Annotated in this window: 52 protein-coding genes, 1 tRNA gene and 1 other RNA gene (2 of these 54 cut by a window edge); 48 read left to right on the top strand and 6 right to left on the bottom strand. The window is 47.9% G+C overall.

Annotated features, from left to right (window positions below; genetic code table 11):
* The 24 genes from RQP52_RS29280 to RQP52_RS29165 all read left to right on the top strand — a co-directional run.
* Nucleotides 1-837, top strand: the 3' portion of a protein-coding gene (locus RQP52_RS29280) for a C40 family peptidase (protein WP_315955111.1). 15 nt of this gene lie to the left of the window's left edge; only the last 837 of its 852 coding nucleotides appear in the window; its start codon lies off the left edge, out of view; its stop codon occupies nt 835-837.
* Between the two features lie 131 nt (nt 838-968).
* Entirely contained in the window at nt 969-2,084 is a 1,116-nt protein-coding gene (locus tag RQP52_RS29275) for a PucR family transcriptional regulator (protein WP_315955110.1), read from the top strand.
* A gap of 113 nt (nt 2,085-2,197) precedes the next feature.
* Nucleotides 2,198-3,319, top strand: coding sequence for an ABC transporter ATP-binding protein (locus tag RQP52_RS29270; RefSeq protein WP_127458380.1), 1,122 nt, complete (start codon nt 2,198-2,200; stop codon nt 3,317-3,319).
* Nucleotides 3,320-3,503: 184 nt separating this feature from the next.
* On the top strand, nt 3,504-4,445 hold the full coding sequence (gene hprK, locus RQP52_RS29265; protein ID WP_145668175.1) for an HPr(Ser) kinase/phosphatase: 942 nt from the start codon (nt 3,504-3,506) through the stop codon (nt 4,443-4,445).
* Nucleotides 4,446-4,487: 42 nt separating this feature from the next.
* Nucleotides 4,488-5,465 (top strand): prolipoprotein diacylglyceryl transferase, encoded by a 978-nt coding sequence (lgt, locus tag RQP52_RS29260; RefSeq protein WP_315955109.1) that lies wholly within the window; start codon nt 4,488-4,490, stop codon nt 5,463-5,465.
* The gene (ppaX, locus tag RQP52_RS29255) at nt 5,443-6,102 is read left to right on the top strand and encodes a pyrophosphatase PpaX (protein WP_315955108.1); all 660 of its coding nucleotides are present in this window, start codon (nt 5,443-5,445) and stop codon (nt 6,100-6,102) included. Before lgt ends, ppaX begins: the two co-directional genes overlap by 23 nt.
* Nucleotides 6,099-6,575: an acyltransferase gene (locus RQP52_RS29250; RefSeq protein WP_315955107.1), complete on the top strand. Its 477-nt coding sequence runs from the start codon at nt 6,099-6,101 to the stop codon at nt 6,573-6,575. The genes ppaX and RQP52_RS29250 overlap by 4 nt, the downstream gene beginning before the upstream one ends.
* A gap of 232 nt (nt 6,576-6,807) precedes the next feature.
* Nucleotides 6,808-8,019 carry an ATP phosphoribosyltransferase regulatory subunit gene (locus tag RQP52_RS29245; protein ID WP_315955106.1) on the top strand — a complete coding sequence of 404 codons (1,212 nt, stop codon included), beginning with the start codon at nt 6,808-6,810 and terminating at the stop codon, nt 8,017-8,019.
* A gap of 72 nt (nt 8,020-8,091) precedes the next feature.
* Nucleotides 8,092-8,730 carry an ATP phosphoribosyltransferase gene (gene hisG / locus RQP52_RS29240; protein WP_127458374.1) on the top strand — a complete coding sequence of 213 codons (639 nt, stop codon included), beginning with the start codon at nt 8,092-8,094 and terminating at the stop codon, nt 8,728-8,730.
* A gap of 18 nt (nt 8,731-8,748) precedes the next feature.
* Nucleotides 8,749-10,035 carry a histidinol dehydrogenase gene (gene hisD / locus RQP52_RS29235; RefSeq protein WP_315955105.1) on the top strand — a complete coding sequence of 429 codons (1,287 nt, stop codon included), beginning with the start codon at nt 8,749-8,751 and terminating at the stop codon, nt 10,033-10,035.
* A complete protein-coding gene (gene hisB, locus RQP52_RS29230; protein ID WP_315955104.1) occupies nt 10,036-10,644 on the top strand; it encodes an imidazoleglycerol-phosphate dehydratase HisB in 609 nt (202 codons plus the stop codon). It abuts the gene before it with no gap.
* 2 nt (nt 10,645-10,646) lie between these two features.
* Entirely contained in the window at nt 10,647-11,252 is a 606-nt protein-coding gene (gene hisH, locus RQP52_RS29225; protein WP_315955103.1) for an imidazole glycerol phosphate synthase subunit HisH, read from the top strand.
* A 48-nt stretch (nt 11,253-11,300) separates the two neighbouring features.
* Nucleotides 11,301-12,059, top strand: a complete 759-nt coding sequence (gene hisF, locus RQP52_RS29220; protein ID WP_315955102.1) for an imidazole glycerol phosphate synthase subunit HisF — start codon at nt 11,301-11,303, stop codon at nt 12,057-12,059.
* The gene (gene hisIE, locus RQP52_RS29215; RefSeq protein WP_127458369.1) at nt 12,056-12,712 is read left to right on the top strand and encodes a bifunctional phosphoribosyl-AMP cyclohydrolase/phosphoribosyl-ATP diphosphatase HisIE; all 657 of its coding nucleotides are present in this window, start codon (nt 12,056-12,058) and stop codon (nt 12,710-12,712) included. The genes hisF and hisIE overlap by 4 nt, the downstream gene beginning before the upstream one ends.
* Nucleotides 12,713-12,738: 26 nt before the next feature.
* Nucleotides 12,739-13,545 carry a histidinol-phosphatase HisJ gene (gene hisJ, locus RQP52_RS29210; RefSeq protein WP_315955101.1) on the top strand — a complete coding sequence of 269 codons (807 nt, stop codon included), beginning with the start codon at nt 12,739-12,741 and terminating at the stop codon, nt 13,543-13,545.
* A gap of 75 nt (nt 13,546-13,620) precedes the next feature.
* Nucleotides 13,621-14,571, top strand: a complete 951-nt coding sequence (locus RQP52_RS29205; RefSeq protein WP_127458367.1) for a ribose-phosphate diphosphokinase — start codon at nt 13,621-13,623, stop codon at nt 14,569-14,571.
* 103 nt (nt 14,572-14,674) lie between these two features.
* Nucleotides 14,675-16,411: a tetratricopeptide repeat protein gene (locus tag RQP52_RS29200; protein ID WP_315955100.1), complete on the top strand. Its 1,737-nt coding sequence runs from the start codon at nt 14,675-14,677 to the stop codon at nt 16,409-16,411.
* A gap of 101 nt (nt 16,412-16,512) precedes the next feature.
* A complete protein-coding gene (trxB, locus tag RQP52_RS29195) occupies nt 16,513-17,460 on the top strand; it encodes a thioredoxin-disulfide reductase (protein WP_157323739.1) in 948 nt (315 codons plus the stop codon).
* Between the two features lie 154 nt (nt 17,461-17,614).
* Complete coding sequence (locus RQP52_RS29190) at nt 17,615-18,562, top strand: ROK family glucokinase (RefSeq protein WP_157323796.1); 948 nt, start codon at nt 17,615-17,617, stop codon at nt 18,560-18,562.
* Between the two features lie 83 nt (nt 18,563-18,645).
* Nucleotides 18,646-19,533 (top strand): RNase adapter RapZ, encoded by an 888-nt coding sequence (gene rapZ, locus RQP52_RS29185; protein WP_127458363.1) that lies wholly within the window; start codon nt 18,646-18,648, stop codon nt 19,531-19,533.
* Nucleotides 19,534-19,564: 31 nt separating this feature from the next.
* Nucleotides 19,565-20,548, top strand: coding sequence for a gluconeogenesis factor YvcK family protein (locus RQP52_RS29180; protein ID WP_127458362.1), 984 nt, complete (start codon nt 19,565-19,567; stop codon nt 20,546-20,548).
* Between the two features lie 5 nt (nt 20,549-20,553).
* Entirely contained in the window at nt 20,554-21,486 is a 933-nt protein-coding gene (whiA, locus tag RQP52_RS29175; protein ID WP_127458361.1) for a DNA-binding protein WhiA, read from the top strand.
* A 148-nt stretch (nt 21,487-21,634) separates the two neighbouring features.
* Entirely contained in the window at nt 21,635-21,904 is a 270-nt protein-coding gene (locus tag RQP52_RS29170) for an HPr family phosphocarrier protein (RefSeq protein ID WP_028555561.1), read from the top strand.
* A 217-nt stretch (nt 21,905-22,121) separates the two neighbouring features.
* Nucleotides 22,122-23,891 (top strand): stalk domain-containing protein, encoded by a 1,770-nt coding sequence (locus tag RQP52_RS29165; protein ID WP_315955099.1) that lies wholly within the window; start codon nt 22,122-22,124, stop codon nt 23,889-23,891.
* Nucleotides 23,892-24,430: 539 nt separating this feature from the next.
* Here RQP52_RS29165 and clpP read toward each other — a convergent pair.
* Nucleotides 24,431-25,012, bottom strand: a complete 582-nt coding sequence (gene clpP / locus RQP52_RS29160; protein WP_127457107.1) for an ATP-dependent Clp endopeptidase proteolytic subunit ClpP — start codon at nt 25,010-25,012, stop codon at nt 24,431-24,433.
* A 225-nt stretch (nt 25,013-25,237) separates the two neighbouring features.
* Nucleotides 25,238-25,309 (bottom strand) — tRNA-Arg (locus tag RQP52_RS29155).
* Nucleotides 25,310-25,542: 233 nt separating this feature from the next.
* On the opposite strand from RQP52_RS29155, the gene RQP52_RS29150 reads away from it, so the two are divergent.
* The 19 genes from RQP52_RS29150 (at nt 25,543) to RQP52_RS29060 (ending at nt 45,901) form a co-directional block, all read left to right on the top strand.
* Entirely contained in the window at nt 25,543-26,565 is a 1,023-nt protein-coding gene (locus RQP52_RS29150; protein ID WP_315955098.1) for a sugar-binding transcriptional regulator, read from the top strand.
* Between the two features lie 78 nt (nt 26,566-26,643).
* Nucleotides 26,644-27,648 (top strand): type I glyceraldehyde-3-phosphate dehydrogenase, encoded by a 1,005-nt coding sequence (gene gap, locus RQP52_RS29145; protein WP_127457105.1) that lies wholly within the window; start codon nt 26,644-26,646, stop codon nt 27,646-27,648.
* Between the two features lie 136 nt (nt 27,649-27,784).
* Nucleotides 27,785-28,966 carry a phosphoglycerate kinase gene (locus RQP52_RS29140; RefSeq protein WP_315955097.1) on the top strand — a complete coding sequence of 394 codons (1,182 nt, stop codon included), beginning with the start codon at nt 27,785-27,787 and terminating at the stop codon, nt 28,964-28,966.
* A gap of 27 nt (nt 28,967-28,993) precedes the next feature.
* On the top strand, nt 28,994-29,746 hold the full coding sequence (gene tpiA, locus RQP52_RS29135; protein ID WP_315955096.1) for a triose-phosphate isomerase: 753 nt from the start codon (nt 28,994-28,996) through the stop codon (nt 29,744-29,746).
* A gap of 1 nt (nt 29,747) precedes the next feature.
* Entirely contained in the window at nt 29,748-31,286 is a 1,539-nt protein-coding gene (gene gpmI, locus RQP52_RS29130; protein ID WP_315955095.1) for a 2,3-bisphosphoglycerate-independent phosphoglycerate mutase, read from the top strand.
* A gap of 37 nt (nt 31,287-31,323) precedes the next feature.
* On the top strand, nt 31,324-32,616 hold the full coding sequence (gene eno / locus RQP52_RS29125) for a phosphopyruvate hydratase (protein WP_127457101.1): 1,293 nt from the start codon (nt 31,324-31,326) through the stop codon (nt 32,614-32,616).
* 88 nt (nt 32,617-32,704) lie between these two features.
* On the top strand, nt 32,705-33,421 hold the full coding sequence (locus RQP52_RS29120; protein ID WP_315955094.1) for a M50 family metallopeptidase: 717 nt from the start codon (nt 32,705-32,707) through the stop codon (nt 33,419-33,421).
* A 112-nt stretch (nt 33,422-33,533) separates the two neighbouring features.
* Nucleotides 33,534-33,770 (top strand): preprotein translocase subunit SecG, encoded by a 237-nt coding sequence (gene secG / locus RQP52_RS29115; RefSeq protein WP_029196004.1) that lies wholly within the window; start codon nt 33,534-33,536, stop codon nt 33,768-33,770.
* Between the two features lie 163 nt (nt 33,771-33,933).
* Nucleotides 33,934-34,644, top strand: coding sequence for an alpha/beta hydrolase (locus RQP52_RS29110; RefSeq protein WP_315955093.1), 711 nt, complete (start codon nt 33,934-33,936; stop codon nt 34,642-34,644).
* Between the two features lie 44 nt (nt 34,645-34,688).
* The gene (gene rnr, locus RQP52_RS29105) at nt 34,689-37,628 is read left to right on the top strand and encodes a ribonuclease R (RefSeq protein ID WP_315955092.1); all 2,940 of its coding nucleotides are present in this window, start codon (nt 34,689-34,691) and stop codon (nt 37,626-37,628) included.
* A gap of 94 nt (nt 37,629-37,722) precedes the next feature.
* Entirely contained in the window at nt 37,723-38,205 is a 483-nt protein-coding gene (smpB, locus tag RQP52_RS29100) for an SsrA-binding protein SmpB (protein ID WP_167053092.1), read from the top strand.
* 174 nt (nt 38,206-38,379) lie between these two features.
* Nucleotides 38,380-38,744: a transfer-messenger RNA gene (ssrA, locus tag RQP52_RS29095) on the top strand.
* Between the two features lie 403 nt (nt 38,745-39,147).
* Entirely contained in the window at nt 39,148-40,503 is a 1,356-nt protein-coding gene (locus RQP52_RS29090) for a DUF4910 domain-containing protein (protein WP_315955091.1), read from the top strand.
* Nucleotides 40,500-42,122: an amino acid adenylation domain-containing protein gene (locus RQP52_RS29085; RefSeq protein ID WP_315955090.1), complete on the top strand. Its 1,623-nt coding sequence runs from the start codon at nt 40,500-40,502 to the stop codon at nt 42,120-42,122. The genes RQP52_RS29090 and RQP52_RS29085 overlap by 4 nt, the downstream gene beginning before the upstream one ends.
* Entirely contained in the window at nt 42,119-42,373 is a 255-nt protein-coding gene (locus RQP52_RS29080) for a phosphopantetheine-binding protein (protein WP_315955089.1), read from the top strand. The genes RQP52_RS29085 and RQP52_RS29080 overlap by 4 nt, the downstream gene beginning before the upstream one ends.
* A 2-nt stretch (nt 42,374-42,375) precedes the next feature.
* Nucleotides 42,376-42,867 (top strand): GNAT family N-acetyltransferase, encoded by a 492-nt coding sequence (locus RQP52_RS29075; RefSeq protein ID WP_315955088.1) that lies wholly within the window; start codon nt 42,376-42,378, stop codon nt 42,865-42,867.
* Nucleotides 42,864-43,646 (top strand): AAC(3) family N-acetyltransferase, encoded by a 783-nt coding sequence (locus tag RQP52_RS29070; protein WP_315955087.1) that lies wholly within the window; start codon nt 42,864-42,866, stop codon nt 43,644-43,646. Before RQP52_RS29075 ends, RQP52_RS29070 begins: the two co-directional genes overlap by 4 nt.
* 666 nt (nt 43,647-44,312) lie before the next feature.
* Nucleotides 44,313-45,296, top strand: a complete 984-nt coding sequence (locus tag RQP52_RS29065; RefSeq protein ID WP_315955086.1) for a hypothetical protein — start codon at nt 44,313-44,315, stop codon at nt 45,294-45,296.
* A gap of 71 nt (nt 45,297-45,367) precedes the next feature.
* Nucleotides 45,368-45,901: a DUF3231 family protein gene (locus RQP52_RS29060; RefSeq protein WP_315955085.1), complete on the top strand. Its 534-nt coding sequence runs from the start codon at nt 45,368-45,370 to the stop codon at nt 45,899-45,901.
* A gap of 31 nt (nt 45,902-45,932) precedes the next feature.
* Here RQP52_RS29060 and RQP52_RS29055 read toward each other — a convergent pair whose 3' ends face one another.
* The 3 genes from RQP52_RS29055 to RQP52_RS29045 all read right to left on the bottom strand — a co-directional run bounded on the left by RQP52_RS29055 (nt 45,933) and on the right by RQP52_RS29045 (nt 49,037).
* The gene (locus RQP52_RS29055; protein ID WP_315955084.1) at nt 45,933-46,805 is read right to left on the bottom strand and encodes a DNA-primase RepB domain-containing protein; all 873 of its coding nucleotides are present in this window, start codon (nt 46,803-46,805) and stop codon (nt 45,933-45,935) included.
* Nucleotides 46,806-46,976: 171 nt separating this feature from the next.
* Nucleotides 46,977-47,375 (bottom strand): CHRD domain-containing protein, encoded by a 399-nt coding sequence (locus RQP52_RS29050; protein WP_315955125.1) that lies wholly within the window; start codon nt 47,373-47,375, stop codon nt 46,977-46,979.
* A 393-nt stretch (nt 47,376-47,768) separates the two neighbouring features.
* Nucleotides 47,769-49,037: an MDR family MFS transporter gene (locus RQP52_RS29045; RefSeq protein ID WP_315955083.1), complete on the bottom strand. Its 1,269-nt coding sequence runs from the start codon at nt 49,035-49,037 to the stop codon at nt 47,769-47,771.
* 232 nt (nt 49,038-49,269) lie between these two features.
* Here RQP52_RS29045 and RQP52_RS29040 point away from each other — a divergent pair, with 232 nt between their 5' ends.
* From RQP52_RS29040 to RQP52_RS29020, 5 genes are all read left to right on the top strand, one after another.
* Complete coding sequence (locus RQP52_RS29040) at nt 49,270-49,761, top strand: CcdC protein domain-containing protein (protein WP_315955082.1); 492 nt, start codon at nt 49,270-49,272, stop codon at nt 49,759-49,761.
* 178 nt (nt 49,762-49,939) lie between these two features.
* Entirely contained in the window at nt 49,940-52,594 is a 2,655-nt protein-coding gene (locus tag RQP52_RS29035) for a response regulator (protein WP_315955081.1), read from the top strand.
* Nucleotides 52,595-52,677: 83 nt separating this feature from the next.
* A complete protein-coding gene (locus RQP52_RS29030) occupies nt 52,678-53,652 on the top strand; it encodes an ornithine cyclodeaminase family protein (protein WP_315955080.1) in 975 nt (324 codons plus the stop codon).
* Nucleotides 53,653-53,664: 12 nt separating this feature from the next.
* Nucleotides 53,665-54,831 (top strand): dipeptidase, encoded by a 1,167-nt coding sequence (locus RQP52_RS29025; RefSeq protein WP_315955079.1) that lies wholly within the window; start codon nt 53,665-53,667, stop codon nt 54,829-54,831.
* Between the two features lie 12 nt (nt 54,832-54,843).
* Complete coding sequence (locus RQP52_RS29020) at nt 54,844-57,027, top strand: CocE/NonD family hydrolase (protein WP_315955078.1); 2,184 nt, start codon at nt 54,844-54,846, stop codon at nt 57,025-57,027.
* A gap of 60 nt (nt 57,028-57,087) precedes the next feature.
* On the opposite strand, the gene RQP52_RS29015 is transcribed toward RQP52_RS29020, so the two are convergent.
* Nucleotides 57,088-57,671 carry the 3' portion of an MBL fold metallo-hydrolase gene (locus RQP52_RS29015; RefSeq protein WP_315955077.1) on the bottom strand. Its footprint extends 226 nt past the window's final position, so only the last 584 of its 810 coding nucleotides appear in the window; its start codon lies off the right edge, out of view; it ends in the stop codon at nt 57,088-57,090.

The raw sequence follows: 57,671 nt of genomic DNA, 5'->3' as shown, positions 1-57,671 counted from the left end.
GCAAGACGCACAGTTGGGATAACGGCAGCGGTAACGATTGCACTCTCAGCAACAACAGCTATTTCCGCATACGCCGCTAATGATGATATGGATGCAGTTTCACTAGCGAAGAAAATGGTAGGAGTCGATTATTCCAAAGGTAGCGAAACGCCTGGTGCGGGGTTTGATTCCTCGGGCTTGATTTATTATGTCTACCAAACGCTGGATTACTCGATTCCAAGAACGCTTGCGGATCAATTTAAAATGAATAAAAAGACAATCACGGATATGTCCAAAGCGGAACCAGGTGACGTCTTGTTCTTTGGCAGTGGTAAGAATCCATCATTTGCTGGGATCTATGTCGGTCAAGGGAAAATGGTTATGTCTTCCCAGAGCAAAGACGAAGTCGTCACTCGTAGTGTAAATGACTATAAGAGCAGTTTCATTGGCGGGAAAAGTCTTCTTTCCTCCAAGGATCGGTTGAAAGCTGAGCTTATTTTGACTGCTCAGAAATACTTGGGTACACCATACGTTTTTGGTGCGAAATATGGACAAACCAAAACGATGGATTGCTCGTCGTTTGTGAAAACCGTGTTTGCTGAGTACGACATCACGCTACCGCGGGTATCTCGCGATCAAGCGAAAGAAGGTAAGTTTGTCAGCAAAAGCGATTTGCAGACCGGCGACTTAGTTTTCTTTACAACTGTGGATTCAGGTAAAAATATTGGACATGTCGGGATTTATGTAGGTGATGGCATGATGATCCATACGTATGGTGAAGGCGGCGTGAAATTCACCTCAATTAACAAAGAGTGGTGGGCGGATCATTACGTGACGGCACGTCGGGTTTTAAACTAGAAGATTAGCTACCAATCAATGGAACCCTTATGCAGCCTAGTTGCAGGAGGGTTCTTTTCCATGAAACCTGGCAGATATGGTACAATAGGGAGATAGAGATAAAAGAAAGCTAGGACTAAGGAGAGACGCAGATGGATTGGGAGCGCATAAAAGAACGTTTGGAAGCGGTTTTACAGACACCTATGCACATTGGTTTGATCTCTGAAGCAGATTGGTTGCACTTATCCGAAGAACAAGCCGAACACCCGGCGAGCTTTTGTCGAAGTATTGAACGTGGGCAAGATGTGTTGTTTTATTTAGCTAAGGAACATAAGGATATACGCGTTTTACAGATAGCTGGAGCCAAGCTGACGGCATCTGAGCGCAAACTCGTTGAAATGACGGTTGAGTCCAAACAAACACAGGAAAAGAAACAGCGTGGCATTTACCTGTCTGAAGATGAAAGAAGGGCTCATCAGTTAAGGGATTGGCTGCTTCAGCAAATGGAACTCGGTTCGACTTACGCGGAGCTTCCAGATGCGCTTGCTTCACAATCCTCACTGTATTCAACGAAAATTCCGCTGCTTTTATACGGGGATTATTCTCAAAGCCAGAGCGTTTCCTACGCAGAGCTGAAAAAGCTGCTGGAATCTTTCTTTGAATCGGAGATTATTCTGATTCCTCTAATGGATAAAGAATGGCTGATTCTAGCGCCGGAAGGTTTGCTAGCGAGTGGAAGCGAAGAACGTGAGGGTGACGAAGAAGAAAGCGTAGAACAAATTCTAGATGCCCTGGGTTCAGGTTTATATGAAATGCTCGCTAATGAGTGGGTGGGAGAATGCCATCTAGCCATCGATTATCCAGTGAAACCCGCGAAATCGCTGTTTGCTACGATTCTCAAACTAAGGGAAACGATTATGCTAGGCCGCTCTTTCCACGTAGGCAGCTTCATTCACCTTCGTTGGGAGCTTCGGTTGGAAAAGCTGCTGCACCTTATTGAGGAAGAGGAGAAAGCGGAATTCCTGGAGCAGGTGCTGCGCGGCACCGACCATGCGCTGGACGCAGAGACGGTTACAACCCTTGAGCATTTCTTCACACTAGACTGCAATGTTAGTGAAACCGCGAAGAAGCTTTATATTCATAGGAACACGCTATTATATCGATTGGACAAGTTCAAAAATGAGACCGGACTGGATGTCCGAACGTTTAATCATGCGGTATTAGTAAGACTTGCACTATTATTGTACAAAGTAACGAAAAGAAAGTGATTTTTTTGTAGGTATTGTGCATAGTCAGTCCGGGCTTCGTGGGGTAAGATGAGTATAGTCAAAAGTTGATGAACAAGTAGTGTACATCGATAAACCGTAGGGGGAATGAACACATGGCAGGCGTACGTTTAAATCATATCGTTAAAAGATATTCTGGTGCAGAAGAATCTACAGTTAAAGATTTCCATCTTGAAATTGCAGATAAAGAGTTCGTCGTATTGGTTGGAGCTTCCGGTTGCGGAAAATCCACAACTCTTCGTATGATCGCAGGATTAGAGGAAATCACTGAGGGTGAACTTTACATCGGAGACCGCCTAGTTAATGATGTCGCTCCTAAAGACCGCGATATCGCGATGGTTTTCCAATCTTATGCCCTTTACCCGCATATGACTGTTTATCAAAACATGGCATTCGGTTTGAAACTTCGTAAATTCAAAAAAGCTGATATCGATGCTCGCGTTCGCGAAGCAGCGAAAATCTTGGATATCGTTCACTTGCTGGACCGCAAACCAAAAGCTCTTTCCGGTGGTCAACGCCAACGTGTTGCCTTGGGTCGTGCGATCGTTCGTGAGCCACAAGTATTCTTAATGGATGAGCCGCTTTCCAACTTGGATGCGAAACTTCGCGTACAAATGCGTGCGGAAATCACAAAATTAACAAAACGTCTTGGTGTTACGACAATCTACGTAACGCATGACCAAATCGAAGCAATGACAATGGGCGATCGCATCGTTGTTATGGATAAAGGTATCATTCAACAAGCAGCTACACCTGAAGAAATCTACAACTTCCCAGTGAACATCTTCGTTGCGGGCTTCATCGGATCCCCATCCATGAACTTCATGACAGGTACACTGACACAAGAAGGAAGCGGAATCTTCTTCAAAGCAGGTTCTGTTAACGTTGAAGTTCCAGCTGGTAAAGCACAAGTACTGAAAGACAAAGGATATGTTGGTAAAGAAGTGATTCTGGGAGTTCGTCCAGAAGACATTCACGAAGAGCCAGTATTCTTGGAAGCTTCCCCGAACACAGTATTCAACGTTAACGTTGAATTAACTGAGAACTTGGGTCACGAAATGTACTTGTACCTGAACGGTATCGGCGCTAACACAGTTATCGCACGTGTAGATGGCCGATCCGGAATCAAAGAAGGCACAAACGTGAAATTGGCTTTGGATATGAACAAAGTTCATTTCTTCGATAAAGAATCCACATTGTCCATCTTAGCGAAATAAGTTGGAACTGAAAGGCCAGCCGTAATCGGCTGGCTTTTTTGCTGTTTGGGGAGAAACAGGAAGATTGCGAACACTTTAGTTGATTTCAGTTTCGTATTCCATTACGATGAAACTATTGGAAAAGAAATGAGTATGAGCAGATGAAGCAGGTTTTGCTCAGGCAAAACGCAGAGGAGATAGGACGATGGCCAAAAAGGTGAAGGTTTCCGAGTTAGTGGAACAACTCCATATGGAGGTTCTTGCAGGTGAATCTGGGCTCAAACGTGCGATAACAACCGGAGATTTGTACCGTCCGGGTCTCGAGATGGCGGGATATTTCAATTATCATCCGAGAGAACGTATTCAAATGCTAGGGAAGACAGAAATCACCTTCATGGAGATGTTAACGACAGGTGTCCGCAGAAACCGGGTAGAGCAGCTATGCGCTCCGGAGGAAACACCTTGTATCATCGTGACACGAGGGCTGGATATTCCAACGGAGCTGTTGGAAGAAGCGACAAAACGTGATCTTCCCGTGCTTCGCAGTCAAATGTCGACAACCATTTTCGCAAGCCGATTAACAGGGTTTTTGGAAAATAAATTAGCGCCAAGCACGACGATTCATGGCGTTCTTGTCGATGTCTATGGTATCGGCATGCTGATTACAGGCAGCAGCGGTATCGGGAAAAGCGAAACAGCGCTTGAGCTTGTAAAAAGAGGGCATCGCTTAATTGCCGATGATGCCGTTGAAATACGTCAAAACGGAGATAAAGTGCTGACAGGGAACGCGCCGGAATTGATCCGGCATTTGCTCGAAATCCGCGGCGTCGGTATTATCAATGTGATGACATTGTTCGGAGCCGGGGCGGTTCGTAATGTGAAGAAAATTTCCGTCGTGGTCAAATTGGAGAATTGGCAGCAGGACAAGCAATATGATCGCTTAGGCTTAGATGAGGAACTCACACGCATCATTGATACCGATTTGCCGCTCGTCACGATTCCAGTACGACCTGGACGAAATTTAGCGGTTATCGTAGAAGTGGCTGCGATGAACTATCGTTTGAAGCGGATGGGGTACAACGCGGCGCTGCAGTTTACGAATAAACTAACGGAATCGCTGAACGAAGATTATGAAGATTTTGATTGAAATCTGGCTAGAAAGACAGTTAACATCTGAAGGAGTGAAACTATGTTAGAAAGCGTTGCGTTCTCCCTTGGACCGATTCATGTCCGATGGTATGGCATTATTTTAGGTACAGCAGCATTAATCGGGCTACTATTGGCCATTCAAGAAGGAAAACGATTCAAGATTATTCCTGACTTTTTCATGGATTTGTTGCTGATTGGCGTGCCTTCGGCCATTATTGGGGCAAGAATATATTATGTGGCCTTCCAGTGGTCGGATTATAAGAATAACTTGGCTGAAATTTTCATGATCTGGCACGGTGGGATCGCCATCTACGGGGCGTTAATCGGCGCCATTATCGGTGTGTATTTCTATGTTAGAGCAAAAGGCTACGGTTTCTTGCGGATTGCGGATATTTGCGCGCCAGGCTTAATCGTTGGCCAAGCGATTGGACGTTGGGGCAATTTCATGAATCAGGAAGCACATGGGGGCCCTGTTTCGGAGTCATTCCTGCGCAACACGCTGCATTTGCCTAATTTTATTGTGAATCAAATGAACATTGAAGGCACGTTTTATCACCCGGCGTTTCTGTATGAATCTTTGTGGAACATTGTAGGATTGTGTGTGCTTCTATGGCTTCGCCGCAGACCATTCTTACGAGCTGGAGAACTTTTCTTCAGTTACTTCATCTGGTACTCCATAGGACGATTCTTCATTGAGGGCTTGCGCACGGATAGTTTGGATTTCACAGGTCCTGCATGGCTGGCTTCGTTTGTTAATGCACTTTGGTCTCCGATGAAAGCCGTCTTTGAACCGGGTGTGATGACGTATGGCGGCAACGTGAGATTCTCACAGCTGTTAGCACTTCTGCTTGTCATTGGAATGGCCATTTTAATTACCGTAAGAAGGAAAAAAGGGTATGCCACTGTTCACTATGCAGACCCGATTGTTTCCTCAAAAACATTAGACAAAAATAGAGTCGTGAAAGAACAAGAGCAGCAAGATAAAGGAGCAGATTATGATTCAAACCGTACTGTTTGACCTGGATGGCACCATTGTGGATACCAATGAGCTGATTGTGCAGTCCTTTTTGCATAGCTTGGAAGGCGAGACGCCGGAACCCGTAGGCCGGGAGTTAATCATCCCGAATATGGGGCGGCCGCTTGTCGAGCAAATGGAGTTTTTTACAGGAAGAAAAGAAGTGGAAGAGCTCATAAAGAAATATCGAACATTTAACCTGTCCAAACATGATGAGCTTGTTAAGGAGTTCCCTAACGTGCGAGCTGTTATGAAGAAATTGCATGAGAATGGGATTAAAATCGGCATCGTGACCAGCAAAATCAGACAAACTACGCTAATGGGCCTGAAATTGTGCGGACTAGACGAGTTCGTGAGCACGATTGTCACTGTAGAAGATGTGAAGGAAGCGAAACCGCACCCGGAAGGCATTCTCGCTGCACTTAAGGTACTGGGAGGAACGCCGGATCAAGCCGTGATGGTGGGAGACAGCCATTATGACATTGAAGCCGCGAAAAATGCGGGTGTCATATCAGTTGGTGTTACATGGTCATGGAAAGGCCGCTCTTACTTGGAGGAGTACAATCCTGATCATCTAATTGACGATATGTTCGATCTACTGCCTATCGTGGGTCTTGCGTCGGATGTGGATGCTCATTGAGAAAAACGGACAGGTACCCGGTTGAGGGTCCTAATGCCCTGTGGCAAATCTATCATACCGTCAGCAAATGGAAGGCGATTCGCAATTTCGTATTCATCCAGATTACACGATATTCGCCTTCGCTGCGGATGAAAAACTGGATCTACCGGCATATCCTTGGGATGACGGTGGGGGAACACACAGCATTTGCCTTGATGGTCATGGTGGATGTGTTTTTTCCAGAGAAGATTCATATTGGCAATAATACGATTATTGGGTATAACACGACGATATTGGCTCATGAATATTTGACCAAGGAGTATAGGCTTGGCGATGTTCATATCGGATCCCATGTGATGGTGGGGGCGAATACGACGATTCTTCCAGGCGTAACGATCGGAGATTACGCAATCATCGGTGCGGGTTCAGTCGTGCACAAGGATGTAGCCGCGCATAGCTTCGTCGCAGGAAATCCGCTGCAAACCATACGTTAATTTCAAATTGAGAAATAAGAGTTGTGCGCTATTGAGCTGTACAGCTCTTTTTCTTTGCGAACGTAAAGAAATTGTAAATGTAAGGAACTAGTGAAAGAGGCAATTGACGGTCCTAGGGTTACGTGATAAAATAGCCGTACATTCTTTATTTTGGTAGTATGGTAGCACGTTAACGCGATAAAGTGATAAGAGGGAAAAACAGAACTGAATTTATAGATGTTGAGGTGAGACGGTGTCAAAGCCAAAAGTATTTGAAAAGCCGTTAGGGGTCAAGGATTACTTGCCCGAAGCGGTCACGAAGCTGCGCAACATAGAATACCGTGTACTGGCTTGTATGGAACGCTGGGGATATAACCAGATCCTTACGCCTACACTTGAATATTACGATACCGTTGGGGTGGCAAGCTCCACAGAAGATAAGAAGCTTTTCAAGCTGCTGGATCGCAAAGGTCAAACGCTAGTATTGCGTTCCGAATTGACTGCTCCGATCGCACGTGTAGCTTCATCTTTATTGAAGGAACATGCGTTCCCACTTCGTTTATCCTATCATTCGAACGTGTTTCGCGCGATAGAAGAGGAAGCTGGACGCGATTCGGAGTTTTACCAAACAGGTGTTGAATTAATCGGGGATGCTTCGTCAGAAGCTGATGCTGAGGTTGTGGCCTTGGCAGTTGCTTCGCTGCAAGCGGCTGGCGTTGGTACATTCAAGATTGCACTCGGCCATGTAGGGTTCTTGAACGGATTGTTCCAGGAAACACTGGAAGGCCGCAGTGATGCTCAGCTGAGTTTGAAGGAACATTTGCTAGCTCGTGATTATGTCGGATACCGTGAAGCAATCAAGTCACTGGCCCTTACGCCAGAGGTGGAGCGGGAGCTAATCGGCGTGTTAAGGCTTAGAGGCGGAGATGAAATTTGCGAGCAAGCTCGGATGGTTTCTCAGCACCCTATCGCGCAGGATGCAATTCGACACCTATGTGAAGTGTGGGATGTCCTGAAAGCTTATGGCGTAAGCGAACACGTTGTTATCGATTTAACGATGATTGGAGATTTCTCCTACTATACAGGCATGACATTTGAAGGATATGCAGCAGATCTTGGCTTCCCAGTGTGCAGCGGCGGCAGATACGATAATCTGCTGAGCCAGTTCGGGCGGCCTGCGCCGGCGACGGGTTTTGCGCTGAAGACGAACCGCATTCTTGAAGTGAACGGCGGAGAAGCTGTAGCGACACCTAAGCGCGTGTTGATTGCTTACGATGCTGAGCATCGCGAAGAAGCGCTCCAACTAGCCAAAGCTAAGCGGGGCAGCGAGGAGACGGCTGTGGTAATTACGCAGCTGGTGAGCGAACCAGGAGCTTGGTCGAGCGCGCGATTAGCGAAAGAAGATGGTTCATATGAGGTGCGTGGCATCGCATATCAGGAAGTTATAGCGCTGTTAGCGCAATAAGGTACACACAAAGCAGGAAGGGAGCGCAGATTAAGCGCTTTTTCTCCGGCGATCGGAAGGTAGGTTGGAACGGTGGATGAAATACTTAAAGTAGCGATGCCGAAAGGCCGTATTTATAAACAGGCAGCGAAGCTTTTTCATAAAGCGGGGCTGCCGATTCCGGAGGATTTGGAAGAAGGACGTCGGTTAATTATTCCCGTACATGAAGCGAAAATGGAATTCATTTTAGCAAAACCTGTGGATGTTCCGACCTATGTCGAATATGGGGTAGCGGATATCGGGGTTGTCGGCAAGGATGTGTTAATGGAGGAAAACCGTAACGTTTACGAGCTGCTGGATTTGGGGATTGCTCGCTGCCGCATGTCGGTGATCGGGCTGCCGGATTGGAAGCAAGTAATCAATCCAAGAGTGGCGACGAAGTATCCGAACGTGGCATCACAATATTTCCGCGAGCAAGGGCAGCAGGTAGAGGTCATTAAGTTGAATGGCTCTATCGAGCTGGCGCCGCTCATCGGTCTTGCTGACCGTATTGTGGACATGGTGGAGACGGGACAGACGCTGAAAGAGAACGGACTCGTGGAGCAAGAGGAGATTTTTCAAATTACGAGCCGCTTAATTGCGAATCGGGTTAGCTACCGCATGAAGAACGAATCCATTCAGCGGTTGTGTGATATGCTGCAGGCGGTACTTCCTGCGCTGACGAAGGTTTAGAAAGAAAGGGAGATAGCTATGCGGATACTACCCGCCTCGGAATTTGAATTGAAACGCGAGGTCGAATACGGTTCACCGGAGCAAAATGAAACCGTCCGCCGCATCATCGATGAAGTGCGGAAGGACGGCGACGCCGCGCTGCGGCGCATGGCGCGGGAGTTCGACCGCGTCGAAGTCGCTGAGCTTCGCGTCAGCGACGAAGAGATCCAGGCGGCGTACGCACAGGTCGACGCCGAGTTCTTGGCGGCGCTGCGTCAAGCGGCCGCTAATATTCGTGCGTTTCATGAGAAGCAGAAACGCACATCATGGATGGACCTGCAGCCGGACGGCAGCCTGCTGGGCCAAATCATCCGACCGCTGAAGCGGGTCGGCTTGTATGTGCCCGGAGGGAAGGCGGCGTACCCGTCCTCCGTGCTGATGAATGCCATCCCCGCGATCGTGGCGGGGGTGCCGGAGATCGCGATGGTGACGCCTCCGGCCACCGCTGGGGAAGAGGGCATCAACCCGCATATCCTCGTGGCGGCAGCCGAAGCGGGTGTGAAAGAGATCTACCGCGCAGGCGGGGCGCAGGCGGTAGCCGCGCTGGCCTACGGCACGGAATCGATCCAGCCGGTCGATAAAATCGTCGGCCCTGGCAACATCTACGTCGCGCTGGCGAAGCGCTTCGTGTTCGGCGTCGTCGATATCGACATGATCGCCGGGCCAACGGACATCGTCGTGCTGGCGGATGAGCACGCCGATCCTGAATACGTTGCGGCTGATTTGCTGGCGCAAGCCGAGCATGATGAGATGTCACCGGCTATTCTGGTGACACCGTCCCAGGAGCTAGCCGAATCGGTTCGGCTAGAGCTATGGCGGCAGCTGGATATGCTGCCGAAGAAAGCGATCGCTGCCGTTTCTACAGCGACCAGAGGTGCCATTCTCCTCGTGGACAGCTTGGACGAAGGCGTTGACGTAGTCAACCGCTTGGCGCCTGAGCATTGCGAGCTGCTAGTGCAGGAGCCTTTTAACCTGCTGCCGCGCATTGAGAATGCTGGGGCTATTTTCTTGGGTGCGTACAGCACAGAGCCTGTCGGCGATTATTTCGCCGGGCCGAATCATGTGCTGCCGACGAACGGCACAGCCCGTTTCTCATCCCCGCTGAATGTAGACGATTTTCTGAAAAAATCAAGCGTTATTCACTATAGCAAGGAAGCGCTCATCGCGAACGGCGATATGATTATGACTTTGGCCCGCAATGAAGGGCTGGAAGGTCATGCGAGAGCGGTGGAAGTACGACTCAAGAAGGAAGGGAAGTTGAAATAAATGGCTGAACAGGATAATGGGAAGGGCCGCTCGGCGAGTGTAGCCCGCAAAACGAATGAAACGGATATTAAACTATCGTTCCAAGTAGATGGGACGGGGAGTTCGGAAATTCAAACGGACGTTCCTTTCTTGAATCATATGTTGGATTTGTTCACGAAGCATGGACATTTCGATCTGAACGTTGACGCTAAAGGCGATATCGAAATTGATGATCATCACACGGTTGAAGATATCGGGATTTGCTTGGGTCAAACGTTACGCGAAGCGTTAGGTGATAAAAGAGGGATCAAACGTTATGCAAGCGTGTTTGTCCCTATGGATGAGGCGCTAGCGCAGGTCGTTATTGATATCAGCAACCGACCGCATTTTGAGTATCGCGCTCAGTATCCTACGGCCAACGTGGGCAGCTTTGAAACGCAGCTTGTTCATGAGTTTCTATGGAAGCTTGCGCTGGAAGCTCGCATCACGCTTCATGTCATCGTACATTATGGGCATAACACCCATCACATGATTGAAGCGGTGTTTAAAGCGCTAGGTCGCGCAATCGATGAAGCGACAACGATTGATCCTCGCGTTCAGGGGGTTCCTTCGACGAAGGGAGTGCTGTAAAAATGATCGCGATTATCGATTATGGCATGGGGAATCTACATAGCGTCAGCAAAGCCGTTGAGCGGCTTGGTTATGAAGCTGTGGTTACAGGCGATGCGGAGCAGATTCTTGCTGCAGAAGGGGCCATTCTGCCAGGAGTAGGAGCGTTCGGCGATGCGATGGAGCAGCTGCGCGAGTCCGGTCTGGATGACGTGGTGAAGCGGTATGCAGAATCCGGCAAGCCGCTTCTCGGCATCTGCCTCGGCATGCAGCTGCTGTTCGCCTCCAGCGAGGAGCATGGGGATCACAAGGGGCTGGGCCTTTTGCCCGGCTCCGTGGTCCGGTTTCGCGGTGACTACAAAGTGCCGCATATGGGTTGGAACAAGCTGAGCTACAGGCAAAGCGCGAGTCCGATCTTTGAAGGCATTGAGGAAGGGCACGTATACTTCGTGCATTCCTATCATGCGAAGCCGGAGCGCGAAAGCGATCTGCTGGCAGTGACGGACTATTATCAGCCGGTGACGGCGATTGTCGGTAGAGACAACGTGTACGGCATGCAGTTCCACCCGGAGAAGAGCGGAGATATCGGCATGCAGCTGTTGAAAAATTTTCTGGCGATGTGCAAGTAGGCGGATAGGTTTTCTTTCTTTCTGCTAAGTTAAGAAGGAGGTGCCATCATGTTAGCCAAAAGAATTATTCCTTGCCTCGACGTCAAGGATGGCCGGGTGGTCAAAGGCGTAAATTTTGTGAATTTACGAGATGCGGGAGATCCCGTGGAGCTAGCAGCGATTTATGATAAAGAAGGCGCGGATGAACTCGTTTTCCTCGATATTTCGGCTTCCGTCGAAGGAAGAGCAACGATGGTGGAGGTTGTCCGGCAAACGGCGGGAGAAATCACGATTCCTTTCACAGTTGGAGGAGGCATCTCCAGCGTAGACGATATGAAGCGCCTGCTTCGTGCAGGAGCGGATAAAATCGGCATCAACACGGCGGCGTTCCGCAATCCTCAGCTGGTGTCCGATGGAGCGCGCAAGTTCGGCTCCCAGTGTATAGTCGTGGCAATTGACGCGAAGTTTAACGCGGAGTGGGGCGAGTGGGAAGTGTTCACTCACGGCGGGCGTAATGCTACAGGCATTAAGACGCTGGAGTGGGCGAAGCGGATGGAAGAGCTTGGCGCCGGCGAAATCCTGCTGACGAGCATGGATGCGGACGGTACGAAGGATGGGTTCGATCTGAAGCTGACACGCGCTGTTTCGGAGCTGCTCACCATTCCTGTCATTGCTTCCGGCGGAGCGGGTAAATCGGAACATTTCTACGATGTATTCACCGAAGGCAAAGCCGATGCAGGGCTGGCTGCTACTATTTTTCACTATAAAGAGCTGTCGATACAAGGGGTCAAAGCTGACCTGAAAGGTAAAGGGGTTGAAATTCGATGACATTTTCACTGGAACAGATTAAATATGATGCACATGGATTAGTACCTGCCATTGTACAGGATGCCGTCAGCAAAGAAGTTCTTATGCTGGCCTATATGAATAGCGAATCTTTGCAACGTACGATTCAAACCGGAGACACTTGGTTCTGGAGCCGCTCCCGTGAGGAGCTGTGGAACAAAGGCGCTACTTCGGGGCATACGCAGAAGGTTAAGGCACTGCGCTACGACTGCGATGCGGATACGCTGCTAGTTCTTGTAGAGCAAGTAGGGCCGGCTTGCCACAATGGCACTTACACTTGCTTCACGGAAAGCATTCCGGTCGAAGGAGCGGCACAAGAAGGAACGGAACCTGCGGTATCCGGAGATCGATTCGCCATCCTTGGTGAGCTGGAAGCCGTTATTGCTTCACGCGATGCTGAGCGTCCGGAAGGTGCTTATACGACTTACCTTTTCGAGAAAGGTGTCGATAAGATCCTCAAAAAAGTAGGCGAAGAAACAGCGGAAGTTATTATTGCTGCTAAAAATAAAGACAATGACGAGCTTCGTTATGAAGCGAGCGATCTCATTTTTCACTTAATGGTCCTTTTACGTAATAATAAATTGCCATTGGATGATATTATGAAAGAGCTTGCGAATCGGCATGTTAAAAAATAAATAAGACGACCTGGAGTGATTTCACGATGTTGATTGATTATCATACACATCATGTGCGCTGCGGTCATGCCTCTGGGGAACTAGAGGAATACGTCAAACGCGGCATCGAGATCGGGCTCACGCAATTAGGGCTGTCTGATCATATGCCGCTTTTGCATGTGAATCCGCAGACCTACTGGCCAGAGATGGCTATGCCTATGGAGGAACTGCCTCGTTATGTCGAGGAGTGCTTGCATTTGAAAGAGAAGTACAAGGATCAGATTGATATCCGTGTCGGTCTCGAAGGTGATTATATTGAAGGTTATGAGTCAGAAATAGAGGCCATTATTAAAGCGTATCCATGGGATTATGTGATTGGCTCCGTCCATTTTTTGGGCGAGTGGGATATTTCTGATTTTCGTCAGATCGCAGGTTGGGAAGGTAAGGATATTTATGAGGTTTATACCCAATACTACGAGGCAGTGAAGAAAGCAGCCCGTACAGGACTGTATGATTACCTGGGTCATCTCGATATGATCAAGCGGTTTGGTTATGTGCCGGATCGCGATACCTGGGAGCTGGAGAAAGCAGCGCTGGACACCGTGAAGGAATGCGGGCTTGCGATTGAGTTGAATGCATCCGGGCTTCGTCATCCTTGCAAAGAGATGTTTCCTAGCCGCCGTATGCTCGAATATTGCCATAAGGTGGGAATCCCGGTGACACTTGGATCGGATGCTCATCAGCCGGAGCGGTTAGGCCAATATTTGGATGAAGCAAGATCGCTGCTCAAAATGATTGGATTTAACGAAATAGCCACATTTCATGCACGAAATCGACAACTTGTGACTTTTTAAATTCGACACCTTTCATGTATAATGAGTAGGGCGTGAACAATCTATTTAATGAACCTTCGGAGGTAACCATTAACCATGCATAGCGACAATGTTAAAATTTTTTCCGGATCTTCGAATCCGAAGCTTGCGGAACGTATTTGTAAAGAGCTCGGCCAGCCGCTTGGACAAATCAAATTATCCCGTTTTAAAAGCGGAGAAATCTACTGTCTCTACGAAGAAACGATTCGTAACTGTGACGTATTCCTGGTACAAACCTTCTCCCATCCGATTAATGAACATATGATGGAACTCTTGGTCATGATGGATGCGGCAAAAAGAGCTTCTGCAAAAACGATCAACCTTGTCATCCCATATTATGGTTACTCTCGTCAAGAACGCAAGGCTGCTCCGCGTGAGCCGATTTCTGCTAAATTAGTTGCTGACTTGTTCAGTGCGGCAGGCGCACACCGTGTTGTTACGATTGACCTGCATGCACCGGCGATTCAAGGCTTCTTCAATATTCCAGTTGATCACCTGACGGCTCTTGACGTCATCAGTGATTGCATCAAAAAGAAAAATCTGCATAACCCGATCATCGTATCTCCAGATGCAGGCCGTGCAACAACGGCTGAGAAAATGGCGAATATCCTGGATGCGCCTTTCGCGATGATGATCAAGAAACGTCCGGAACACAATGAGTCCGTGATTACTCACGTCATTGGTGATGTTGTCGGCCGTACACCGATTATTATCGAGGATCTGATTGATACAGGAACGACGATCGTTAACGTTGTAGAAAGCTTGAAAGAAAGAGGCGCGCACGACGTTTACATCTGTGCAACGCATCCTGTCTTCTCAGGGCCAGCTCTGCAGCGTTTGGATCACCCGAACATCAAAGAAGTGATCATTACGGACTCCATTGCGATTCCGGAAGGACACTCCGATAAATTTAATGTGCTTTCCGTAGCTCCATTGTTATCCGATGCGATCCGCATTATTAATGATGGCGGTTCCTTGTCCTCCTTGTTTAAATACGGCGGCGTATAGGCAAATTGTATAGACCAGATCTTACCTTCGGATAATGTTTTTGGCTTCCAAGCGATCTATGGTATAATTTGAGTTGTAATCAAATTGCCGGAGGTGTCTTGCTATGGAAAAGATTAAGCGTGTGTCCGATGCGCCAAAACCTAAAGTAATCTCAATAAATATGGATGCCGCATTCTTTTTCGAGAGAGCGGTTCAATCTTTGGATCGGTTTCATTATGATAAGGCATTGAAATATTTCCGGCGGGCTGCGGAGTATGAGCAGGATAACCCTGTGAATCACTGCAACCTCGCGGGAGTTCTCTCCGAAATGGGCAATTACGACGAGTCGAACCAAATTTTGCAGCATATCCTTGAAACGATCGATCCCGAGATGACGGAATGTCACTTTTATATGGCGAACAACTACGCCAATATGGAAAATTTCGAGCAGGCAGAACAAGCATTAGTTCGGTATTTGGAAACCGACCCCACAGGTCAGTTTATGGACGAATCCGAAGAAATGATGGAAATGCTGAGCTACGAGCTTGAACGGCCCGCCCCTCTCACTAGCATTAAGAGTCGAGAAGGGCTCTTCGAGCATGATAAAGCCCGCGCTCTTCTGGAAGAAGGGAAATTCGCCGAGGCCGTGAGGCAGTTGGAGAAGCTGGTGAAGAATCAGCCTGAATTCACAGCAGCACGGAACAACTTGGCCCTCGCCTATTATTATATGGGCCAATTCGATAAGGCGATGGAAACCATTCGCGCAGTGCTCGAAATTGATGCTGGGAATTTGCATGCGCTGTGTAACATGGCCATCTTCCATCAGCATTTCGGTAATAAGAAAGAGCTAGCGGAATTAACGGAGCTCTTGTGCAAAACGTATCCGTTTCAGCAGGATCATGTCTTCAAGCTTGCTACCACGATGGGAATTCTTTCTCAACATGAGAAAGCGTACCATCTGTTCAAGCGTCTGCTGAAGGCAGGTGACGGTGCAGCAGATCCCTGCTTGTACCATTATGCAGCTGTAGCCGCTTGTCATCTGGGGCGGTTCGATGAAGCCTACCGGTATTGGAAGCAAACACAGAAGCTGGATCCTGGCGCTGAGATCTCCAAGTTTTATTTGGATCAACTGCGTACAAGAGAGAAGGCGGACGGTCCATTAACTTGGAGCTACCATTACCATCTGCCTTTTGAAGAACAGTTCCGTGTGCTGGAGAAATCCTCGCAAGGTATTCCTGATCAACTGAAGAAAGATCCGCTTGTGCGCTCTTCCTTCTTCTGGGCATTACGTCATGGAGATATCGAAACGAAGCTGCAGGTTATTCAGGCCTTTGGTCTGATTGCCGACGGTGAAGTGAGAGACGCGCTGCAGGACTTCATTCTGGATCGTCACGAAGATGACTATTTGAAGAAAGTCGCCATTTTTGTGCTTCGCAGCATGGGGATTCGGGAGTCCATTCCCGCTTTTCTTGAAAATGAAGAGATCATGGTTGAGGCTTCGCCATACTCGCCGCACTTGCCTATTTGGGATGTCAAATGGCAAAGCGTCATGGAAACAGCGCTTTCCCATATGCATAAGCGCTACGATATGGTGCAACAGTATGATTTAGAAATCCTGTGGGTTGAGTTTCTGACGAAGATGTACCCATCAGTGCCCAAAATTCAGAAATCGGAAGGCTGGGCAGCGGCGTTGGAATACTTGATTGCCAAAATGCATCGCCGCGCAATTTCGTATCAAGAGGTTTCTGCGCGTTATGGCGTGACGGTCTCGACAGTCAGCCGAAACGTGAAACTGATCGATGATACTTGCGGCCTACGTGAGAAGATGGAAGCCATTTTCGACAAATTTACGAGCATTTGATAGCTGGGTTTTTGCCGTGTCGTGAGACCCGGCTTTCATACATAGATGTATGCATACTAAAGATAGCTTTCTTGGTAGAAAGCAACTAGGAGGGAAACCAAATGTACAAATCAGTCGTCGTAGGAACAGGACCATCCGGTCTAACAGCAGCCATTTATCTAGCACGTGCTAACCTTAGCCCACTTGTTATTGAGGGTCCGGAGCCAGGCGGGCAATTGACCACTACCACCGAGGTAGAGAACTTCCCAGGTTTCCCTGAAGGCATCATGGGTCCTGAATTAATGGAGAACATGCGCAAACAAGCGGAACGCTTTGGCGCTGAATTCAAAACAGGCTGGGTCAATTCCGTTGAGCTAACTAATCGTCCTTTCAAATTGCAAGTTGAAGGTCTGGGCGAGATTGAAACAGAAACATTGATCATTTCCACCGGCGCTTCCGCTAAATTGCTCGGGATCGGCAATGAGAAAGAAAATATCGGACGCGGCGTAAGTACTTGCGCAACGTGTGACGGCTTCTTTTTCCGCGGCAAAAAGATTATCGTCGTTGGTGGCGGAGACTCCGCTATGGAAGAGGCGAACTTCTTGACTCGCTTTGCTTCCGAGGTACGCCTGGTTCATCGTCGCGATGAGCTTCGCGCTTCCAAAATCATGCAAGATCGCGCACGCGGTAACGAGAAAGTGAAATGGGCGCTGAACAATACACCGCTTGAAGTTGTATCCGGCGAGAAAGGTGTTACAGGTCTGAAAGTGAAAAATAATACCACTGGAGAAGAAGAAATTATCGAAACAGATGGTATTTTTGTAGCGATCGGTCATACACCGAATACGAAGTTCCTAGGCGGACAAATTGATACCGACGAGCTTGGCTACATCATTGTGAAGCCAGGCACGACGGAAACGAATATTCCTGGCGTTTTCGCTTGCGGCGACGTACAAGATACTAAATATCGCCAAGCGATCACAGCAGCGGGAAGTGGCTGTGCAGCAGCCCTTGAAGCTGAGAAATTCCTTGAAGGCCATATCGTACACGATTGGAGTCAATCGCTGTAAGAGGGTACAGAAAACGTGGAAGGCTATGCTTTCCACGTTTTCTCATTTCTTTGGGGAATAGTTGAATCTTGACCTGTATACAGGGTTGTCTTATAGTTTAAACAGGAGCATATGCCCGAAAATTTTAATGATTATTCATGAGGTGACCTTGCAAATGTCAAATCAGATTTATATCGGTGTAGATTTAGGCGGTACCAACATTAAAGTCGGTATCTGCGACGAGCAGGGGAAGCTGCTGCAAACGTTAGAAGGGCCTACAGGCGCAGAGAATGGCGCTGAGTCCGTCATTGGTCGAATTGCGGCGCAAGTGCGACAAATTGTCGAAGAATCCCCTTATGAGTGGGAGCAAGTTGCGGGTATCGGCGCGGGGTTAGCCGGATTCATGGATATTCCGGAAGGATTCGTCAAATTCTCTCCAAATTTGAATTGGCATAATGTCCCTGCCAAGAAAATGTTGGAAACGCTTCTGGGCAAAACCGTGAAAATCGATAACGATGCCAATGTGGCAGCGTTAGGCGAAGCATGGGCTGGAGCAGGCGCGGGGATCCCGAATGTAGTTTGCTATACGCTGGGAACCGGTGTTGGCGGCGGTATTATTATTAACGGTAAAATCTATCAAGGTTCCGCGGGTATGGCCGGCGAACTTGGACACATGTCGGTTGTGCCGGATATCGAAGCGATTCAATGCGGATGCGGACAAATGGGTTGTTTGGAGACGGTATCCTCTGCAACAGGTATCGTTCGTATGGCCAAAGAAGCGGTTGAACGCGGTGAGCGTACTTCTCTTGCGCTTCATGAGAAAATTGAAGCGAAGCATGTATTCGACGCTGCGAAAAGCGGAGACGAAGTGTCTCTTCGCATCGTGAACCGCGCTGCTTACTATCTTGGACGCTCCATGGCGGCATTGGCTGTCGTTGTTAACCCGAAACGTTTCATCATCGGCGGTGGTGTATCCAAAGCAGGCGAAATTCTGTTCCAACCGATCCGCGACACATTCAAGAAATACACACCGGAAGCAGCAGCTGAAGGCGTTGAGATTGTTGCCGCCACACTTGGTAATGACGCTGGTGTCGTAGGCGCAGCCGGTTTGAACTTGCGTTAGAATGCTAGACTGACAAGTACAGTTCGCATGGCTGATGGCAGGGACTTCGGCCTGCGAAAGCACTCCAAAGGAAGGTGTCATTCATGGAAGAGAACCACCCTTTAGCGAAACTGGTCATTATTACAGGAATGTCGGGTGCTGGAAAGACAATTGCGGTGCAGAGTCTCGAAGATCTTGGGTTTTTCTGCGTCGATAATTTACCACCTGTCCTTATTCCTAAATTCGCCGAGTTGATCGTACAGTCGATGGGGAAAATCGGCAAAGTCGCACTGGTGATTGATTTGCGGGGGCGTGAATTTTTCACTGCACTTCAGGAGTCGCTTCGATATATCCATGAGAATTACACGCTAAGTTATGAAATTCTTTTCTTAGATGCTACCGATGCGACACTTGTTCAACGCTACAAAGAGAGCCGACGCAGGCATCCGCTTGCGCCCGAAGGTGCTCCACTCGAAGGCATAGGGCTTGAACGCAAGCTGCTGGAGGAGCTCAAAGGTCTTGCAACACAGGTTATTGACACCAGTACTTTGAAACCGGTACAGCTCAAAGAAAGAATTATTTCCCGGTTTACCAATTTGGAAACCAACCGCATATCTATAAATGTAATCTCTTTCGGATTTAAGTATGGTGTACCCATTGATGCTGATTTAATCTTCGATGTTCGCTTCTTGCCGAATCCCCATTATGTGGAACAGCTTCGCCCGCAGACAGGTCAAGACCCCGATGTGTACGATTACGTGATGAAATGGACCGAGACGCAAGAGTTCCTAACGAAATTGCTTGATATGCTGAACTTCTTGATGCCTCAATACAAGAAGGAAGGCAAAAGCCAGGTCGTTGTAGGGATTGGCTGTACAGGAGGGAAACATCGTTCCGTAGCCATTACCGAATACCTGGGCAAGGTTCTGGGGAACAGTGAAACGGAAGCTGTGCGGTTGAGTCATCGAGATGCCGAGCGGGACCGGGTATAAGCGTCCTAACGATTAAGAGGGTGAATGAAGGATGAAATATGAAAAATCACAGCGCACTCCCAGAATAGTCGTAATCGGCGGCGGCACAGGTCTTTCAGTAATGCTTAGAGGTTTGAAGGAAAAACCAGTTGATATTACTGCAATCGTTACGGTAGCGGACGACGGAGGAAGCTCCGGCATTCTCCGCAATGAGATGCAGATGCCCCCACCGGGGGATATTCGCAACGTATTGACCTCACTTGCTGATGTCGAGCCGCTGCTGTCATTAATGCTGCAGTATCGATTTCAGGTGGGAACAGGTTTAGCTGGGCACAGTCTGGGAAATCTAATATTAGCGGCGCTCACTGACATTACCGGTGATTTCGTAACGGCCGTGCAAGAGATGAACCGAGTATTTGCTGTTCGAGGGCGGGTTATTCCGGCTTCCAATCAAGCGATCGTGTTGAAAGCGATAATGGAAGATGGTACTTTAGTCATAGGGGAATCCAAAATTCCCAAAGCAGAAGGACGCATTAAGCAAGTGTTCATAGAACCCGCGAACGTGACACCGCTTGCGGACGCAATTCTTGCTATACGCGATGCTGATGCGATTCTTTGCGGCCCAGGTAGTTTATACACCAGTTTGCTGCCGAATCTGCTTGTTCCCGGTATTGCTGAGGAGATCGCCAAATCGAAAGCAGTGAAAATGTTCATTTGCAATGTCATGACGCAGCCCGGGGAAACCGATGACTACTCAGTCAGCGATCACCTTGATGCGGTTTATGATCATCTCAAGCGGCATCTGTTTGATTATGTGATCGTAAACAATGGCGAAATTCCACCGCAAGTTCAGGCGAGATATGCCGAAAAAGGTTCAAAAGCGGTTCACTTGGATTTGGATGAAGTCACGAAAAGAGGGTATCGGGTCATTGCTGACCGGCTCGTGCTATTCCGCACGTACCTTCGACATGACGCTGAGAAATTGAGTGACCATATTTATCAGCTTGTCGAAAGCTGGATGTCAAGGAAGAAGTGAGTCTCATGTCCTTTGCGGCAACAACCAAAAAAGAATTGACCTTAATAACCGAAGCGGAAGCGTGTTGTGAAAAAGCGGAGTTATCTGCTTTAATTCGCATGAATGGATCGGTTCAGTTAACGAACCAACGCGTTGTTCTCGATATCTCTACCGAAAACGCTGCTATCGCCAGACGTATATACTCCCTCATCAAAAAGACGTACAAACTGCACACGGAACTGCTCGTGCGTAAGAAAATGCGTTTGAAGAAGAATAATGTATATATTGTTAGAGTACCTGGTCAAGTGCAAGAGCTGCTCAGTGATCTGAAAATCGTTTCTGAAGGATTTATCTTTACGACAGGAATCAACAAAGAGATTATTAAGGGCAACTGCTGCAAACGCGCTTATCTGCGCGGAGCTTTCATGGCCGGCGGCTCGGTGAATAATCCCGAAGGATCTTCCTATCATCTTGAAATTGCCTCGATCTATGAGGAGCATTGCAAGGCACTGGCGCATCTCGCCAACAAATTCGACTTGAATGCCCGCTTTATCGAGCGTAAGAAAGGGTTCGTCCTGTACATCAAGGAAGGCGAGAAGATCATTGAATTTCTCAGTATCATTGGGGCTCATCAAGCGCTGCTGCGCTTCGAGGATGTCCGGATCATGAAGGATATGCGGAATTCGGTGAATCGGATTGTCAATTGTGAAACAGCGAATCTGAACAAGACGATCGGAGCGGCGGTGAGGCAGATCGAGAACATTCGGCTTTTACAAAGAGAGGTTGGACTTGACAGTTTGCCAGAGAAATTGAGAGAGGTTGCCGAAATCAGACTTCAGCATCCCGATCTGAATCTCAAGGAAGTTGGCGATATGCTCAAGGGCAATGTCAGTAAATCCGGCGTTAATCATCGCCTGCGAAAAATTGACGAATTGGCTGAAAAACAGCGGAATTCTTAGCTTTTACGGGACTGAACACGATGTAAATAAGTTTTTCTCATTTTTTCTAGTGTACTTGAGGGAAAAATGGTATAATGTTATAACATAAGGAATAGCACTGTTATCAGTAGTAATTCATATAAGCGCCACACTAGGGGGAATTAGTTCCATGTCCAGACGTCCAGTCGTTGTGAAGTTGAGAACAGGACTTCATGCCAGACCTGCGGCATTGTTTGTTCAAGAGGCGAATAAGTTTTCATCTGAGATCTTCGTTGAGAAAGATGAGAAGAAAGTGAATGCCAAGAGCATCATGGGAATTATGAGTCTCGCGATCAGCACAGGGACCGAAGTCTTCATAAGTGCAGAAGGTTCGGATGCAGAGCAGGCTGTAAACGCTTTAGTCACGTTAGTTAGCAAGGAAGAATTGGAAAACCAATAATCCTTCAAAAGCTTCCTTTCGAGGAGGCTTTTTTGCAATTGACCGCTGCTTCGGCAGTTACGGTAAATAAGTGTCAATCTTGTTAACATTTAAATAGACTAGCAACCTTTTTCTCTTGGCGGCGTCTAATGAACGTGGTCAATGAAGGAAAGGGCTATTTGCTTTGCCCTCTATCTCGCATACCTCGCATACTAAGGCAAAAGGAGTTAGAGAGAGAATGAAATGGAATGCTTTAAGGAAAGAAATTACTGTTATGCTCGCTTTACTAGTGTTTCTGGCTAGTGCGATTTCAGCACCAGCAGCGCATGCCGTATCGGCGAGTTCGTCCTTTATTTTACTTTATATCGATAAGTCAGAAGCTTTCGTAAATGAGGACCAGATTCATTTGGAGTCGCCATCTACGATTATCAACGGCAGCACATTCGTTCCTGCCAAGTTCTTGGGCGATACCATGGGCTTCAAGGTAGAGTGGAATAACGATTCCCGGACGATTCAAATGACACCTCCAGGCTACAACATCGTGCTGGATGCTGACCATAAGACAGTTACGACCAATGGCGTGGATACGCCTTTTAACTCGGTTGCTGCGATTGTGAACGGGAAGCTTCTGGTTAAGCTGACATGGCTTGCGGATTACATGGGCGCGAAGTACACGTACAACAGTGAATTGCGTCGCGTAGAGATTGTCCACTTTAAGACGCCTGAGGGCATCTACATTGATCAAGACAGCAATTCCCGACCTGTAGCCAAGTTTGCAACTGCGAAGCCTACTTACCGCCTTGGAGAGCCTGTGAAGTATGTGGACTTGAGCTACGATCCAGATGCGGAAGGCATTGCTTCCTATGATTGGGTTGGCAAAGAGGAAGCGTTCTTTAAACCAGGCAAATATCCGGTCACTTTGACCGTGAAGGATCGCCATGGACACGAAAGTAAATTATTCAAAAGTTATGTAACGGTTGAGGACGTACCTTATTTGAACCAAGTAGAGTACCCGATTTATACAGCTCCTGTGGGCAGTTTCATCAAATCGGACTGGGGTACCATCTGGTCCCATTTCAACGAGTTGCCGATGCTTCCAAAGAAAGTAACAGAACTGACTGACCGCACATTGCTGGTAAGCGATAGTCCTGAAGAGTTTACGGAAAAAGGCATTCTGTATCAGGACAAAATCAATGGGAAAGCGCGCTTGTATGCTGACCATATCAACGGAACGAAACAAATCATGACGATGGCGATCTTCGCCACGAATAATACGGATAAACCGGTAACGATCAAGACGACGAATAAAGGTGAGGTTTACCCTTCCGTTTATGCTAATTTGATCGGCAGCGAAGCTTCTGTAGACTTCCTGTTGAACAATGTGTACACAGATACAATGACGGTTGCTCCTCATGAGACCTATGTGTATGCGAAGCTTCCAGATTTTTATCCAGGGCAAGGCGTGAATTTGTTCTATGATGTCGAGACAGACGGCGAGTTGCAAATGTCTTTCGCGGTAACGGATCAAAGGTTAACGTCGAATACTGTGAAGGAACTTCCTTTGTTGGCTTTCAATGGTCATGTGAGGGGGACTTTCCCGGTATCTGAAATCAAGTGGGATATTGATGCGGCGAGTTTTGCCAAAACATCGGTGCTGACGATAGGCGATAATAAGACCGACCCGTTCGTCAAAGGTTATGATGTAATGCGCAAGGAGAACGTAGAGAACGGCGGAAACTATGGTGTCGTTTATAAAATCCATTCGGATAAGCCGCGCAAAATGGCCGTTATGATTATGGCCAGAGGCGGCGTGTTCAAAGGTCCGTTCAAAATTAACGGCGAGATCATTCCGGTGCCGAATTCCGGTGTCATTACCGCGTTTGACGGCATGGAAGTGCTGGCTCGCACGACGGGCAAGGAAGACGCGCTGGATATTGAGTTCACGCCTCCGGCGGGCTCAGCGTTCCCGATTGACCTTATTTTCTACCCATTGGATGAGAAAAAGTAAGTATTGTTAAGAGCCTTAGAGATCTTATCGCTTCGCTTGGAAAATCGGAAGATTTTCGGGTGGATAGGAGCCTCTGAGGCTCTTTTTTTGCTTGATGCGGCTTGCAGCAAGTACAGAAGTCAAACGCGCGGCAGGGATTTCGATGTGTAACGGACACACGAGCCGTTTATTCTTTGCTTTTTGACTACAACCGGACAGTTAACGGACTGAGGTGACGTTATTTAGTCGATTTTATCCGTTGCTAGGGCTGTTTATGGTAATAAGCTGCTGTGGGGTCCGTTAAGTCGAATTTGGAGCCTAAAAGAGAGAAATAGAGGCCTGTCATGTCCGTTAAAGAGGAGGAGGTCAGTGAAGTGGAGTAGAAACGGTGGGAAGGAAGAAGGACGAAGGGAAATGAGAGTTCAGTGATCAGGAGTTAGGGATATGGAACGAGGAGTTGGAAGTCGAGAGGAAGGAGTAAGAGGTGAGGAGCAAAGACCAATAAAAAAACCAGCCGCAAAGCCGCTCAATAGAGCAGTTATGCAAGCTGGTTATTTTTATTAGACGCGCTCGATTACTTTATCGATGAGTCCGTATTCGGCTGCTTCTGCAGCACTCATGAAATTGTCGCGGTCTGTGTCTTTTTCGATGCGTTCGAACGTTTGTCCTGTGCGCTCTGCAAGGATTTTGTTCAGGTTATCTCTCATTTTCAAAATACGCTTCGCGCGAATTTCGATATCGGAGGCTTGACCTTCAGCGCCGCCAAGCGGTTGGTGAATCATGACTTCGCTGTTCGGAAGCGCGTAACGCTTGCCTTTGGCACCAGCGGTTAGCAGGAAGGCGCCCATCGAAGCAGCCATACCAACGCAGATCGTGGAGACATCCGGCTTGATGAACTGCATCGTGTCGTAGATCGCCATACCGGCTGTGATGGAACCGCCAGGGCTGTTAATGTATAGCGAGATATCTTTATCAGGATCTTGTGCGGCCAAGAAAAGTAACTGAGCAATGATAGAGTTTGCCACAACATCGTTGACACCCGTGCCTAAGAAAATAATGCGGTCTTTCAGCAAGCGAGAGTAGATGTCATATCCTCTTTCACCGCGTGCGTCCTGTTCGACGACCATAGGGATAAAACTCATGAGAATGACCTCCTTGGGGTGGGTAGATGGTTTAAAAGATTGGTGCCTGGGGCCAATGTCATGCTATGAGTTATGAAATTGATCTCCCGAGTACATACTATTTACAGTATCTACAAGTATGATAACGAAAAAACCTTCGAAGGTCAAGGAAGGTCAAACTAACAACAAAAAAAATCAGTCGAACGACTGATTTCTCTGATATTTCTCTCATTTCCATGTCATTTACGCGCCCGAAAGGAATCGAACCTTTATCTCAGGCTTCGGAGGCCTACGTCATATCCATTGGACCACGGGCGCATGTTTCAAAAAAGCGAAGCAAGGGTTATTATATGTCACCTCCGCGCAAAAAGCAATACCGTAAGCCCTTACAGCACATTTTGTTGAAATTGTTTGAACAATTGTTGAATGTTAAAGCGTTATTGGTTATAATAAACGTGTAAGGCCATTTTTTTTCACCCGGGTGGGACGCAAAATGTATACCCGGGACATAAAACGTCCATCACTGGATCAGGAGCGTCGAACGTCGTTATATGAGAGAAATTCTAGACATTCAGAAAAAGCTCTTGCCGGATCTCATGGACATCATGAAGAAGCGATACTCGATTCTGCATCATATCTTAGTCTCTGGTGTTGTCGGACGTAGAACGTTAGCTTCTTCGCTCGATATGACGGAGCGGGTGCTCCGCGGAGAGGTAGACTTCCTTAAGGAGCATGGGCTTTTGGAATCGGACGCCTCTGGGATGAAGATCAGTGAGTCCGGCCGTCAACTGCTCGAAGATATGCTGCCAATCATTAAGATCGCTTTTGGATTGACGGATTTGGAAGAAAGCATCGCGAAAGCGTACGGTCTCTCGCAAGTCATTGTGGTTCCTGGCGATACGGACACTTCGGTCTTCACGAAGAAGGAGCTTGGACGCGCCGGCGCAGCGGCACTGCGCAAATATGTGGCCAAGGGCGACATTATTGCAGTAACCGGCGGCTCAACAATGGCGCAGATTGCGAATAACCTGACGATTTCCTCTTCCATGAAAGGCAATTGGTTCGTACCGGCTCGCGGTGGACTCGGCGAAAGCGTGGATATGCAGGCGAATACGATCGCCTCTATTATGGCCAAGAAGACAGGCGGGAAATACAGACTGCTTCATGTGCCGGATCATTTAGGCGAGGAAGCGTATCAGACGCTTATCCAAGATCCGCAGATTCAGGAAGTTGTTGACGCTGTTCGCAGTTGTCGCATCGTAGTTCACGGTATCGGAGATGCTATGGTCATGGCTCGAAGGCGCAAGGTGGATGCCGAAACGACTCGCAGCTTGCAGGACGATGGCGCTCTGGCAGAGGCATTCGGGTACTATTTTGACCGCCAAGGAAATGTCGTGCACAAGATGCCTACAGTCGGGCTTCGTCTGGAGGATCTGCAGCGGACAGAGGTCGTGATTGGCGTAGCAGGCGGCAAAAGCAAGGGTGAAGCGATCGCCTCCGTTCTAAGGCACGGGCAAGAAGATGTGCTGGTAACGGATGAAGCGGCGGCACTTGAAATTATGAAACATGTGTAAGTGGACATCATAACGTGGGCTTGTACCAGCTGCGTTTTGAAATAAATAAATCTTTTTTAATCTTAGGAGGAATTCGCTATGGTAAAAGTAGGTATTAACGGTTTCGGACGTATTGGTCGTAACGTGTTTCGCGCAGCTTTGAACAGCTCAGAAGTACAAATCGTTGCAGTAAATGATTTGACTGACGTTAAAACACTGGCTCACTTGCTTAAATATGACACAACTCACGGTAAACTAGACGCAACAGTTGAAGCTGGCGAAGGCGAATTGATCGTTAACGGTCGTTCCATCAAAGTTTTTGCTGAGCGTGACCCTGGGAACCTGCCATGGGCATCTGTAGGCGCAGAAATCGTTGTTGAATCCACTGGTATCTTCACAGCGAAAGAAAAAGCATCCCTTCACTTGAAAGGTGGAGCTAAGAAAGTTATCATTTCCGCTCCTGCTTCCGACGAAGATATCACAATCGTACTTGGCGTAAACGAAGACAAATACGATCCAGCAGCTCACACAATCATCTCCAACGCATCTTGTACAACAAATTGCTTGGCTCCTTTCGCGAAAGTTATCAACGATAGCTTCGGAATCGTAAAAGGTATGATGACAACTGTTCACTCTTACACAAATGACCAATCCGTGCTTGACGTTCCTCATAAAGACCTTCGTCGTGCTCGTGCAGCAGCTGAGAACATCATTCCTTCCAGCACTGGTGCAGCAAAAGCAATCGGTCTGGTTCTTCCAGAACTTAAAGGCAAATTGAACGGTATGGCTATGCGTGTTCCTACACCTAACGTATCAGTAACTGATTTGGTTGTTGAACTTAAAGTTAACGTAACAGTTGACGAAGTAAACGCAGCTCTGAAACAAGCTTCCGAAGGCCCTCTTAAAGGCATTCTGAACTACACAGAAGAGCCGCTTGTATCCAGCGACTTCAATGGTGACCCAGCATCTTCCACAGTTGATGCATTGTCCACAATGGTAGTTGGCGACAACATGCTGAAAGTAGTTTCCTGGTACGACAACGAGTGGGGCTACTCCAACCGTGTAGTTGACTTGGCTGCTTTCATCGCTAAAAAAGGTCTGTAATTTCATACAACACACACTAACAACCACATGAAGAGGAGAAGCGATTCTCCTCTTTATGTGCGATTGTTGCCTATATAAGTTGATCGGAAACAGGAAGTACGGAAGTAAACCATACACGTTCAGGAGGCTTTAACTTATGAGTAAGAAAAGTGTTCGCGATGTTGAAGTAGCTGGTAAAAGAGTATTCGTTCGCGTTGATTTCAACGTACCTGTAGAGAATGGTCAAATCACGGATGATACACGAATCAGAGAAACGCTCCCTACGATTAAATACTTGGTAGAGCAAGGCGCTAAAGTCATTCTTGCTGCGCATTTTGGTCGTCCGAACGGACAAGTGGTTGAAGAGCTTCGTTTAACACCGGTAGCTGTAAAATTGGCTGAGCTGCTTGGTCAAAACGTGATCAAAGCGGATCAATCCGTTGGTGAAATCGTGAAAGCACAAGTGGATGCGCTTGAAAATGGCGACGTTCTCTTGCTTGAAAACGTTCGTTTCAACGAAGGCGAAGAGAAAAATGATCCTGAATTGGCAAAAGCTTTCGCTGATCTGGCTGATCTGTTCGTAAATGATGCATTCGGTGCAGCTCACCGTGCACATGCTTCAACTTCAGGCATCGCTGCTTACATACCGGCTGTTTCCGGTCTTTTGATGGAGAAAGAGCTTGATGTTCTTGGCAAAGCGCTGAACAACCCTGAGCGTCCTTTCACAGCGATCGTCGGCGGTTCCAAAGTAAAAGACAAAATCGCTGTCATCGAAAACCTCCTGAACATTGCAGACAACGTCTTGATTGGCGGCGGTCTGTCCTATACATTCCTGAAAGCACAAGGCTACGAAATCGGTAAATCGCTTCTGGACAATTCGAAGCTTGATTTGGCGCTTAGCTTTATTGAGAAAGCCAAAGAAAAAGGGGTTAACTTCCTGCTTCCTGTAGATATCGTTGTTACTGATAAATTCAGCGCTGATGCGAACACGCAAATCGTTGATATTGACAGCATTCCTGCAGATTGGGAAGGCATTGACATCGGACCTAAAACACGTGCACTTTATGCAGACGTTATCGCGAAGTCCAAACTGGTTGTTTGGAACGGACCGATGGGCGTATTTGAAATCGAGCCGTTCTCGCATGGTACACGTGCGGTTGCTGAGGCTTGTGCAAAAACAGAAGGCTACACAGTAATTGGCGGTGGCGATTCTGCTGCAGCAACGGAAAAATTCCACTTGGCTGAGCAAATGAACCACATGTCCACAGGCGGCGGAGCTTCCTTGGAGTTCATGGAAGGTAAAGCATTGCCGGGCGTTGTAGCTTTGAACGATAAATAATTCATTATCAAAGGAGAGCATATTCGAATGAGCAGAAAACCGATTATCGCGGGTAACTGGAAAATGTTCAAAACCGTTTCCGAAGCTGTTAGCTTCGTGAACGAAGTAAAAGGCAGCACGATCGAAGGCGTAGAAAGCGTAATTTGTTCCCCTTTCACAAACCTGCCGGCACTGGTTGAAGCTGTAAAAGGCACTGATTTGCATGTAGGCGCACAAAACCTGCATTTCGAAGACAATGGCGCGTTCACAGGCGAAATCTCCGGCGTTATGCTGAAAGATCTCGGTGTGGAGTATGTCATTATCGGCCACTCCGAGCGTAGAGCTTACTTCGCTGAGACGGACGAAATCGTAAACAAGAAAGTCGCTGCGGCTTTCAAACACGGCTTGAAACCGATCCTTTGCGTAGGCGAGAAGCTGGAAGAGCGCGAAGCGGGTCAAACCAAAGATGTTTGCAAAGTGCAAACAGAAGCAGCTTTTGCTGGTCTTAGCGCAGAGCAAGCAGCACAAGTGGTTATTGCTTACGAGCCAATCTGGGCAATCGGCACTGGAAAATCCTCCACAGCTGCTGATGCACAAGACGTTATCGGCTACATCCGTGAGCTTGTGAGCGGTCTTTACGGCGCTTCCATAGCTGATGCGGTTCGTATCCAATACGGCGGCAGCGTGAAGCCTAACAACATTGCCGAATACATGGCGCAACCTGATATCGATGGCGCACTTGTTGGTGGAGCAAGCTTAGAGTCTGCTTCCTACATTCAACTCGTCCAGGGGGCGAAGTAATATGTCCAGACCGAAACCGGTAGCACTCATCATTCTCGATGGCTTCGGACTGCGTTCGGAAGAGCAGGGGAATGCCGTTGCTCATGCCAAAAAGCCGAACTATGACCGTTACTGGTCAAGTTATCCACATACAACTTTAACGGCTTGCGGTGAAGCTGTAGGTTTGCCTGAAGGCCAGATGGGGAATTCTGAAGTAGGACACCTGAATATCGGCGCAGGCCGTATCGTTTATCAGGATCTGACGCGGATTTCCAAATCGATTCGTGACGGTGAATTTTACGACAATGAAACGATCGTAGGCGCTGTGCGTCATGCCAAAGAGAACGGCAAAAAGCTGCACCTTTACGGGCTGCTTTCCGATGGCGGCGTACACAGCCACATTGAGCATTTGTTCGCTTTGCTGGATCTAGCTAAAAAAGAAGATTTCCATGAAGTGTATATCCATGCGTTCCTCGACGGCCGCGACGTAGCTCCGGATTCTGCGAAGAGCTACATGGAGCGCCTTCTGAAGAAAATCGCCGAAGTCGGCGTAGGTAAAATTGCGACCGTTCAAGGACGCTATTATGCAATGGATCGCGATAAACGTTGGGAGCGTACGGAGAAATCCTACCGCGCTATGGTTTACGGTGAAGGTCCAGCCTACACTGATCCGATGAAAGCTATTGTTGAATCTTACGAAAAATCCATCTTCGACGAGTTCGTTATGCCAACGGTTATCGTTGGTGAGGATGGCAAACCGGTAGGGCTTGTTGAATCCGGCGATGCCGTCATCTTCTTCAACTTCCGTCCGGACCGTGCGATCCAGCTTTCGCAAGTCTTCACGAATGAAGACTTCCGTGGTTTTGACCGTGGTCCTAAAGTGGCTAAGAACCTGTACTACGTATGTCTGACGTTGTTCAGCGAGTCTGTTGACGGTTTCGTAGCGTACAAACCGAAGGATCTCGATAACACGCTTGGCGAGGTGTTGGCACAGAACGGTCTGAAGCAGCTTCGTGCAGCGGAAACGGAGAAATATCCGCACGTAACGTTCTTCTTCAGCGGCGGACGCGATGCGGAACTGCCAGGCGAAACTCGCTTGCTGATCCCTTCCCCGAAGGTTGCGACCTATGACCTGAAGCCAGAGATGAGCGCTTATGAACTGGCTGATGCTGTTGTTAAAGAGATTGAAGCAGAACGTCATGACGCGATCATCCTTAACTTCGCAAACCCTGACATGGTTGGCCACTCCGGCTTGCTGGAGCCAACGGTGAAAGCGATCGAAGCAACAGACGAGTGCCTGGGTAAAGTGGTGGAAGCGGTTCTTGCCAAAGGCGGAGTTGTCTGCATCACAGCCGATCACGGGAATGCCGATGTCGTCACGAATGCGGACGGTTCACGCAATACGGCGCATACAACGAATCCGGTCCCTTTTATTGTTACGGACAAATCTGTTACACTAAGAGACGGCGGAATTTTGGCAGATATTGCCCCAACCATGCTGGACTTCTTAGAGGTTAAACAACCGGAACAAATGACCGGGACTACAATCCTTAAGAGATAGCAACCAAATTAATTATATAAAAGGAGTGTTTTCTACAATGACTATTATTTCTGATGTTTATGCACGCGAAGTATTGGATTCCCGCGGTAACCCAACGGTTGAAGTTGAAGTCTATCTAGAGTCCGGCGCATTTGGCCGCGCTATCGTTCCATCTGGCGCATCCACAGGCGCGTACGAGGCTGTTGAGCTTCGTGACGGTGACAAAGGTCGTTACCTGGGTAAAGGCGTTCTGAAAGCCGTTGACAACGTTAACGAAATCATCGCTCCTGAAATCATTGGCTTGGATGCACTTGATCAAGTTGGCATCGACACAAAAATGATCGAGCTAGACGGTACTCCGAACAAAGCAAAATTAGGCGCTAACGCAATCTTGGCGGTTTCCATGGCTGTAGCTCGCGCTGCTGCTGACGCTTTGGATGTTCCTTTGTACACATACCTTGGCGGATTCAATGCCAAAACACTTCCAGTTCCAATGATGAACATCATCAACGGTGGGGCGCATGCCGACAACAACGTTGACGTTCAAGAGTTCATGGTTCTGCCGGTTGGCGCACCTACGTTCAAAGAAGCTCTTCGCATTGGCGCAGAGATTTTCCATAGCTTGAAATCCGTATTGAAAGACAAAGGCCTTAACACAGCTGTTGGCGACGAAGGCGGATTCGCTCCTAACTTCACATCCAACGAAGAAGCGATCACAACAATCCTTACAGCGATTGAAAAAGCTGGTTACAAACCAGGTGTTGACGTATTCTTGGGTATGGACGTTGCTTCCACAGAGTTCTTCAAAGACGGTAAATACGTACTTGAAGGCGAAGGCAAAACATTCACATCCGCTGAGTGGGTTGACTTCCTTGCTGCATGGGTTGATAAATACCCAATCATCACAGTTGAAGACGGCTGCTCCGAAGATGACTGGGAAGGTTGGAAATTGCTTACTGAGAAATTGGGTAACAAAGTTCAACTCGTTGGTGACGATCTGTTCGTTACGAACACTGAGCGTCTTTCCACAGGTATTGAGCAAAACATCGGTAACTCCATCTTGGTAAAAGTAAACCAAATCGGTACGCTTACTGAGACTTTTGATGCGATCGAAATGGCGAAACGCGCTGGTTACACAGCGGTTATCTCCCACCGTTCCGGTGAGAGCGAAGACAGCACAATCGCTGACATCGCGGTTGCTACAAACGCTGGTCAAATCAAAACAGGTGCTCCTTCCCGTACAGACCGCGTTGCGAAGTACAACCAACTTCTTCGTATCGAAGACGAGTTGTTCAGCGTAGCTCAATATGCGGGTAAAAAAGCTTTCTACAACTTGAGAAACTTTAAATAAGTTTTTTACGTAGTAAATAATTAAATAACAGCTGGGGCTGGCCGGTGACTTCGTCACCGCCGCCTGTGCGACCGAGGGGGTCATTGTAATGAGCAATTGGGTGAAGACTATTTTATTTCTGATAGGTTCCGCATTGCTTACACACTGGATCCCCTCTTCTTTTTTTCGCAACTTGGATACCATGGTTCATGAGTTTGGGCACGCGGTGGTAACGTTGGCGCTGTCTGGTCAAGTGCAGCGAATTGAGCTGTATGCCAACCATAGCGGTGTCACGCTTTCGGCGATTTCTCAGGCAAGATCGTGGTCGATCATTCCTGTGGCTCTGGCCGGATATACGACAGCTTCCGTATTCGCTTGGTTCCTGTTCTCAGCCTTTGCCAGAGGGAAGCAGCAGGTCGGTTTTCTGGTCATGATCGCGATATCCGCCATTTCATTGCTCCTATTCGTTCGGAATGGTTTCGGCATCATGTTCTTAATCGGATTTATTGCCTTGACGATCATTATGATGGCTATTCCTATCAAATGGCTGCGCAATTTTTATTACTTGCTGCTCGCTTTTCTGTGCTTGGAAGAGTCCGTGTTCGGACCGATTTATTTGATCCAAGCTGCGTCGCGAGATGCACGGCAAGCTGGGGACGCCACGAATTTGGCGCTTCATACAGGGGTTCCGACCATGGTATGGGCGATTATCTTTACACTCTTTGCGTTATGGTGTGCGAAGCAAGCGGTTCAAGCTTTTCTTGGGGGAAATAAGCGGTCAAGAAGCACCAATCGCCAATCATCAGCGTATTCCTATCGTGATTAAAACGTAGTAAAACGTCCAAACACCTCTTTTGTTGTTTTCTAGGACGAACTGTGTTAAAATACTCATGCTAGTCATATAAGCAAAAGTACAGGCAATTGGGGTGCTAATAAACATGGTAATCTTTATGAAAATTTTGTTGATCATAGCTTCAGTCGGATTAATTGCGATTGTTCTTCTACAAAAAGGTAAAAGCGCAGGGTTGTCCGGTGCCATTTCCGGTGGTGCGGAGCACTTATTTGGTAAACAAAAAGCACGAGGTTTAGAACTTTTCTTGTCCCGTTTCACGATGGGGCTTGCTGCTGCATTTTTCATTCTTTCCATTGTCGTAGCATACGTAGTGAAGGCCTAACACACATAAAACGATAACAGCAGGGGAAATCTACTCCTGCTGTTTTTTCATTTTAAAAGGGCCTTATAGGTAGGAGATGTTTACCATCGAAAGCAGAATCTACAAATCCACTGAGCCTTTTTTCTGGACAGGCAAGGGGACGAAGCAGACAACAGGTATATTAATGATTCACGGGTTCACGGGATCGCCCTCCGAATTTCGACGGATTGGGTATGAACTGCGGGATGAGGGCTACACGATTCAGGCAGTGAGGCTTCCCGGACATGGCACGTCACCGGAAGATATGCTACGAACCGGATGGACGGATTGGTATGGGCATGTGCTGGAGAATTACGACGCGCTTGCGGCGAAATGCAAAAACGTCGTCGTAATGGGGCATTCGATGGGTGGGCTTTTGGCCCTGAAGCTGGCGGTTGAACGTCAAGTAGCAGGTGTGATCTCGCTGGCTACACCGATCTTTCTGACGTCAAGAAAATCGGCGCTGGCGGTCATTATGCAGTATTTTATCAAATACATAAATAAGAAGCCCAAAACACTCTCCACGCTATTAGATGAGTCATGTGCATATACCAAAACGCCGATTCGTTGCGTCGTTAGTTTGCGAAAGCTTTTGAAACATGTAAAAGGTTTGCTGCCTCAAGTAAAAGCGCCGATATGGATCGGGCAGGGGGGCAAGGATGGCGTCGTCCATCAGGGAAGCGCAGCGTTTTTATATGAACGCACTCGCTCTGAAAGCAAAGAGCTTCGTTATTATGCGAAATCATCGCACGGTTTGCTGCTTGATCAAGAGAGAGAGCTTGTTTATGCCGATATTGCGGCGTTTATCCTTTCTCTACAAGTGGCATACTATGGAGTAAAGGAACGGGTACGGTGAGTGTAGGACGAAGCTCAACAACAACAAGAAGGTGAAGAGTGTATATGATAACAGATCAAGATATTATTAGTTTGATGCGAGATGAGGCTTATAAGCCCATGTCCTATAAAGAGCTCGAAAAGCATTTCAGGATTGCAGGAGCGGAAGAATTTAAGGATTTCATTAAATTATTAAATCGTTTAGAGGAAAGCGGCCACGTGGTTCGAGGCGGGAATGACCGTTATGGCGTGCCGGAGCGCATGAACTTGGTAAGAGGAAGACTGCAAGCCCATGCGAAAGGTTTCGCGTTCTTGATTCCCGAAGACCGGGAGCACCCGGATGTGTATATTAATGCGCATGATTTGAATACGGCTATGAACGGTGACATTGTTTTCGTGAAAGTAACGTCCAGAAGCCAAGGCGGAGGCCGCTTGGAAGGCGAAGTTGTGCGGGTGATTACGCGCGCCAATACGCAGATTGTGGGCGTTTTTCAGGGACAGGATACGTATGCGTTCGTTATTGCTGACGATAAGCGGATGACGAGAGATATTTTCATACCTCAGCACGCTTTTAATGGCGCAGTCACGGGGCAGAAGGTCGTAGTAAAGATTGTGAACTATCCAGAAGGTCGCTCTGCGGCTGAAGGGGAAGTTATTGAGATTCTTGGCCATAAGGACGATCCAGGCGTTGATATTCTGGCGATTGTGCGCAAGTTCCAGCTGCCGGAGGCTTTCAAAGAGGAAGTGCTGGAAGAAGCGGACGCTGCACCGGATTCGATTACGGAAGATGAGATTGTTAGCCAGGGGCGCCGCGATCTTCGCGCTAAGCGGATTGTCACTATTGATGGTGAAGATGCCAAGGATTTGGACGATGCGGTTAATGTGGAGCTTTTGGAGAATGGTCATTATAAATTAGGCGTTCATATCGCCGATGTAAGTTATTATGTTCGGGAAGGCACTGCGCTGGATATCGAAGCTTATAACCGCGGATGTTCCGTCTATTTGACGGATCGTGTGATTCCGATGCTGCCGCATCGGTTGTCGAATGGCATTTGTTCGCTTAACCCCAAAGTAGACCGCTTAACGATGTCTTGTGAAATGGAGTTCGATGAGAATCTAAAAGTTGTTAATCATGAGATTTTTACGAGTGTAATTAAGACTAGCGAGCGAATGACCTATACGAATGTGCGTAAGCTTTTGACAGGTGAGGCAGAGCCTGAGCTTGTGGAGCGTTATGCGTATTTGATGGAAGATTTTAAGCGGATGGAAGAGCTGGCAGCTAGACTGCGTTCCAGACGGATGAAGCGCGGAGCAATTGATTTTGACTTTGAAGAGTCTAAAATTCTCGTAGATGCGGACGGTAAACCAACCGATATCGTGAAGAGAGAGCGCTCTGTCGCGGAAATGATGATTGAGGAGTTCATGCTGGCTGCGAATGAAACGGTTGCTGAGCATTTTTCGTGGATGAAAGTACCTTTCTTATACCGTGTCCATGAAGATCCTGATGCTGAGAAGTTGATGAATTTCATGGAGTTCGTGACGAACTTCGGGTATACGGTCAAAGGGAAGGGCAATTCCGTGCATCCACGTGCGCTGCAAAGCTTACTGGAAGACATTAAGGGGACGCCAGAGGAGACTGTGCTTAGCAAAATTATGCTTCGCTCGATGAAGCAGGCTCGTTATGATGCGCAGAGTTTGGGGCATTTTGGCTTGGCGGCGGAATTTTATTCCCACTTTACCTCTCCGATTCGTCGTTATCCCGATCTAATCATTCATAGGGTCATTCGCGAAGTGTTGCAAAACGGTACTTTGTCCGATGCTCGTCATGAATATTTGGCTTCCCGCATGAGCGATATTGCGCAGCAATCATCCGAACGTGAGCGTGTGGCTGTAGATGCAGAGCGTGAAACAGAGGCACTGAAGAAAGCTCAGTATATGCTGGATAAAGTTGGCGAAGAATTCGAGGGCATTATTTCTAGTGTAACTGGCTTCGGGATGTTCGTGGAATTGGACAATACCGTTGAGGGCTTGATCCGTTTGAGCGATTTGACCGATGATTATTATAACTTCCATGAGAGACAATTTGCTCTCGTTGGAGAGCGCACGTCCAAGATCTACCGGATTGGCGATGAAATTAAAGTCCGTGTGGCTCGCGTAAATATGGAAGAGCATACGATTGATTTTGAATTGCTGGATATGAAGCCTCGCAAAGAGGGTAGTTATAGCCGTGGCGGTGGAGGCGGCAAGCCGTTCAAAGGAGCGGCAGGTTTCAAGGGCTTCCGTGGCGGCAAAGGCAAGCCGGAGAAGGGCAAGGGCGGCTATACCAAAGGTAAAGGCGGCTTTTCGAAGTCTCAGGGTGAGAGTGCGGGGCGGAGACGCGGAGAAGGTAGTGTTGTTGGTGCAACTGATGGGGGGGCACGTGCGGGCCGTGATGGTGGGGCTGCTGGGCGTGCGAGAGCGGGACAAGAACGCATAGAAGGCGCGGCAAGACGTGTGAAAGAAGGTCAAGAGGGAACCAATGGAGCAGGGCGCTTAAGGGCTGGGCAGCAGCGCGGTGAAGGTCGCGGTCGTGTGGAAGGGCAAGAGGGAAGAGTACCTCGTGATGGAGCTGAGGGACGTGCGAGGGCAGGTCAAGAGCGTGATGGCGCCGGGCAGGGGAAATCGCGCCGAGGAAAAGGCGGTAGCACGCCGTGGAGCGAAAACCGCGGCAAAGCCGGCGGTGGTCGCGGGAAGGCGCGCGGTCCTAAGCTGAGCGAAGGCGGCAGCTTGAGCTCAAGGCTGGAATCTGTCGGCGCAGGCCGGACAGATAGCGGTGCTGGACGCGGCGAGAGCAAGCGCGGCCGCGGGGGCATTGCGCTTGGAAGCGAAGCCCAAGCGGGCGGTGGTTCCGCTGCTGAGCGCAGCAGCGGCGGCAGTGATTGGGCGAGCGGCGTGAACGCGCTTGCCAAGGGTGGTCGTCGCCGGAGTGACGGCGACGGCGGCGGTAGCAAGAAGCGGCGGAGATAACGCCGCTTCTTGCATTTCGGGCTTGATCTTGCTACAATAGGATGCACATTGTAGCAGTATTTACCTGCAGGAAATTGCGGGAGGAGGATCTCACGTGGCAACGAAGAAGGCAGATGGCAAGGTGCTTGCCCAGAATAAGAAGGCTTCACACGATTACTTTATTGAAGAAACGTACGAAGCGGGTCTTGTCTTGACCGGCACGGAGATCAAATCCTTACGGGCAGGTAAAGCGAACATTGGCGATAGCTTTTCGACGATTCGTAATGGGGAAGCTTTTGTCCATAACATGCACATTAGTCCTTTTGAGCAAGGTAACCGAAGTAATCCTGAGGATCCGACACGGACGCGGAAGCTGCTTTTGAAAAAGGTGCAGATCGCCAAGATGTTAGGCCAGGCAAAGCAAGAAGGTTACACACTTGTGCCATTGAAAGTGTATATCCGTAATGGATATGCTAAGCTTTTAGTCGGTATTGGTAAAGGTAAGAAGCAGTACGACAAGCGTGAATCCGCGGCCAAAAAAGATGCACAACGCGATATTCAGCGTGCGCTGCGCGAGAAGCAAAAGATTGCTAGGTAACGTGGCAAAGGTATTGGTAAGCAGCACCTTAGCTTCCACAAACCTGAGCGTTCATTTTTGAACAGCTTGTGTTATACTAGGTCTACAGCAAATGATTCAGTATTAAAGAGCAATTTCGCTCAAACAGCTCGTCTTTTACCTTCTCCGCTCTATTGGCGGAAATGAAGGCAATCCGGGGGTGTTCTTGGATTCGACGGGGATAGTTCGAGCGCGGGTTGCGGGTAGTGGGGACGCGTCCGCTTTAACAACGCTAAAGCCTATTAAATGGCAAACAAAACAACAACTTAGCTTTCGCAGCTTAATAACCTGTGAGCTAGCTCCTCCCTCGCATCGCCCATGTGCTAGGATAGGGGCCCAACCTTAGTGGGATACGACGTTTGGTCTCCGCCTGGGGTCGAACGTAGGAAGACAATCAGGCTGACCCAACGCAGAGCGGGTTACGGCGCGCTGCTCGGGTGACATCAAAACTGTGACTACACCCGTAGAAGCCTGTGTGGCGATATTTTCGGACAGGGGTTCGACTCCCCTCACCTCCATACAAAAGAAAGAAGCACCCGTGAGGGTGCTTTTTTCTTTTGTATTAGGAGGTCGGGGGAGAAACCCTGGAGGGTTCGCCCGGACGGACTGGAGCGTGACGGAGGGAGCACGGCTTTAAGATTGTAAACTTGCAAACGATTTCAAAGTTTACAATTTAGAAAGATAATGTTCGTCAAGATAGTTTTCCCACTATTGAGTGTAAAATTTTATACAAAATTGTACTATTCTGTGCTATTATAACACATGGACTAATTGGGATTCTTTTCTATAATCCAATTTATTGATTTTGTGTACGAAATCCCTGCTGTGTCTCTCAGCACTTTGGATATTTTCGGGCAAGTGTTGTATTGACTTTACAGTGTATGATTACAGTGGGGAATTAAAGTTGTAGGGAGTCGTAGAATTATGTATGAGCATTTCGAATGGTTTTTAAATAAAGAACGGGTGGATGAAGCAGGGCAAGAGATGTATGACCTTATGGCTCGGCTGTATCCCATCACCCGTAGTATCACGGGAAACGGCGTAAGAGAGACGTTAAAGATCATTCAAGAATATATACCGCTTAATATTCATGAAGTGCCGACTGGAACACAGGTTTTTGATTGGGAGGTTCCAAATGAATGGAATGTTGAAGATGCCTATATAAAGGACTCAAGAGGGGTAAGAGTTGTAGATTTCCAAAAATCCAACCTGCATGTCCTTAACTATAGTGTCCCTATACATGCAAAGATGACACTTGATGAATTAAAAAATCATTTATTTACATTACCGGATTACCCGGAGTGGACTCCCTATCTGACGAGCTACTATCGAAAAGATTGGGGTTTTTGCCTACCTCATAATTTGTTACAATCACTACCGGATGATCTATACGAAGTGAAAATCGAATCTACGCTCAAACCGGGGTTTGTTACTTGGGGAGAGCTTTACTTGCCTGGTGAAACCGAAGAGGAAATCTTACTCTCTTGCTACGTGTGTCATCCTTCTATGTGCAATGACAGCCTGAGCGGAGTTGTACTGTTAACTTTGATTGGTCAACTTTTGACTCATTTGAAGCGAAGACATTCATTTCGTCTCCTGTTCATTCCAGAAACAATCGGCGCGATAACGTGGTTGCATGAAAACCAAGACAAGGTCGGGAGAATCAAGTGTGGACTAGTGGCCACATGTCTCGGTGACCCAGGTCAATCAACGTATAAGCGAACCAAACATGGAAATCACTATCTCGATAAAGTGGTTGAAAAAGTGCTTGAGGACTCTGGCGAGCCTTTCCAGATTATAGACTTCTTTCCGATGGGAAGCGACGAACGACAATTTTCTTCCCCAGGATTTAATCTGCCTGTCGGATCGCTTATGCGCACGCCATATGGCCGGTTTCCACAGTATCATAGCTCCGCTGATAATCTTGATTTTGTCGGATCGTCGTACTTGGCAAACACGTATCAAAAGTATCTTCAGGTGTTGCATGTTTTGGAATCAGACGATCGTTATCTGAATCTCAACCCTAAATGTGAACCTCAACTTGGTAAACGAGGTCTTTACAGCTCGGTCGGAGGACAAAAAAACGCACAGGATATCCAATTCGCCATGTTATGGGTTTTGAACTTTTCTGACGGACAGAATTCTTTACTTGATATCGCACGCCGATCTGGAATGCCATATGAGTTAATAGTGCGTGCAGCTAAGGATTTACAAGGAAGTGAATTACTCGTTTCGGTTATGCAAACGGATGAAAGGTTATACGCGAGGAGGACACGATGAATCAGAAGCAAACACATAAAGGACCTGATAATGGATTGGGATCCGTTTTTTGGCGCTCTGTTGAGCAATTTCATGACAGGCCTGCCTTAGTTGTTCACGATGAAGTATACTCATATAAGGAACTTGGTGACAAGGCGATTCAACTGGCCCAATTGATTCAAACGGCAGAAATAGGGGAGCAACAGGAAGTGGTGGCTGTGTTTGCGAGCCGCAGCCTAACCTCTTATACGGGGGTTTTAGGTACATTGACCTCAGGGCGAGGGTACGTGCCGCTTAACCCTAAATTTCCACTAGAACGAACTCTTTATATGTTGCAAGCTTCAGGGGCCTCAACTATTATAGTTGGAATTGAGGCGCTTGGACTGTTGGCTAAGCTGTTACCTCTAGTGAATCGTCGTCTGAACGTCATTTTACCAATGGAAGACAACGAAATGGGAAATATTATTGCAGCCCGAAACCAGAAGCATCGATTTTTCTGTACTATGGATTTGGTAGAAAGGAACGAATGGTGGAGACCGTATCCAAGCAATTTGGAGAAGACTGCCTATCTGTTGTTCACTTCGGGCAGTACAGGGAATCCGAAAGGCGTACCTGTCAGTCACCGCAATGTCACTTCCTATTTGCAGCATGTTATTACAAGCTATTCTTTTAATGAACTAGACCGTTTCTCCCAAATGTTTGACATGACCTTCGACCTCAGTGTTCATGACATGTTCATTTGTTGGGGGAGCGGGGCATGTCTGTACCCGGTCCCAGAACAGGCTGTGATGTCACCCGCAAAGTTCATCAAAGATCATGAACTCACAGTCTGGTTTTCCGTACCATCAGTCCCGATGTTTATGCAAAAATTAAGATTACTAAAGCCCAATGCCTTTCCATCGCTTCGTTACAGTTTTTTTTGCGGAGAAGCTCTACCTCAAGGTATCGCCGAGGCTTGGCAGGAGGCGGCGAACAACTCTGTTGTCGAAAATCTGTACGGTCCCACAGAGGCAACTATTGCGATTTCGCAGTATCGTTGGGATGCGGATCGGTCACCTGGTGAATGTAAGCGAGGCCTTGTACCGATCGGGCAAGTTTTCCCTACGCAGGAGTGGCGGATCATCAGTGAGGATTTTCGAGAATTGTCAGTGGGTGAGGTTGGTGAATTGTGTGTATCTGGAACTCAAATTACTAGAGGTTACCTAAACGATGACGCAAAGACAAAGCATTCGTATATAATTTTCCCAGACCACCCCCGAAAAATCTGGTATCGAACTGGCGACCTTGTCATGTGTAATGAGTCTAACAACCTTTATTACCTAGGTCGCATAGATAACCAGCTTCAGATTATGGGGTACCGCGTGGAAATTCAGGAGATCGAACATGTTTTGCTGGGGACAGGTGCCGCTTTTGCCGTTGTGGTTCCTTTACTGCAGCAGCATGGAAAAGCAGAAGGGGTCTGCGCCTTCTTGCCAAAGGAATTGGAAGCAAACCATCTAGAGATCCTGAACCACTGCCAAGCCAAATTGCCAGACTATATGATACCGAGAAAGTTGATTTTCGTGGAAGACGTGCCATTAAATTCAAACGGTAAAATCGATCGCAAGCAGTTAATGGAACAATTGGAGGTATTACGTTGACATTACAATACAAAGATGTAGAAAACTATTTATATAATACGTTACAAGAAAAATTAAAACTTTTTGGGGTTAGCCGCGAGGAATTTATCGATTCATTTCAATTACTTCCTGGTCTTATCGACTCACTAGGTTTTTTAGAGTTGGTCGCTCAAGTGGAGCAAGATCTCAAAGTGGAAATGGATTTTGAACTTGCAGATCCAGAGCAATACACAACGCTGGCAGGGTTTATCCATTGCATCAAGGGGCTTTAATCGTGGAGAACATACGATACCTAGAACTTAAAGAGGCGGGTACGCTCTTGGAACAAATGGAGACTTTGTTTGTGCTTATGTACGACTACATGGGCGATAAGGGTTTGCTCCAACCTCTTGTACCCGGCGGTGAAAAAATGTGGTCGAAATCGCTTTTACCTACATTGGGGAAGTTTGGCGTGGTTTGGTTAGCCCTTAATGGGGAGGAAGTGATCGGTTTTATCCAAGGTATGATCAAACTGCTACCCAATTATTTAGGCGGAGGCAAAGTCGGCATTATTTCGCATGTATACGTGAAACCGGAAATGCGCCAATACGGAATAGGAAGCGAGTTGGCGAAAAAGCTCGAGGAATGGTTTGTCACGAAAAATATTGATTCGATCGAGCTGCAGGTCTTGTATCACAACGAAAAAGCCCGTAATTTCTGGGAAAATACGGGCTACGAATACGAGGTATATCAAATGCGTAAATTTTTGGTAGGAGTAAGTGAATGAAAAAGTTCTCAAATGAAGACTTTCGACAGGTACTTGAAGCGGTTAATATATATCCAGGGGATATGGTGTTTGTCCATAGCTCTCTGTTTCAACTTGGTAGGCTTGAAAGTTGCGAGACTGAGGCAATGCCAGTAGAGTTGGTACGCCTGATGCTTGACTATTTGGGCAACGAGGGTACGCTTGCCGTTCCTACTTTTAGCTTTGGATTTGCAAAAGGCATACCATTTGATCGCCAGATTACTTCGTCCGAAGGGATGGGTATCTTTTCTGAGAGTGTACGTAAACTACCTGCAAGCCTGCGAAGTTACCACCCCTTGCAGTCGATTGCGGCAGTAGGACGGCTTGCAGAGGCAATTACATCCCCCGATACAGGTTCCGCATTTGATATTGATGGGTCATTTGACGTGATGATCGGTCTTGGAGCAAAATTGCTTTTACTAGGAGCACCGATCCAGGCGGCTTCTCTCATCCATTACGCAGAGGAGCGGGTAGAAGTTCCCTATCGTTATTGGAAGATGTTCACAGGAATCTATGTAGATAATGGAGAGGAAAAGGAACGTACCTATAAGTTTTTTGCGCGCGATCTGGAACTGGATCCACGATTAAATTTATATCCGATTGAAACATGGTTGACAGAACGGAACCAATTTCATAAAGTACCGTTAGGTAATGGGTATGTGGCGCAATGTGCCTTCTCAGATTTTATAGAGGTGGTCATGCAGCACTTGAATGACGATCCTTATTGCTTAGTGAAATCAATAAAAAAAGATCCCGGTTAGCGAATCTGCATGGATTTGACTTCATTGCGGCATTAGCAAGTTAGATAATGGACATTTCAATACCCTCTCATGTCCAACTTTCTTTCGTTTTATCTCAATTTCCTAAGTTGTCATTAAATGTTAGATAACTTAAAGGAAGCCCCTTTAATAACTGAAGAAGATTAAGATAATATGGATCTAATGAGGCAGTGTCTTCGTGGGCGCAAAGCAGCGTTACGGACAATGTGGAGGCTAGTATTATTTTTGGGAAGAAACGGGGCTGTACTTGAGCCAAAAGGTAACATCAGTCGAGCCGAGGTTGCAACTATTATTGCAAAAATCGGGTTCTGATTTAAATGGAAGCACCGTGCCTGCAGAAGTCTGTTTTCTGCTCGGAGGATGGCTACTGTTACATTGATGAAAAAAGTGGGCAGGAGCACGAGGTCCGAGCTGAAGATTGAAGTGAAGTATGGCTTACCCTTCATAGAGGTAACGATTGAAGATACATACAAATTACAAGACACCCCGAAAGAAAATGAAAGGAGCTTGTCACTGAAATTCAGTGGCGGGCTCCTTTTTTGGTGTTACATGTTGTATTCATTGCCATCAGTCCACATATTCCAATTCCGTCCGTTCATACTAATAAGCGACTGCGGTTGCTTGGGAACGTTGAATGAGAAAGGAATGATGAGCACAATGACGACAACTGGTTTAACGTTCGGGATTTATCCGCTAAGTGTAGCTGGCACACCGACCGGTTTGGCTATTGGACCAAAGGATGATTACGGTAGCATTCAGCTTGCACTCAATGAACTCCGAGGTTCGAAGCAATTGTTTCCGAGGAACTACCTCGTTTATACCGGACCTGAATCAGAGCCAGCGTTATTCTCCTTTGCGGACCGTCTTCTTCAATTCGGACTGTTAGGTGATCTGACGGCGGGATGTATGCAAGAGACTGACATCGATATGGACAGATGGCTCGATTTTATTCGCAAAATCATTAGGAAGTATGGTGCCCATCTGGCCTCTCTTCAAATTACGAACGAACCGAATTTGTCGTTTATGGAAGGTTCTAAACCTTACACCTTGCAAGCACTTGTGGAAGGGGTAAAGGCAGCTAAACAAGAAGTGCGAGACCAAGGCCTTCAGGTACAGATTGGGTTCGGTTCCGTGCCAGAGGGGCCAATGGCAGTTCCTCATTTCTGGGAAGGTCTCGCTGAGCTTGGAGGGAGGCCGTTCTTGGACGCTCTTGATTTTGTGGGGCATAACTTCTATGTCGATGTCTTTGAAGAACCGCTTCATTTGGATGAAATAGCGGATTCTGTAGAACGCACTTTGCGAAATTTAAGGGAAAGCAGTTTGATCAAGGCCGGAATACCCGCGACGATACCTATTCGCGTTACGGAAAGTGGCTGGCCAACGGGGCAGAATCCTTTTACACAAAACGAAAGAACGTACGAGCAACAAGCGAGTGTCCTTGAAAGAGTAATCCGAACCGTCTACCGTCTTCATCCTGAGCTCCATATTACGCATTATGAGTTGTTTGGACTTCGGGATGCCGACAGTTCTAACGTGAACATCTTCTATCAATTTGGTATTCTGCGTGACGACTATTCAGAGAAACCCGCTTATGCAACTTTCAAGCGTTTGATCCTGGAGCTTGGAAGCTAGAGAGGCTTCCATTATCGCCCTTATAAAATAGATGCCAATGGGTACGCTATTAACCAAAAGGAGCTGGGAATATGAATATCATGGAGGTACTCGGCGATGCGATAAAGCCGTTTCTGGATGGCGAAAAGCCTCCTTTAAATGTCGGAGAAGTCATGAATCTGTGGTTTTATTTCACAGCAACCGATCAAACGATGCGTGGTGAACAGGTCTCTTTTAATATTACGGAGGATCCTGAATTGAAAGAAAAGCTGCAAGAGGTCATTAATGATGTGCATCGGCCGATACTCGACGAGATAACTGCATTCTTGAAAAATGAAGGAATCCCGATGCCAGAGGCGTCGCCGGATAAGCCCGTTGGCGATTTTCGACATATTCCTGTGGGGTCGAAGTTGTCAGACGAGGAGATAGCAAGTCTGCTCAGCTTTAATTTAGTATTGGGAATCAATTATGGCTGCCGGGGATTGACAGAAGCCGTACGGCCGGATGTGGCCGCACTGTTTGCCAAGTTTCAGATGAAAAAGATCATCTTTTCGTTAACGCTTAAGGATCTATTGATGCGAAAAGGGTGGTTGAAGGCACCGCCGTATTATAGACCGGAAGCATGAGCACCTGTGCAGGGTGCTTTTTTGCATTAGGTTATGGTCTTAACATTAGTGTCTGAATAAGTTCCTCTTGCGTGAAAGGCTGCTTCCTTCCTGAATGAATGACCCTGACAAGGTAAGGCTTATCCGGATTTTTCAAATGGTAAAAGCCTGGAATTCGCATGACCCTCGACAGGTTGGTAATCATCGGATCTGAACCAAATTTGCTGGCTAGCGCCTTTTGAATAGGAACGAACTTTGATATGGATCCGTTTTGAATGACCCAATAGATGTGATAGCCGTTTTTTGTTTCGACGATCATGGCATTTTTGATCTGCTGCCAGTGTTTTTTGAGGAAGGTTTTTTTCAATTGAGCAACTTGCTCTTCAGCGCGTTGAGCTCTAAGCAGGTATTGACCTTGTTTCCCTTTTTTAATGGTAATGGATTGGATGCGCTCTAAAGGGTCCGATTTGAGTTGTTTGATTCGCGCTTTCAATTGTTCTTTGGTTTGGAACTGTTCGGATATTTTATTGAGATCGACATCGATAAACTGTGCTCGGATTTCTTTGATTTCGCGGCTCTTTTCATCTCTGCGGTTAATTTCCATGAATACTGCGTAGCCTTTCGCATTTTGGCTGAGTAAATGGATGGATTTATTGTTTTTGGAGATCAACTTCATGTGAGGGACTTGTTTTTCCAAAAGTAAGAGGGGTTTATGCAGCAGGACGGCTTGTTTGTCGTTGGATGAATTCAAAGAGTGTGCAGAATGAGCGGAGTTGGTCTGATTTGGCTTCGAACGCTCAGCATCATGTACTAAGATAAAATGAAGTTTTTCGTCTCCTTTGCGGCAAAGTTTATGAATGAATTGATGCATATGGCTGGAACTTCGCTGAACTAGAGTGGAGTATTGCGTGGGTTTATTTTTCATCTGGCCACATCCCTTTGTCTAGGTTTCCGTCACCTAAGTGATTGGTATTCTAAACATTCATATTCTAAAAGGATAAACCCAGTGTAAACTTTTGAACCTATTTTCAAGGGGAGTAGGGACGTTCGCGCATAGAAAGAAAGACACCCGCAGAGGGTGTCTTTTCACATAGCTTTAAGGCTGTTTGACTTGGCCGCGAATTTCACCTTCCGGGCTACGGTTGGTATGCACGTTGATGTAGGCATTACCACTTTCGAATTCAGCGATTAAGTCTTTAAGCGTTTTTCCTTGCAGTGGACCGACTAAGTCCTGATTCGTTAGAATGCCGCGAATGACGCCTCGTCTGACAGAAATACCGAATTGGTTGGGGCCAAACAGGAAAACTGCAATGGGACCGCCTAGCCCTGGCCGCGCAAGATGAATATGGGCTTGGGTGGCGCGGGAAACATTTCGCATGATCAAAGCGAATCTTAACTGGGTTCCACTGCTGTTCAGCTCGAATATGGCATCTCCGGATGATAAAGTTTGTACGGGAGGCACTTCGTTTTTACCGTTTAAAAAGGCTTTGTATATGGTAGGAATAGGTCTTCACTCTCCTTATCTAGTAATACTTCTATGTATTCATAGATTGAGAGATTTGCTTGTTGATAGGCCTAAATGACAAGAATTTCATCGTGCGATGGGGCGATAAGGGGGGCTAGGGGAACTATAGTCCGTTATTTTGGCGGGATATGGAGTTTTGGATAAGCCGAGGGAACTGTGTTCCTCTATTTCGCTGTTTTTGCCTGAAAAGGACGGCTCCACGCACAAATAAGGCCCAGTAGTTCCGCTAGAAGAGGAAATTACTCGATTTCCTTCAAATAGCGGCCTCCAGTTCCGTTAAATAAAATCTTAGAGGACTCACCGCCATGGTTTATTAATGGATTGGGAAGTTGGCTGAATGGTGAGTAGGATAATCAAATATCATTAAGCAGCGGTCTGACGGTCATACAAGTTGAACATGATGTTGTACAGGACTGCGGAAATCACAGCTATGCCCGCAAGCAAAATGAACGTCCATGTGAACCCAATCCACGACGAGATCGGGATGGACAGCGGCGCTAGGGTGCGCCCAAGCGTATACCGCAAGCTACCTGCGGCAAAATATTGGCCGCGCATATGCTCAGGAGCCAACCGGGAGACGAAAGCTTGCTGAGGGCCAGCGGACATCAGCTCAGCTAGTGTGAACACGGCAATCGCGAGGGTGAAGCCCCAGAAAGTGGACATGTGGCCGAACATCACAATGCCAAGTGCATAGAAAAGCGCGCCGCCGATGAATACATAGCGGTCACGGTAAGCGAGCATCCATTTGGTCACAAGGACGGTAAAGAGGGCTACGAACAAGCCGTTCTCGGATACAATCAGGCCGAACAACTGCTTGCCGGATAATTGCAAACTCCAGTCGCCGTAGGAGAAGATCGTCGATAACTTCACGGTTTCCTCCATAAAAACAGGGAACAGTAAATCCAACTGCATGAAGGTCTGAGACAGCAGCACACCGGCTAGGATGAACAGCAAGAAAACGCGGTCAGCTGCAATGATCTTATAGTCGCGCAGCTGCGCGGCAAGGAACCGGTACCAAGGTTCACCGGTTGTGGAGCGGTTGCGCGCGGCAAGCTTCTCCGGCAGCGTTTCGTGCAAGGTGCGGCTCATCGTCAAAGAGAGGAGAAGACAGAACACCGAAGCAGCGATAAGCACAATATACGGATTATCATCGTAGGTGATAGACCCGAGCAGCGGCCCGACAACGACAGACACGTTCGCGGCTGTATAGAAGATGGCAAAGACGCTGGAGCGATGCTCCTCTTTCACAACGTCCGCGACCATCGCTTGGCTGGCAGGCCAATAGATGGAGCCGGACATGCTGGCGAAGCTGAACCCGATGAAGCCAAGAACGGGCATCGCGAGCAGAGGCGAAGCGGCAAGAGCGAAGACGCCGTAACCGACGCCTTGTCCGCATGCCGCGAGGACCATCATCCGTTTGCGTCCGAAACGGTCAGCGCAGTAACCGCCCATTAAGTTGGCGAAAACGGACAACGTTTGTGACAAAATCAGGAGGACGCCCGTCCAGCCTTTGCCGAAGGAATTCGCAAAATAAATCGATAAAAACGGAAAAAAAGTCCAAAAAATAACGTTAAAAGCAGTCTCTCCGCCAAGGCGGATTTTTAAATTAATATCCCAATCTCTCATTCTCATCTGGCTGTTACCTCTAGTTGATAGTGTTTACTTACATACTAACATTCTTGCTTAATAAACAAAACGAAGGAAGGACATGCGGATAATCGGATTATCGCAGCGGAAAGGATGGTTTGATCCGGGATCACGCATCAGCCTGAAGACCGAGAAGGAATATGACCTGCGTCTGAATGAATTCCGTGAAATATCGTGTATACTTATATAAAAAGCGGCAACAGGAGGAACTTTTATCATGAATGCTGGAACATTGGTCGGGTATGGTATTGGCGCACTGGTTATCATACTGGTAATATGGCTCAGAACCCGCGGCAAAACACGTCCGATCAAAAATAAAGGTCTGGGAATATTAATTCCCGTCATCATACTGCCTATTCTATTTGGTTTTTCCATCTACTCGTTGACGAAAATCCCCGATCATCCCTTTCACTTACCTGTGATCTGGGAAATGTTGTGCGCGATGCTGCTGGGCGTCGGGCTGGGCAGTATTATGCTGTATCATACGGGCTATGAGAAGCGGGAAGACGGGTATGTGTACGCGAAGCCAAACAAGAATTTCAAGTATGTCATCATTGCCGTGCTCGTCATTCGTATCGCGCTTTCGCAGTATTTCAAAGGGCTGGATTATACGGAATTTACCGTTCTTACGATGTTAATGGCGTACTTATACATTTCAGTTTGGCGAATTGGCAGTTTCATGAAGTACCGCAAAGCCAGTGTGAACTAAATTACGACAGAAGAGTACCTAGGCTGCTTGCAGCTTGGGGCTTTTTTTATTTTGGCGAAAAGGTCAGGCCCTCACGATATATCAGTAGAAGATCCGAACTGAATGTTGTAATATATAATAGACAAGAAATGACAATTTTTTCACGCAGCGAGTAGGTAAAATGGGGGTGAGGTGTCACATGAAATTTCTGTTCTATTTTGCACAATGCAGTGCATTAATCGTGACTTTTGTTTTTCTATTAAGATGGCTGTACCCCTATTATGTAAAATGCTCCAAAAGAGCGCAGTCGATCATTTTCGGAATCGCTTTCGGGATCTTCGGTCTGCTTATTATGCAGATGCCGTTACAAGTCGCACACGGGTTGCATATGGATGTCCGCTTTGTAAGCGTTATATTTTCGGCTGTTTTTGGCGGTCCTCTATCTGCAATCGTTACAACTCTGATGGTTGGCGCTTATCGCACCATGCTGGGCGGAGATTTGCTTTTTCCATTAGGCTCACTTGTGACTACGACGTTGATCAGTATAGTTGTCCATCGATGGTCTGTGAAACGTAGAAAGCTTATGGAGAAATACGGCTGGCTGCTAGGGTTGGTTATCAGTTTGCAGACAGTAGGCTGGGCACTGCTTGCCCCTCAGGAAACGATGAACTATTTTTTGACAGAGTTTGCAGTTAGCTATGTGATTTTTCATACGGTAGCCATCCCACTTTACTACTCATTGATTGCTTATGAAATTAGAAGTTTCGAAACGGAGATCAAGCTGCGCGAGAGCGAGAGTCGGTATCGGACGCTGGTGCAAAACTCGCCTGACCTCGTCTACTGCTGCGACCTGGATGGGAGGATTACTCAGGCGAATAACAAGATGTCGCATTTCTTAAAAACGAACGAACGTGATTTGCTCGGGAAAAGTATGCTGGACATGATGTCATCGGAGAAGGTTCGCGAGCAGTGGAAGCAAGCGCTTAACGAAGTGTTAAGCACCAAGGAATCCAAGTCCTTCGAAGCGGAAAGCCTTCTGCCATGCGGTGAAAATAAATGTATGCATTACACGGTTTCGCCGATTTTTAATCGGAACAAGGAGATCGTGGAAGTGACAGGAACCGGTCATGATATTACCGAACTAAGGCGGCAAGAGAAGGCACTTCACCAATACAAAGGCCACCTCGAGGAACTAGTGGAGGCTCGTACGTCAGAGTTGGCGGAAGCCAAGGAAATGGCCGAGTCCGCGAATCGCGCGAAAGGCGAGTTTCTGGCTAATATGAGCCATGAAATCCGCACGCCGCTCAATGCGGTGATTGGTCTAAGTTATTTGCTCCAGCAAACAGAGCTTTCAGAGCAGCAGCAAGTTTATGTGGATAAAACGATTATTTCCGCCAAAAATTTAATCGCACTCATCAATGACGTTCTGGATTTCTCCAAAATCGAGGCCAAGAAGCTGGTCATCGAGCAGGTCGATTTTGATCTGTATGATGTACTCAACCAGATTTCAAATCTCATAGGAATGAAAGCGTATGACAAAGGGTTAAAGCTGCATTTCTCCATTCATCATGAAGTTCCGCAAATGCTTGTCGGCGACCCGTTCCGTTTGAATCAAATTTTGATTAACCTGTCGAATAATGCTGTGAAGTTCACGGATCAGGGCGAAATTTCTTTTGAGATCTGCCTTTTGGCCAAAAGTGAAAGGGGCGTCACTCTCGGATTTACGGTTCGTGACACCGGAATCGGCATTACGGAAGAACAGCAGGAGCAGTTGTTCCACCATTTTACACAGGCAGATATGTCGACAACCCGGAAGTACGGAGGGACAGGGCTTGGTCTTGTGATCAGTAAAAATCTTGTCGAGCTGATGGGGGGAGCGATAGGTGTAGAGAGTCAAGCCGGGCAGGGCAGTTCATTCTCCTTTACCGCGGATTTTGGATATAGTACTGGATCGCGGCTTACAACGATGAATCAAGACTCACAATTGAAATTGCTTCGGGTGCTGCTCGTTTGTGATGAGGGGGATATGCAGCTCGTACTCAAAAACCAGCTTGAACAGTTCCAGTTTATTGTCAATACAGCAGAGTCCGAGAGTGGGGCAATTGAACAAATTTACCGCAATGGCCGCTATGATTTGGTCATCGTAGATTGGAAGCTGAGGGAATCTGTTGCCGTTCCGCTTGCTGAACGTATTCAGCTCGAATTCTCCTCGCCGATGCAGGTCATTGTGATGGTTACCGCGTATCATGAGCCGGAGTTGCAAACGCGCATCCGTTCGCAAGCCATAGATAAGGTGTTGTATTACCCGATCAGCCAGTCCCAATTGTATAACGAGCTTATCAGTTTGTTTCAGCAGCATTTTGTGGCCAAGCAGGTCACAGGGCCTGATCCGGAGAAGTCGGAGCGTTTCAAGGCACTGCAGCATGCGAACATTTTGCTCGTGGAGGATAATGAAATCAATCAGTTGGTTGCAACGGAAATGCTGAAGGAAGTCGGCGTAGTAGTTGATGTGGCTGAAAATGGTCTGGAAGCTGTCTCCCGTGCGAAGGTGAGGCGGTATGACGCCATTTTGATGGATTTGCAAATGCCCGTGATGGGCGGCTACGAGGCGACCAAACATATTCGCCAATTGGAGCATGCCAAGGATATTCCGATTATTGCGATGACGGCCGACGCGATGAAAGGCGTGAAGGAGGAAGTGCTCGAAGCGGGTATGAGCGGCTATATTACAAAACCGTTCGATCCCATTCAGTTGTTCGGTTTGCTGCAGCGACTGATTCAAACTTCGAGAGTGAAGGGATATAAACAGATCGCGGCATCGCCTGAGACGACAGGTAGGCCGGATGTGAAATAAAACGTACTGCGCTGCAAGCCATGGGGAGTGCGTTTTGCTATAATGTAAGGGCAAGTACTAACGAAGCGGGTGATCATTCAGATATGCTAGTCATCAATCAACGCGAGGTTCTGGAATTGCTGTCCATGTCAGCTTGCATGGAAATCATGCAGGCTGTATTGGCAGATTTGACGAATGGAGAAGCCGTTCAATCGCTAAGAAGCGTTGTTCCTTTACAGGGGAATCATGTTATGGGACTCATGCCGGCTTACTTGAAGCGGGAAGAGCGAGTGGGGGCCAAAGTGATTACCGTGCTGCCGGATAATCATGCGAAAGGGATGCCTTCGCATCAAGGGTTTGTTTCTTTGTTTAATTCAACCAATGGTCAATTGGAGGCCGTTGTGGATGGCACCAAAATCACCGCAATCCGCACAGCGGCCGTCAGTGCGGTGGCGACTCGGCTGCTGGCGAGACCGGATGCCAGCACGCTGGCGATGATCGGGACGGGCGAGCAAGCCAGAACCCACATCGAGGCGATGATGCTGGTTCGCCCGATCGAGAGGATTACAGTATGGGGGCCGAACCCGGACCATGCCCGGAATTTGAAGGAAGAGACGGAAGCGCGGTACAAACTTCCGGTGGAAGCTGTTTCCTCCGCGACTCAGGCCGTACGGGACGCGGATATTATTTGCACAGTGACGGCGTCGACGACACCTGTTTTGCACGGAGCGTGGATCAAGGAAGGCGCTCACGTCAATGCTGTCGGTGCTTGCCGGGCGAAGGACCGTGAACTGGATTCCGAACTCGTGCGTCAAGCGGAGTTGTTCGTCGATCGCCGGGAGTCCGCCGTGAACGAAGCGGGGGATTACTTGATTCCCCTGCACGAAGGGGCGATCGGGGAGGGGCACATTTTAGGCGAAATCGGAGAGCTATTGGTCGGGCTTAAGCCAGGTAGGAGTTCGAGTACGGCAATCACACTTTTCAAATCATTGGGGCTGGCTTGTGAAGACATGGCAGCTGCTCATTATATTGTTCAAGAAGCGGTTCGTAGGAATAAAGGCACACAAATTGCATTTTAGGAGCGATTGTAGATGAAGACGAATCTCACGGAAGGATTGTATCCTTTTCACTTAACCCCAGAGCAGGAGGACCATGCGAGCCGGCTTCACGAAAGCAGTATCATTATTGATCTGCTGTTCCAAGGTCCATTGTCGCCCCAAGCGATCCCTGCGCAGATCTCCGAAAACATCCGTGAAGCCTGCGAGCCTTACCGGGATGAACCAATGGTGTACAGCGGCATGCCGAGCAAAATCATTCACGATATGGCAGCGCGCGGGGAACTCCCTTCATTCAAGGAGGAGTGGTATCGTTCCGGCATTACCGCGGGTAACCGCCAACTGGACATATCCGATATAGAGGGTCTTGTGACCAGCATGGGCGAAATACAGCGTCAATTCGATACGAATGATTGGTTGGTCAAAGTGCTTAACGCCGAAGATATTCGCACCGCCAAAAGCACCAATAAGAAAGCGGGCATCGTAACCGCGCAGGAAACGGATGGCTTAGGCAAAAATCTCGCCTTGCTTGACGCGCTCTATCATTTCGGTTTGCGTGTTTTGCAGCTTACGTACAACAATCAGAATTACATTGCTTCCGGTTGTGCGGAGCAAGCCAATGGCGGTGTCAGCAATTTCGGTGCGCGCTTCATTCGCAGAATGAATGAGCTGGGCATCATCGTTGATACCAGTCATTGCGGCAAGCAAACGACGCTGGATGCATGTCGGCTCTCGACGGCGCCGGTTATCGCTTCCCATACTGGCGTAGAGGCTCTCTTTGGCCATATGCGCTGCAAAAGCGATGAAGAGCTCCAGGCGATTGCTGGAACCGGCGGCGTCATCGGTGTTTTTGCAATGCCGTGGTTTATCTATCAGGACCCGAATGAAACGACAATCGAACATGTGCTGGATCATATCGATTATGTGGTTCGGCTGGTCGGCGTTGACTATGTGGGTATTGGTACGGATTGGCCTATGAGCGATGTGGAGTGGTCTTTGGTGTATTTTAAAGAGCACATTGCACCGAGAATTGGCTTTGCCAAAGGAGACGGACCGTCTACCGAAACGGTGAAGGGACTGGAAAAGTACAGTTATTTTATCAATTTTACCCGTGGCTTGGTTGCAAGAGGGTATAGCGATGAAGACGTTCAGAAGATTATGGGCGGCAACTGGCTGCGTGTTTTCGAACAAGTCTGGGGATAGGAGTTAACGGGGATGAGCACATATTTTCAGTCAACGACGTTTAATTTGTATTGTGCCGGTGTGTATGAGGGGAAAATCCGGTTTGCCGAAAATGCGATTATGCATGCCAAAGTGGATGCTCGCAGGAGAACACAAATGCAGGAAAATGTCCTTCCGGAGAAGACACCGTACATATTGCCTTTTTCCAAAATCAAGACGTCTTTGGCGCATTATGACCAAGCCGTTTGGCAGGGAGACGAGGTTACGCTTGGCAATGGCGACCTTTATGCACGGCATGTGCGTTATACAGCTAGGGTGGCTGGCCGAGCGGGAGAGCCGGGACAAACGGGACAAACTGGACAAACGGAAAGATCAGGACAATCGGGACAAGAGGTGACATCTCAAGTTTGGGCGATGCGGAAGGATACGGCGCTCGACATCGTGACCGTAGATGGACGCATTATCGCGTTCGTGGCGCCGAACCGGTACGGCATGGAAGTGCTAGTGGCGGAAGGGTACGAAGCGTTGACCCCGCTTGTGGTGTACGAAGATCCGCTCCTCTCGAAGCCGGAATTCGGCGTGAACGATCTGGGCACCTTTCTCGTTCCGCTGCGGGACGGCGTACGTTTGGCAACGGATGTGTATCTGCCTGAGGGTGCTCAATCCGCGCAGGGGCTGCCAACCATACTGATTCGCACCTGCTATGATCGCAACTTGCGCAAAGAATTTTTCAAGCGTTGGGCGAACAAGGGGTATGCCGTCGTCAATCAGGATGTCAGAGGGCGCGCAGATTCCGAGGGAGAGCTGGTTCCATTCTTTTATGAGCGGGACGACAGTGCTGATACGATCGACTGGATCGTGTCGCAGGAATGGTCAAACGGCAGCGTCGGCATGTGGGGTGCCTCCTATCTCGGATATGTTGTAACAGCAGCATCTACGAGTGGACATCCGAATTTAAAGGCGGTCGTTAATGAAGTGAACGTAGGTTCACCATTTGTGGATACGGTACGTAAAGGCGGAACCGTATGTTCCTGGCCTTTGCTCTGCTGGACGCTTGCGCAGTCCGTTGGTACAAGGACGGATTTTGATATTTTTGCGGGTAAAACCGTTGATCCGGAGAAAGCCGTAGACGCCAGACCGATCAGAGAGGTTCCTCAGCAGATGATTGGCAGAGCTTCTGGCCCTTGGGATCTGTGGAGTGAGCATCCGGAATATGATGATTTCTGGAGAAATTGCACCTTTACGGAGCGTGGCGATCAGGTTAAGGTGCCGATGTTTGTCATTTCCGGTTGGTACGACGGGGACAGCGCAGGCGTCTCGGAGACATGGAGGATGCTGACCAAGCATGATGTCCCCAACCGGAAAATATGGCTCGGACCATGGGAGCACGGCCCTAACCGAGCAAGAGATCTGCTCGGTACCAGCTTCAGCAACGATGCGGTTGTTTACGATTATGACGTAAATGTGCTGCGCTGGTTCGACAGGTTCCTGAAAGAGCTGCCCAATGGCATTGATCAAGAGCCAAGGGCGAAGTATTACGTTGTTGGAAGCAACGAGTGGCGAACGTCCGAGGACTGGACGCCTGCGGAGGCGCAAATCAAGAGCTTTTATCTGGGGAGTAAAGGGCGGGCCAACTCCAGCCATGGAGACGGTGTGCTGATGGAGGCTCCTACTCTGCAAGGTCCTGCGGATACGTATGTGTATAACCCCGAGGATCCTGTTGCCGACAGTGGCGAAAGAGAGCCGGAGAACATGCGCAAGCATGAGCTGCGCAGTGATATTCTTGTGTATACGAGCGCTGTGCTGGAGCGGGATTTAACCGTAGCGGGCGAGCTGTCTTGTGAATTGTATGCGGCGAGCACCGGTGTTGATACGGACTGGGTCGTTACTTTGAGCGATGTGGATGCGCTCGGCAATTCGATAAAGCTGTCCAATTACATCGTGCGGGCGAAGTACCGTAGTGGATTGGATAATCCAGAGCTGCTTACGCCTGGTAAAGTGGAAAAATACGCGATATTCATGCAAAATATTGCCCACACGTTCCGCGAAGGCCACCAATTGCGGTTTACGGTGACATCGTCGAGCAAGTTTATCGCGTTTCCTAACACGAATACCGGCATCAACCCTTATGAGGATCCAAAGCCAGTGATCGTGCAGCAAACGATTTACCACTCGGAGGAATATCCGAGTCATGTGAAGCTTCCGATTATTTTGTAATCGGGAGAGAATAGCGGGGAAGAGAAGACACCTGATGAGGTGTCTTTTCGTTTACTCCAGCTAGAGCTCCACAATCAAACCGTCATAAGCAACCTCAATCCCATGAGGCTGAAAAATGTCAACCAAATCCTCATGCAGCAGCCCCGCATTATGAGAAAAGTGTGTCACGTAGATTTGTGCTCCCGGCTTCAATACACCGACTTCATCCATCCATGTTTTCGTTTCGAGTACGGCATCCACGTTCATATGGTTGTTTCTGTGCCCCACTCGGCCTGTGGTGCATTCCAGGATAACCAAATCGAACTGCTTATCCTTCAGCCAAGCCCACGTTTCATCCGGGAACCACCCGCTGTCGTTGCCATACAAGACTGTTTTTCCATTCTTTTCGATGGAATAGAGCAAGCAAGTTTCGAGAGGATCATGATCCGCCAGCAGCGGAACGATCGTGGCCGTTTGCGTCTCTACAGGCTGGAACGGAATCACCCGGTGGAAATGATAGTTGTGCTTCAGTCCATTCAACGCTTGAAAGATGAGGCGGAATGGAAGGTCATGTCCGTAAACATGCATGGTTTCTTCGCCTGATTGGGCGTAGCCTTTTGCACGAATAGCCATATCCTCAGCATATAGATGGTCTGAGTGTGAAT

This window comes from Paenibacillus violae (genome assembly GCF_032461945.1).
GTDB classification, from domain to species: domain Bacteria; phylum Bacillota; class Bacilli; order Paenibacillales; family NBRC-103111; genus Paenibacillus_E; species Paenibacillus_E violae.
Note: the sequence above shows the minus strand (reverse complement) of the source record. Positions and strands in the feature narration are given on the sequence as shown.

What these genes read in the sequence shown, in the direction of transcription:
- hisB (WP_315955104.1), top strand. Translation starts at nt 10,036, where the DNA reads ATGGCTGAACAGGATAATGGGAAGGGCCGCTCGGCGAGTGTAGCCCGC.
- clpP (WP_127457107.1), bottom strand. Translation starts at nt 25,012, where the DNA reads ATGAGTTTTATCCCTATGGTCGTCGAACAGGACGCACGCGGTGAAAGA.
- hisD (WP_315955105.1), top strand. Translation starts at nt 8,749, where the DNA reads ATGCGGATACTACCCGCCTCGGAATTTGAATTGAAACGCGAGGTCGAA.
- RQP52_RS29110 (WP_315955093.1), top strand. Translation starts at nt 33,934, where the DNA reads ATGATTCACGGGTTCACGGGATCGCCCTCCGAATTTCGACGGATTGGG.
- RQP52_RS29170 (WP_028555561.1), top strand. Translation starts at nt 21,635, where the DNA reads ATGTCCAGACGTCCAGTCGTTGTGAAGTTGAGAACAGGACTTCATGCC.
- RQP52_RS29030 (WP_315955080.1), top strand. Translation starts at nt 52,678, where the DNA reads ATGCTAGTCATCAATCAACGCGAGGTTCTGGAATTGCTGTCCATGTCA.
- secG (WP_029196004.1), top strand. Translation starts at nt 33,534, where the DNA reads ATGGTAATCTTTATGAAAATTTTGTTGATCATAGCTTCAGTCGGATTA.
- RQP52_RS29270 (WP_127458380.1), top strand. Translation starts at nt 2,198, where the DNA reads ATGGCAGGCGTACGTTTAAATCATATCGTTAAAAGATATTCTGGTGCA.
- whiA (WP_127458361.1), top strand. Translation starts at nt 20,554, where the DNA reads ATGTCCTTTGCGGCAACAACCAAAAAAGAATTGACCTTAATAACCGAA.
- RQP52_RS29020 (WP_315955078.1), top strand. Translation starts at nt 54,844, where the DNA reads ATGAGCACATATTTTCAGTCAACGACGTTTAATTTGTATTGTGCCGGT.
- RQP52_RS29060 (WP_315955085.1), top strand. Translation starts at nt 45,368, where the DNA reads ATGAATATCATGGAGGTACTCGGCGATGCGATAAAGCCGTTTCTGGAT.
- rnr (WP_315955092.1), top strand. Translation starts at nt 34,689, where the DNA reads ATGATAACAGATCAAGATATTATTAGTTTGATGCGAGATGAGGCTTAT.
- RQP52_RS29165 (WP_315955099.1), top strand. Translation starts at nt 22,122, where the DNA reads ATGAAATGGAATGCTTTAAGGAAAGAAATTACTGTTATGCTCGCTTTA.
- RQP52_RS29205 (WP_127458367.1), top strand. Translation starts at nt 13,621, where the DNA reads ATGCATAGCGACAATGTTAAAATTTTTTCCGGATCTTCGAATCCGAAG.
- hisJ (WP_315955101.1), top strand. Translation starts at nt 12,739, where the DNA reads ATGTTGATTGATTATCATACACATCATGTGCGCTGCGGTCATGCCTCT.
- trxB (WP_157323739.1), top strand. Translation starts at nt 16,513, where the DNA reads ATGTACAAATCAGTCGTCGTAGGAACAGGACCATCCGGTCTAACAGCA.
- RQP52_RS29025 (WP_315955079.1), top strand. Translation starts at nt 53,665, where the DNA reads ATGAAGACGAATCTCACGGAAGGATTGTATCCTTTTCACTTAACCCCA.
- ppaX (WP_315955108.1), top strand. Translation starts at nt 5,443, where the DNA reads ATGATTCAAACCGTACTGTTTGACCTGGATGGCACCATTGTGGATACC.
- lgt (WP_315955109.1), top strand. Translation starts at nt 4,488, where the DNA reads ATGTTAGAAAGCGTTGCGTTCTCCCTTGGACCGATTCATGTCCGATGG.
- RQP52_RS29055 (WP_315955084.1), bottom strand. Translation starts at nt 46,805, where the DNA reads ATGAAAAATAAACCCACGCAATACTCCACTCTAGTTCAGCGAAGTTCC.
- rapZ (WP_127458363.1), top strand. Translation starts at nt 18,646, where the DNA reads ATGGAAGAGAACCACCCTTTAGCGAAACTGGTCATTATTACAGGAATG.
- RQP52_RS29040 (WP_315955082.1), top strand. Translation starts at nt 49,270, where the DNA reads ATGAATGCTGGAACATTGGTCGGGTATGGTATTGGCGCACTGGTTATC.
- gap (WP_127457105.1), top strand. Translation starts at nt 26,644, where the DNA reads ATGGTAAAAGTAGGTATTAACGGTTTCGGACGTATTGGTCGTAACGTG.
- RQP52_RS29140 (WP_315955097.1), top strand. Translation starts at nt 27,785, where the DNA reads ATGAGTAAGAAAAGTGTTCGCGATGTTGAAGTAGCTGGTAAAAGAGTA.
- eno (WP_127457101.1), top strand. Translation starts at nt 31,324, where the DNA reads ATGACTATTATTTCTGATGTTTATGCACGCGAAGTATTGGATTCCCGC.
- RQP52_RS29090 (WP_315955091.1), top strand. Translation starts at nt 39,148, where the DNA reads ATGTATGAGCATTTCGAATGGTTTTTAAATAAAGAACGGGTGGATGAA.
- hisF (WP_315955102.1), top strand. Translation starts at nt 11,301, where the DNA reads ATGTTAGCCAAAAGAATTATTCCTTGCCTCGACGTCAAGGATGGCCGG.
- RQP52_RS29180 (WP_127458362.1), top strand. Translation starts at nt 19,565, where the DNA reads ATGAAATATGAAAAATCACAGCGCACTCCCAGAATAGTCGTAATCGGC.
- RQP52_RS29065 (WP_315955086.1), top strand. Translation starts at nt 44,313, where the DNA reads ATGAGCACAATGACGACAACTGGTTTAACGTTCGGGATTTATCCGCTA.
- RQP52_RS29275 (WP_315955110.1), top strand. Translation starts at nt 969, where the DNA reads ATGGATTGGGAGCGCATAAAAGAACGTTTGGAAGCGGTTTTACAGACA.
- hisH (WP_315955103.1), top strand. Translation starts at nt 10,647, where the DNA reads ATGATCGCGATTATCGATTATGGCATGGGGAATCTACATAGCGTCAGC.
- RQP52_RS29190 (WP_157323796.1), top strand. Translation starts at nt 17,615, where the DNA reads ATGTCAAATCAGATTTATATCGGTGTAGATTTAGGCGGTACCAACATT.
- RQP52_RS29200 (WP_315955100.1), top strand. Translation starts at nt 14,675, where the DNA reads ATGGAAAAGATTAAGCGTGTGTCCGATGCGCCAAAACCTAAAGTAATC.
- RQP52_RS29085 (WP_315955090.1), top strand. Translation starts at nt 40,500, where the DNA reads ATGAATCAGAAGCAAACACATAAAGGACCTGATAATGGATTGGGATCC.
- RQP52_RS29045 (WP_315955083.1), bottom strand. Translation starts at nt 49,037, where the DNA reads ATGAGAATGAGAGATTGGGATATTAATTTAAAAATCCGCCTTGGCGGA.
- hprK (WP_145668175.1), top strand. Translation starts at nt 3,504, where the DNA reads ATGGCCAAAAAGGTGAAGGTTTCCGAGTTAGTGGAACAACTCCATATG.
- gpmI (WP_315955095.1), top strand. Translation starts at nt 29,748, where the DNA reads ATGTCCAGACCGAAACCGGTAGCACTCATCATTCTCGATGGCTTCGGA.
- RQP52_RS29070 (WP_315955087.1), top strand. Translation starts at nt 42,864, where the DNA reads ATGAAAAAGTTCTCAAATGAAGACTTTCGACAGGTACTTGAAGCGGTT.
- RQP52_RS29120 (WP_315955094.1), top strand. Translation starts at nt 32,705, where the DNA reads ATGAGCAATTGGGTGAAGACTATTTTATTTCTGATAGGTTCCGCATTG.
- hisIE (WP_127458369.1), top strand. Translation starts at nt 12,056, where the DNA reads ATGACATTTTCACTGGAACAGATTAAATATGATGCACATGGATTAGTA.
- tpiA (WP_315955096.1), top strand. Translation starts at nt 28,994, where the DNA reads ATGAGCAGAAAACCGATTATCGCGGGTAACTGGAAAATGTTCAAAACC.
- RQP52_RS29150 (WP_315955098.1), top strand. Translation starts at nt 25,543, where the DNA reads ATGAGAGAAATTCTAGACATTCAGAAAAAGCTCTTGCCGGATCTCATG.
- RQP52_RS29035 (WP_315955081.1), top strand. Translation starts at nt 49,940, where the DNA reads ATGAAATTTCTGTTCTATTTTGCACAATGCAGTGCATTAATCGTGACT.